The sequence below is a fragment of the Paenibacillus sp. 23TSA30-6 genome (assembly GCF_014858585.1).
In the GTDB taxonomy this organism is placed as follows: Bacteria; Bacillota; Bacilli; order Paenibacillales; family Paenibacillaceae; genus Paenibacillus.
In genome coordinates, this window is sequence record NZ_SLTL01000001.1 from 1 (window position 1) to 57,671 (window position 57,671).

A 57,671-nucleotide genomic window follows, 5' to 3' on the forward strand; every position below is an offset into this window, starting at 1 on the left:
TTTAAGAATCTACTGAAACAAGCTTGACTATGAACCTATTTCTATACGGCGTTACCCATCCAATAGAGCGAAGAGCCATAATGAACAAGGTTACCTACTTTTTTGTGTATATTATATCTATAAATATAGATTTTCGAATATATGCATTATGAGATCAAGGAGATGGAAATCGTGAACAAAAACAGTCCATTATTTTTTATTGCATTAGGTATATTTGGCATTATAAATACGGAGCTTGGAGTCGTTGGGATTTTGCCAATGGTCATGGATAAGTATAACGTTACTGCACCACAAGCTGGAATACTGGTCAGTCTTTTTGCACTCACTATTGCCATTTTTGGGCCATGGGTAACTCTGCTATTTTCAAAATGGAATCGTAAATGGTTACTGATGAGCATCATGATTATTTTTTCCATCTCGAATGTGATATCAGCTTTTGCATCGAACTTTTATACACTTGTCGTATTCCGAATAATCCCTGCCTTTTTTCATCCGGTGTATTTCTCCATTGCCTTCGTACTAGCTGTTGCATTATCGAAGAAAGAAGAGGCTACTAAAGCAAGTGCAAAGGTATTTCTTGGAGTTAGTGTGGGGATGGTATTGGGGGTTCCGCTTACTTCTTATATTGCTGATCAATTCTCTCTTGGCACTTCATTTCTGTTCTCTGCTGTTGTAAATATTATTGCGTGTGTTGGAATAGGGCTCATGGTTCCTTCCAGATTGGAGCAGAAGGAAGTACCTGTCAGGAACCAGCTTAAAATATTGAGGAAACCCACATTGTGGTTGAATATCGGTAGTGCATGCTTCATATTTGCTGCGATGTTTTCTGTATATAGTTATTTTGCGGAGTATCTAGGAGAGAAAACGCATATGAGTGGAGAATGGATTAGCACGATGCTTGTGCTTTTCGGGATTAGTGGTGTGGCTGGTAACTGGTACTCGGGAAAAATGTTAAACCATCATATGTTGAAAACGGTGTTGCTTTATCCTGTTGCTTTAGGGGTTTGTTATTTACTGCTTCAATATGTGGGTGCAACTCTTCTTCTCACAAGTGGGATTATTATTGTCTGGGGAGCTGTTCATACGAGTGGATTGATTGTAAGTCAAATTTGGCTTACCTCGGAGGCTCCAGAAGCCCCGGAATTTGCGAATAGTCTGTATGTTTCTTTTTCAAATTTGGGTGTCACCATAGGGACAGCGATGGGAGGCTGGTTTATTTCTCAATTAGGAACAGGAGATGTTGTTTGGAGTGGCCTACTTTTTGTTGTATTGTCTCTTGTATGTATTATCGTGAAATCTATGTTTTTTGGGATACATACGAAGTCAAAAAATATGTAACAAACTTTTGCCGAAATCATTACAGGTTAACGTTGATTTCAAGACCAGCTTTCTGAGTTGGTCTTTTTTTCTGTAATAAATAACTAAAGAAATGATTGACAAACTGTTCTAACTGTATTATTAATAATAGTACAGTTAGAACAGTTGAAAGGATGCAGATGAATCTGATCAAGTCTTGAAAGGAGGAAGTCCATGTTCGAGCTGGATATCCGCAGTCGTAAGCCGATCTACGAACAGTTAATAGACAAGGTAAAGGAAATGATCGTATACGGATCGCTTCAGCCGGATGAGCAATTGCCTTCTGTACGGGTTTTATCCGCTCAGCTTACGGTGAATCCCAATACGATTCAGAAGGCGTATCGAGAGCTGGAACGCGAAGGATACATCTATTCCGTCCAAGGCAAGGGCAGCTTTGTCACCCCTGCCGAGCATCAGCCGCAGCAAATGAAGCGGGATGAGATTCGGGCGGCGCTGTTGAAGCAGATGATCGAAGCTGTCCATTTCGGTTTTACGCAGCAGGAAGTGGACGCCTTATACGTGGAAGCTACGCAATTGAAGGAAAGGGGGATGTCCCTTGATTGAATTAAGGGAAGTCACAAAGACATTTACAGAAGAAAAGGCTGTCGATCAGCTCGCCCTTAAGGTGAAGAAAGGCTCTATTTTTGGACTTTTGGGCTCCAACGGAGCAGGTAAAACGACGCTGCTCAAAATCATCGCCGGGATTTACAGACCGGATACTGGCAAGGTGCTAATCGGTGGACAGCCGGTGTATGAGCAGCCAGAAGTCAAGCAGCGCATTCTGTTTATGCCGGATACCCCTTATTTTTTCCCGCAAGCGACGATTCGCCAGATGGCCCGGTTTTACCGCTCCATTTATCCGAGCTGGAGTGAGGAACGCTACATACAGCTTACCGACATTTTCAAGCTTGACCCGAAGCGTAAACTTCACCGTTTTTCCAAGGGGATGAAGCGTCAGGCCGCTTTTTTGCTTGCCTTGAGCTGCATGCCAGAGCTGCTGATTCTGGATGAGCCGATCGACGGACTGGACCCTGTGATGCGGCGGATGATCAAAAATTTGCTGTTCCAGGAAACCGCCGCACGTGAGATGACTGTCGTGATTTCATCCCATAATTTGCGTGAAATTGAAGACATGTGTGATCATGTCGGCATTATGCATCAGGGACGTATGCTGTTGGAGAAAGAGGTTGACGACCTCAAGTCCGATACGCATAAGGTGCAGGTTGCCTTTCGTGACAGCACGCATGAGGAGGTCGTCTGCGGACAACTTTCGGTTGTACATAAGGAGAGCAGAGGCAGTGTTCTGCTGCTTATTATCCGGGGTGAACGAGAGCAGATTACAGAGACGATTCAGGCGTATGAGCCGCATGTATTCGATTTGCTGCCGTTGACGCTGGAGGAAATTTTCATTTATGAAATGGAGGACGCAGGTTATGACATCCAACCGATTCTTCTGTAGCGGCGGCGTGATTCGCCAAAGCCTGAGACAGCATGGCTGGATCGGTCTGTTGTACTTGGCGGGATTATTGTTTACAGTGCCGCTCCCGTTATTTATGAGCATCGGAGACGAACGGGTGCACGAGGTTTTGAGAAGCTTGTTCAATAGGGCAAACTCAGATAATGATTTGCAAAATATGATTTTATTGACCGTACCGGTGCTGGCCGGTGTGATGTTGACTCGTTTTATTCAGCGGCAGGGGCCATCTGATTTGTATCACAGTCTGCCATTACGCAGGGAACATCTGCTAACGGCACATTTGGTCAGTGGTCTTATCCTCTTGCTCGTACCCGTGTGGCTCACGGCCGGAGTGACGGCTTGGGTTAACGCGACGAATGATCTGCCTTATATTTTTCACATGAATGATGTTGGATCATGGGCATTGGTCGTCTCGGTCATTAGCATTTTTCTTTTCGCCTTTACTGTGTTTGTAGGTATTTGCGTAGGGCAATCGCTGCTGCAAATTGCTGTAGTGTACGTTTTGATGGTGCTCCCCTTCTTTCTGTCATCCATGATTAGTCGCTTTCTGGGGCATCATTTGTACGGTTACTATCAGGTCAGTGGAACAATAGTTCGTTATAGTGATGGCATGGAGTTACGTAGTAACAATAATATTTGGCATTCTTTATCGCCGTTTATTCGCTTTACGGAATTGCTAAGAATTCCATTTTCATATATTGAACTGCTTGTTTATATTGGTGTTTCTCTGCTGTTTGTGATCTTGAGCTATGTGTTGTATCGCAAACGGCTGGTAGAGAAGGCAACGCAAGCAATGGCATTTACCTTCTTCCAGCCCTTATTCAAAGCAGGTGTGATGCTGTGCGCTATGCTGCTAGTAGGGGACTATTTTAATGGCGTAGGCGGACAAGGTAAAGACTGGTCTATCTTCGGCTATATACTTGGAGCTATTTTGGGCTATATCGCTGTGGAGATGGTGGTTCGCAAGACGTGGCAAATTGTACGTGTACGTGCTTTGCTGGAATTGGTCGCTTACACCGCAGTGTTAGGTCTGGCAATGTACATTCCGACTTCAAGTTGGGTAGGTTACGAAGATCGAATTCCAACTGCGCATTCCGTGGAGCAAGTTTATGCCGGACCAAGTTTGTATTTGGATGGGGGTATTACACGAAAAGATCTTTATTTTTCGCAAGATAAAGCTTATATCGCTTCTGTGCTGAATTTACAGCGTGAACTCGTGCGGGCCCATTCATCAGGACAGACGTCCATGACCAAAGGTGAACCTCTTCAAATGATAGCCATTGCCTATCACCTTGACGATGGTTCAATTATGACCCGAAGCTATACATTTCCCGAGCAGCCTTTCCGGGCAGAGCTGGCAAAGGTCATGGTGTCTGAGCCGTACAAAACAGTAGCATACTCGTTGGATAAGCTATATGGTGCAGCCGAAACGATCAGCATTAAATCAGGGGATGATGAGGAACGGAGGGTGATACTGACCGATCCGAAAGAAATTCGCGAATTTGAAGCTGTGCTGAAAGAAGAAATTTTGGATATGAGCTATAGCGAAATGCAGTCTGGAAGTTATCCGCTGGGGAATATCGAGATTCTGCATAAGGCTTCCTCTATTTCCAAATATGAGCCGGAATGGGCTCGTAAAATTGCATTTAACTGGCGTTTATCCTTTCACAAACTGGAAGGTTGGCTGAAACAGAAGGGATATGCCGACAAGGTAATTGTCACGCCGAAGGATATACTTTCTGTGCGTGCTGTTCCAATTGTTTCTCAGGAGATGAAACCTTATCAATCTGGTCAGTATATCGAAGACGTCAATTTATTCAGAGATATACAGCAGAAGCATAAAGCAATCGTCATTGAAGATATGAAGCTCTGGAAAGCTATTTTGGAAAACCGCAGATCCTATAACTATACTCCGGATATGGAGAAAGGCACTTACCTGATACAGATCAAAATCAAGCCTTTATATGGTTTAAATGCTCACACAGGCTATTATTTATTAACTCCAAAAGACATGACACCTGAGCTTGTAAAGGCTCTACCCGCCACTCCTTAAAACGGCATCGAACGGCAGATAAGAAATTCCTCCTGGTTTGGGCAGATGTAGAGGCGTATAGAGATAGAACGTAGAACATAAAGAGTATAGCGTTCGGTAAATGATGTCAGCCCAATTCAGGAAGGAGCAGCACGATATGAATATACAGAAGATCGTGAGTTTATACAGTTGTTGGAGCACATTCACTTCCATTTGATGATAATGGGTTCGATCTTGTGCTGAACAAGCATGAGGCATTTTCTCCAGCGGAAGTGCGGCGTATTTTGCATACGGGCGGGATGTTTTTGACCCAACAGGTGGGGGGCTGGATTGTGTGGGCATAACGACCGTTTGGAAGCGCCTTATAGCGAGTATGCGGACTGGTCCCTTTCTCAAGCGATTACCGGTCTGAAAAGCAACGGCTTCGAAATCGTGGAGCAGCGGGAACAGTTTCCGATACAGCAGTTTTACGATATCGGAGCGCTTGTCTACTACTTAAAGGCGATTGAATGGCAGATTGCTGATTTTCAGCCAGAGAGATATATAGAACAGCTGTATGGTCTACATCTGGACATTCAACGTGATGGGTATTGGGACGTGAAACAGCACCGTTTTTTGATCCAAGCAAGAGCGATATAGAATTGTTGAATTCAATACCAAGAAGGTCTTCCTCTAGGGAAGGCCTTTTTTTAGCATACTTCTTTATGGTAAAAACAAAATCAAAAGCCATACGGCGGTTGGCAGTGAAATACCGACGGCGATGGCAATATAGGGCAAGGGAGTTTTCAGGTAGCTTTTCAAGTTGCTTTTCCAATCCGCAGCCTTATGCTTTTTTTTATGATAAATCTCGATTTGTGTTGAAAAACTGTGAAGCAGCTTGAGAGTGTCCTCGGCCGGAATATGTTGTAAGGATTTCCAGAGGTCATCATGCGTTTTTCGGAGCAAGGCCATATCGGATGTGTTATCCCGGTGATCGGATAAGGACATTTTTACCATCTCCTCGTATACTAATCTTTACCATAATTGTACAATGAAAAAGCAGTGGCTTAAAGGCTCATTTCATTTAAATGATATAGGGGGATGTACATGTCAGATCCAAAGGGAGTTATAACTGAGCCGGAAAAAGGCCCTTCTATGCGGTCAGCATGGTTTTGGTCGTGGTTGGGCGGTACATTTATGTTTGGATTGTTTTCAGTCATGTTTAATGTATTTTGGAGTATGGCTGTGGCATCTAATGTACAGCTTCTGTTGAGGCGTGAGGGTGTGACGGATACTGCGGTCATTGTGATGATGATTTTGTACGCCTGGATCGTCGGCCTGATTTTTGCAGCTTACGGTGCCTGGAGTGCGCGTATTTCCAGTCTGCGCAAGCTTCCGCTCATGCTGACCGGGCTGCTATCATTATTAAGCGGCCTGGGTTTATGGATTGTGGGGTTACAAGGCTCTGGCGGCCAACCGTCCGAGGTGGGCGGGAGTTCGTGGCAATTGTTTTCAATCTATCACGCGTGGGCGGAGCCTGTGCTGGAGGTATTGGAGCCGTACACACAGCATGGTGAAATCTGGTTTCTGCTGACTGTACTGCTGCCGATCGCCGGAATGGTAATAGGAGTTGGGGTGGATCGTTATCCGGCGGTGATAGGAAAGAACGGAAAGGTGGATCGTAGATGGCAATGGATCGTGGCCGCTATGTCTGCCGCACTCGTCATTGTGCTGACCATTACGCTGATGCTGCCTCATCGCCCGTTGATTGCAGAAAGGGATTTTCCAGTGGTCGATGGGGCTACAGCGGCGATTCCGTTCGCACAGGATATGCTGCATGAGCTGACCGGAATGAGCAAAGCACGTGCGGCGCACGAATTGAAATTCAACACAACGCATCTGGCGTATGTAAATCTGATCGACAAGAAGGCGGATCTCATTCTGGTGGCCGGACCATCCGACGGGGAGCTGCAACTTGCGAAAGATCGGGGAGTGAAATTGAAGCTGACTCCAATTGGGCGGGATGCGTTTATTTTCCTTGTTCACAGTGATAATCCGGTTCATAATCTGTCTTCACAGCAGATTCGTCGTATTTATGAAGGCTCCATTCATAATTGGAGTGAAGTGGGAGGCAAGGATCAGCCGATTGTAGCCTATCAGCGGGAAGAAAATTCGGGAAGTCAGACGTATATGCAAAAGAAAGTGATGGCAAACCATGAGATGGCCGAGCCGCCCCGGGAGCGCACAATTGGCATCATGGGTGGTATGATTAATGCAGTCGCTGATTTTAACAAGGATCACAATGCGCTCGGGTATTCGTTTTATTATTTTGCCAATGTGATGCATAAGCGGCAAGAGGTTAAATTTTTGTCCATTGACGGAGTGGTGCCGAACAAGGAACATATCCGTTCGCAACAGTATCCGTTTACCGCTCAATTGTTCGTGGTCACACGGGAAGGAGAGAAGTACAGCCCTTCGGTTCAGCGGCTACTCCAGTGGCTGCAAAGCGAAGAAGGAAAACGGATCATTGAAAAAGGCGGCTTTGTTCCTGTAAATCCGTAGACGAGGTTTTCCATACAGTCGATTTTGGGTTTCCATCCGTCAAGAGTGAAACGAAGACAGCAGGGTAATACATAGGATATACCTTGCTGCGGTTACATACCCGCGCAGCATTGTACTAACACAGTAAGGGGATGAACGAAAATGAAGAAAAAATTATCGGCATGGGCGCTTTTGCTCGCCGTATCCATCATGACAGCAGGTTGTGGAGCAGATACAACACAAGCAGGACAGACCGGACAGAAAGAGCAGAACGGACAAACCGTTCAGGATGGACAAAAGGGTTCTGCTTCCGCGCAACCGGGTGCTTCGGGAGCCGCTGTAAATACACCTGGACAGCAGACCGCTTCTGACGGGAAAAATGGCACAACTGGCGGTACAGGCGTTGCATCAGGGGCTGATGGACAAGCATCCACAGATGCGAATGCGGCGAAGGTTCGCATGGACGATGTTACCGCGCTGCGCCTGATCGACGGCAAATCCGGCTGGATCGGCGGGAAGGGATGGATTGCCCGGACAGACGCAGGCACATCCGGTTCAGCGGGAGCGGCATGGGATGTGCAATATCAGGGTCAAGGAACAGTGCAGCAAATTTTTGCCTTGAATGGGCAGCAGGCATGGGCCGTCATGGCAGACAGCGGCTCGCTGCTGGCGACTCAGGATGGAGGCAAGCGCTGGGAAAGTATCGGGACAGTGCCGAAGCAAGGACAAGCGGGCTTTCTACACTTTGTATCGTCCAAGGAAGGATTCACCGGAAACCAATATACGAAGAACGGCGGTCAAACCTGGTCCGCGCTTCCCGTACCTGATCACACCGTTGGACAACCATACTATCATGATCAGCAAAACGGTTGGGCGGTAACGCAAAGCAAAGAGGGCTCGTTCGGTATCTTACACACAACGAATGGCGGCCAGAAGTGGACCACCGCTTTGTCCCGGAAAACCGAAGCCCCTCTGAACGGTGTAATCATTCGCTCGGTAGAGCGCGGAAACGCATGGATTGAGCTGGTCGGGGATACGGGCATGAATCAGACCTCATATTCGCTCTGGCATACCGCCGATAGCGGCCAAAGCTGGCGTGCTGTGTTGGCCAATGCCACCGCTGGCGCAGGACCGGCTCCCGGCATTAGCCAGCAAGACCATCAGGTTCCCAAGAATGAAGGGACGGCACCGGGTATGCTCTATGCAGTAAACAGCAGTACCGCGTTGATGGGCGGCTATTGCGCACCGTGCGACAAGCCTAATACCATTGGCTGGACGAATGATGGAGGCAAGACGTGGAACAACGGCAAGCAAAGCTTTGACGGCTATGGCAGCCAGCAAATCGGGATGGCCAATGCTAAGGAAGGCTGGGCTATTTTCTCCGATTCAGAGAAGGCTCCGGTAATGTATACCACCTCGGATGGTGGACAGCATTGGACGCAGAGCCATGTCTTTGACAAGCCTGCGGCATCAGGTTCCTGAGCAGATGTAGTCCTTAGAAGATAAGTCCTGAGCAGATATAGTAAGGAGGGAAAACACATGAGCCAACAGAAGAAAAGTGCAATCGCATGGGCTGACGGCCGTGAAGTGCCTCTGATCGGACAGGGCACATGGCATATGGGGGAAAAAGGTTCGCTTCGGCAAGAGGAAGTGCGCGCGCTTCAACTTGGCTTGGATCTGGGCATGACGTTGGTCGATACGGCTGAAATGTATGCTGAGGGCGGTGCAGGAAGCTTTTCCGCCGCCTACGCGGAAGCAGCCGCTGGATATCGTTTGAGGGAGGGGCGTGCCATGGCAGAGAGAGAAAAAGGAACAGGAACCAAAGCAGAGCTGCATGAGGTAGATGATCATCTGGATTACGGATTATCTGTCGTATTTATTGGCTTCAATCCCAGCTTGAAATCAGGCGAAGCGGGGCATCATTATGCGAACCCGCGCAACCGCTTTTGGCGCATACTGGAGGGAGCGGGTTTGACCCCTCGCTTGTACGATCCATCGGAGGATGGGGAACTGCTCAAGCTTGGCTATGGTTTTACGAACATTGTTTCCCGGCCCACGAGGGGAGTGGAGGACATTGCCCGCGAGGAATACGCCGAAGGACGTCTGGAGCTACATGCCAAGCTAAAGGAATACCGACCCAAGGTAGCCTGCTTTGTAGGCAAAGGTGTATATACCGAATACAGTAAAAAATCCAAAGTAGATTGGGGATTCCAGCCCGAACCGCTGATCCCCAAGATGCATGAATTTGTAGCCCCTTCGTCCAGCGGACTGGTTCGCATGTCGCTGGACGAGATCACAGATATTTACCGCCGTCTCCAGACATTTCTGACGGCAGAAATCGTCTGATATGCAGCGAGAACAATGGATTCAGCTAGAAGAAAAAGAACCACACAGTTCATGCCCTGAGGGGAAGAACGTGTGGTTCTTTGAACTACCGCAGACTCTATTTTAAGGCTTTTGCCTGCCACGCCTGATCTACCGGAACGTAAGGATATCCCAGATCACGGGCTACCGCCTCGTAGGTGATATGACCGTTCAGGACATTTGTGCCGCTACTTAGCGGCTTGCTTTTACGAAGGGCTTCCTGCACGCCCTGATCCGCAAGCTGGAGGGCAAAGGGAAGCGTCGCATTTGTCAAAGCAAGCGTCGAGGTTTGCGGCACTGCGCCCGGCATGTTCGCTACGGCATAGTGAATGACGCCATGCTTCACATAGGTTGGCTGATCATGTGTCGTGATGTGGTCTATCGTCTCGACAATACCTCCCTGGTCGATAGCGACATCCACAATCACAGAACCGGGCTGCATTGTCTGCACCATAGCCTCCGTTACGAGACGAGGGGCTTTGGCTCCAGTGATCAGGACAGCACCGATCAGCAAATCGCTCTGCGCTACGGCTTCGGCAATGTTGGACGGTGTGGACACCAGCGTATGGAGCTGATTGCCGAAAATATCGTCCAGCTGGCGCAGCCGATGCAGGCTCAGGTCGATCAGCGTCACGTCCGCGCCGAGGCCGATGGCGACCTTCGCAGCGTTCGTGCCGACGACCCCGCCGCCAATAATGGTCACTTTGCCGCGCTTGACTCCCGGCACGCCTGCCAGCAGAATGCCTTTGCCGCCCTTCGGTTTTTCCAGCAGCTGTGCCCCGATTTGCACAGCCATTCGACCTGCGACCTCGCTCATCGGGGTAAGCAACGGAAGGCTTCCCCCGACATCTATGGTTTCATAAGAGATGGCAGTTACGCCGTTGTCCATCAGCGCCCGTGCCAGTGCCGGCTCGGCAGCCAGATGGAGATAGGTGAACAAAATCAATCCTTGCCGAAAATATCCGTATTCTGCGGATAACGGCTCCTTCACCTTGATAATCAGATCCGCCTGAGACCACACATCCGCTGCATGCTGCACAATCGTTGCACCCGCCGTGGCATAATCTCCATCCGTGAAGCCACTTTCAACCCCTGCATGACTTTCCACAAATACGTGATGTCCGTGCTGGATCACCTGAGCTGCCCCGGCAGGGGTCAAGGAGACGCGATTCTCATTGTTTTTAATCTCTTTCGGAACTCCAATTTTCATTTTGTTCACCTCTCCTGAAAATAATTGTTATCCACCGGCAAATAATTGTTCTTCAGGGCAGCTACGCTGCTGTGTTTCTGTGTTTCTGTGTTTCAATGTTGCTGCACCAAACGGATTCAAAAATTGCATTATCATTTTTGTGCAGCCTGCCAATTAGTTAAATGGACTCAAGCCGACAAATGCAATTCATGTTAGATTAGGTACAGTTTACAAGTGGAAAAGCTCCTTGGCATCATACATTTTGTCGGATTATCTGCCTTCAAGGCTCGACTTTTTGATGAATAGGTGTCATATAAAATGACATTAAGACATATACATAAGGAGAATTCCGATGAACGGTAAAAAAACCTTTACCATTGCCGATGTGCTGGAACGTCCGGTATTCCGGCGAGCCAAGCTGGCGGCCGGGGAGCAGGGCACGAGTCGCCGGGTCGGCTGGGTCCATGTGCTGGAAATCACAAACGTAACCCCCTTTGTGAGTCGTCATGACCTGATTTTGACGACCGGCCTGTGGCTAACCCGAGAGGGGGAGGAACGCGCTGAGTATATGGAGCAGTTGATCCGTTCCGAGGCCGCAGGACTATGCGTGGAGCTGGGTACGAGCATCCATGAGATTCCGCCGGAAATTCTGGAGCTGGCGGAATCTCATCATTTTCCGGTCATCGTATTTGAAAAGCCGGTACGCTTTGTTGAAATCACGCAAGATATTCATTCCCTGCTTATTAACCGCCACCACGAACTACTGAAAGATCTGGAGCGTTTCTCGCGCCAGCTTCAGCAGGAGACGCTGCGCAGCACGGATATGAGTGCCCTTTTACGGGCACTTCATGATTATACCGCCCGACAGGTCATCTACATGTCTTCCATTGATACCAATCGGTTCGTGCCTTCCATCCAGCCTGATGTGGCTGACCGCATTGCGAATTTCTATGCCAATGAGGTGGAATCCAGCATGACGTCTGACCGGGAGGGTCACTTGCTGTTCCATCTTAATGAATCCACCGCCGTCTTGTTTCAACCGGTTGTCTGCTTCGGGCAGGTGTTTTCCGCAGTAGGTCTGGTGCTGCATGGCGAAACCCCGACGGAAGAACTGTCACTGCTGCTTGACTACACAGCCAAGGCAGCCGCTACGCTGGTGCTGAGAACTCAGTTCCTCGAAGACCGGTTGTTACGCAACCAGAATGAACTGATTCAGGATATGCTGAACGGACAGCTTCCCAGCGAAGAACAGGCTCAGACCCGGATGGGGCTACGTCTGCTGTCCAAGGGACAGTATTTATTTTGGGCCGGGGTTATTGAGGTGGAGCATCAGGATAAGGAAGCCAGTCAGGTGCGCAAGGAGTCCATTAACCAGGATATATTGGTACTACTCCGTTCTTTGCTGAAAAAGGAGACGCTGCACAACCTGCTCATGATGAAGGGGAACCAGTGCTACATTCTTTGTGCCAAGGAGGAATTGACCCTGCGTTCCGCGGCGCAAATGAAGAAAGTGCTTGCCCATACCGTACAATATATTCAGAACTATGCCGCAGGGCAGCTTGACAAGGTGCGCATTCATGCAGGTTTCGGCAAAGTGAGATACCGGATGACCGGAGCAGGCCGTAGTTTTGAAGAGGCTTATCAGGTTATTGAAGTGGCGCGAAGCGTTTCGGCCATGAGAGATCGACTTTTTTACGACAGTATCGGAATCTATCAGTTGTTGAAAGCCGTACCCCTCACTCCCTTTTTACAAGAGTTTGTACAGGACCATTTGGGCGGGCTGCTTGCGCATGATCGTGAGCACCATATGCAGCTTCTGGATACGCTGGATGCTTATTTTCGATGCCATGGCTCCAAACGCGACACTGCTGGAATCCTGTACATTCACAGGCAAACTCTCTACAATCGGCTGGACAAAATTAACGAGATCATAGGAGGAAATCTGGCAGACCCGGATAAACGTCGTTGTCTGGAGATGGCATTGCTGGCTCACCGGATGCTACAGGCCGAAAAATGATCCTAAATGACTACTTCTATTTTCCAATTTACTCATTTACAATGCGTGTTAACACTGAGATAATAGAAGAGATAACGGTAATATCTTTGAAAGGGGATTAATATGAATATAAAAAAATGGATTGCCGTCCCTCTTATTCTGCTAATGGTAGCTTTGACGGGTTGCCAGGCAGTAGGCGGATTTGATGTAAGTAAAAATCTTTTGGGCACACTTGATGTGAAATCCCAGCAGTCAACGGAGAAGATATCTCTTAAATTGACTCCAAAAGAAGGCATTACGCAAGGAGATCAGGAAATTGTTGATCTAATCAATTCTATTTCCGTAACAGTGGATGAGGCCAAGGTACAATCGGAGGAACTCGCTTCCGCCAAGGGTACATTACACATCGACAAGTATAATTTGCCGTTTGAAATTGCTTTGGATCGCCAAGGTGTGGCTATTCAACTGGAAGGTGCCAAAAAACCTTATTACATATCTTTGAACTCGCAGGAGAGTTTGAGTGGTCTGCCTGCCGGATTTGATCCTTATGTATACTCCAAGGATGTAAGAGATCTGACGAAAACAGCCGCAGCACTTGTACTCAAGCATGCTCCTAACCCTTCGACCATCTCTGCAACGTCTGTAACCGAGGAAGTTTATGGTGAGAAGGACAAAGTGAAGCTGACTCGTTTGCATGCTGAACTTCGTGGCGATGAGCTGGTTACATTGGTGAAACCGTTCCTGACCAATCTGGCGAAGGACGAGGCTGGCTTGAAGGAACTGATCGGGCAAGCGATTGATTTCACTAAAAATATCGCTTCCAGCATGAATGTTGATGGTGCTGATCAAGTCACAAGCGAACTGAACACGAACAAGGAAAAACTGGTCAATGAGGCTTATACCGAAGTTAAAAAGTATTTGGATCTGGCCGTTGCTCAATATGATACAGGCGTAAGCACTTTATATGCACAATCTCCTGAAATCAAAACGGTTCTGAGTTCCAATACGGTTCTGAAAACCGATATGTATTTTGATGAAAAAGGAAATGTTCGCAAATCAGTGTCAGACCTGACGGTTGCTTTGCCAGAAGTAGATAGTCTTCCAGTGAAGTCCTTCTCGATTGTTACGGAAGTTCAATCCTGGAACGTAAACGGTAGTGTAACAGCCGACAAGGTAGATATCTCCAATGGTGTTATCGACCTGAATAAACAAGCGGAACTTACGCCAGGAGCGACACTTCGCAATTTTGAAGCAAACTCTCCGATCTACAATATTTTAAAAAATGATTTGAAAATTACAAAAGTAGAAACCACTTTCGATCCTAAAGACGATTATTATGTGCTGGTGAATCGTAAAGGTACGGCCTTCATTCCACTGCGTGAGCTGACGTATGAACTGGGTTCCGAATTAAAATGGGATGCAGCAGCCAAGCAAATTACAGTTGTGGATGATATTACAGGTAAGACCATCAAGCTGAAAAGCGGTTCCAAACAGGCTGTACTGGAAGGAAGCACATTAACGCTGCCACAAGCTCCATATACGAATGAATATGGTACGTTGTATGTTCCTTTCAAATCGGTTGCCGAAGCGCTTGGTGCCACAGTAACCCGTAACAGTAATGGTGAGTACGTATTGAAACGTGACTAAAAAGACATTCCACATATCTGTGTCCAACTGCACCGCTGGTGCATGGAACATGCAGGTATAGACACAGGAACCGGCCCGTTCAAGGGTCGGTTCTTTTTTTGCATATCCTTACGAATCTAATCTATCGTAAAATAAGGAAGCATTCTCACAGAAACGATTTAAATAAGCGATTACAGATTAAAATAGTACCCTATTTTTGCACAGGGAAAATTGAGATAATTATATTGTTGTTGCGCCATATATATATTTGCGGTCAGGCGCCACAGTGGAAATCACCTACAATAGGGGGATATAACGATGAAAGATATGGAATTGCTGAATTCTAGTGAGGGACAAATTGTACTTGCTCGAATGTACGGTCAACAGCAGGTTGCAGAGCAAACGACGCGATATCAATCACTTCTACAGGCGTACCGGGAGCACTTCGGCGTCGGGGATATTGAATGGTTTAGTGCTCCGGGAAGATGCGAAATTGGGGGGAATCATACAGACCACAATCACGGGAAGGTGCTGGCAGGCAGTATTACACTGGATACCATCGCTGTAGCTGCTAAAGTGGAGGAGCCTGTAATTACGTTCTTTTCCGAAGGCTACAAAACGAAATACGTCATTGATTTAAACGACTTGTCACCACGACCGGAGGATGACGGTACGATGCTTCTGGTCCGCGGTATTGCGGCTGGCTTGCTCGAATTCGGCTATCGCATCGGAGGATTCCGGGCTTATATATCAAGCAATGTGTTCTCTGCTTCAGGATTAAGCTCTTCTGCTTCATTTGAAATGTTGATTTGTACTATAATCAGTCATTTTTATAATGAGGGAGCATTGGATGCTGTCGCCAAGTCCAAAATCGGCCAGTACGCGGAAAATCGCTACTGGAACAAGCCGTCGGGTCTGCTTGATCAAATGGCTTGCGCATATGGCGGCTTGGTTGCCATTGATTTTGTAAACCCCAAGGAACCGATCATCAATCCAGTTCACTGGGATTTTCAACAGAATGGATATTCCCTGGTTATCGTAAATACGGGCGGAGATCATGCGGATTTAACGGACGATTACGCGGCGGTACCCAACGAAATGCGTGCAGTGGCTCAGTCCTTAGGTGCTTCTGTTTGCCGTGACTTATCGCCGGAGGATCTGTATGCCAACCTCAAAATGGTCAGGGAAAAAGCAGGAGATCGTGCAGTGCTGCGTGCGTTGCATTTTTTTGAAGAAAATAGGCGTGTAGATGAACAGGTGAAGTCGCTGGAGGAGGGACGTTTTTCTGATTTCTTGAGGCTCGTCACCGAATCCGGTAATTCTTCATGGAAATGGCTTCAAAACGTATATAGAAGTGGAGTTGACCGGGAACAGGACGTATCTGTTGCGCTTGCATTAACGGAAATGTATTTGAAATCAATAGATGACAGCGCATGCAGGGTACACGGTGGTGGCTTTGCTGGAGTCATCTTGACGATTCTTCCCAATGATCGTGTTGACGATTATAAGACGTGGATCAGCGGAATGCTGGGAACTCCGGTACTCGTTGTCAACGTCCGTGAGCAGGGTGCTGTTAATGTAAGTGATTTGATTCATGCGACAACGAAGGATTGAAAATGAAGCCAGAGTTGGACGGATCTTAGGAGTTATTGCGAATAGACTATACTAGACCGTTGAAGGCTTTAACCTCTGGGTTAAAGTCTTCGTTCTTTTTGGACGATGCAGTCCAGGCTTGCGGTATAATAGAGCATGGAAGTTCTAACGAAGGAGGGCCTATTCATGGCTATGTACCCGTCCTGGTCCTATTCACAATCTAGGGCCCAAACGTTCGATGAATGCCTACGCAAATACTATTATCATTATTACGGCTCGCATAACGGCTGGAACCCTACACAGGGCAGTGAAGAGCAGGTTACGTTGTATCGGCTCAAGCAGTTGAGCAACTTATATATTTTATTTGGGAATATTACGCATCAAATGTGTGAATCGGTCATACGTGGTTGGATGGAAAAAGGCGCTGTTCCACGTCCGGCGTACCTGGAGACAGCGATGAAGAACATGCTGAATGACAGCTACAAGGAATCGCTGCAACAACGTGAGCTATGGCAGCAAGACCCCAAAAATCGCATCATGCTCGCTGAAATTTATTATGATGACGAAGTGCTGCCGGAACGAATTACCCGGATTAAAGAGCGACAGCATGCAGTTGTACATAATCTGTACCGTACTGCGGTTTGGCGTGAGCTACAGCAGGCTGAGGCCCGAATTGTCGAGGTCGAGAAGTGGGATACGATGCTGCTTCATGAGACGAAGGTCTATGTCAAAATGGATTTGCTCTACCGCAGAGGTAACGGAGACATGGTTATCGTAGATTGGAAAACAGGCAAGGAAGGCGACTTCTCCGACCAACTATTTTTGTACGCTTCCTATGTGCGGGAGCATTATCAGCTTCCGCTGGATAAGATCGAGGTGCGTGTGGAGTATCTAATGACGGGAGAACATGAGGTGTACCGTCCCACGCAGGAGGATATCGACAAGGTCGTTGCCAATGTCGGGCGATATATCGAGGAAATGAAATCCTGTCTCGATGATGATTATTATAATCGGCCGAAACCCGAGTCCTTCTTCACGCCCATGCCTTCACGCAGAGCGTGCGGCGGCTGTAATTTTCGGGAGGTATGCAAGTACCGCGCGGTGTAAGGTGGAATAGAACAAAAGAAAGACACTCCATTAATTAAAAGGAGTGTCTTTCTTTTGCCCTATTAAAGTAAATGTCCAATTCTTATTAAAAATTCTGCATATATTACAAATATAGTTCGTGAAGTACTTTAAGGTTTAACTGGAATTTAGCCATAATATCTGAATTTAGGAGGTTTCATTTAAATGGCCATTTTGTCAACTGGACCTATTGATAATAGTGCTGTCAGTGGTGTTAGGCCCACTCAACAGGTGACGGTTAAAATCGATAACCGGGATTCGGTCAATTTTTCGACTGTATTAATAGAAGGCTATCTACTAAACGGATCGAGAACGTTATATGTACTTGAATCTTTCTCTGTCGCTCCGAATCAAGTAGTTACAAAAAATTATTTTGCCAATTTTGATGCATTTGAATTTGTTTTTACAACGGGAGGTGTTGCCCTAAGTCAGACTGAAATTTCCGTTTGGGGAAAAAATGCAGCCGGACAGTTAGTTACAGCCCATCGGCTTGTATCCTCTGAGCTCTTAGGAGCTGTTTCAGAGTCTGTACCCCTATCAATCAATCGCATTTTTGTAGCTAATTTTAATAGTAATGATGTTTCTGTGATTGATGGGGCGACCAATACAGTGATCGCGACCATTCCTGTTGGTGTTAATCCAGCCGGAGTAGGAGTTAATCCATTCACCAACCGAATTTATGTGGGGAATTTGAACAGTGACGACGTTTCCGTCATTGATGGAATAACCGATACGGTGATTACTACTATTCCTGCTGGAGATGGAGCAAGTTCAGTTGGGGTTAATACCGCAACCAATGCCATATATATAGCAAATTTTAATGATAGTACAGTTTCCGTAATTAACGGTTTGACCAATACGGTGATCGCCACCATTATTCCTGTCGGAGGTTTGTCTCTTCCAACAGGAATAGGTGTCAATTCATTAACCAACCGAATTTATGTAGCGAATTTTAATTTTGATGTCGTTACGGTCATTGATGGAGCAACAAATACTGTGATTACCCAGATTCCAGTGGGGGTTAATCCATTTAGAATAGGTGTCAATCCATTAACTAATCGAATTTATGTGTCAAATTTCACGAGTAACAGTGTTTCTGTCATTGATGGAATAACGAATACGGTGATTGCTACCGTTCTAGTCGGGACTACTCCAGGGGAAGTGGGTGTCAATACTTCTACGAATACTATTTATGTACCCAATCGTGACACTGATAATGTTTCCATTATTAGTGGGTTAACGAATACAGTGATTGCAACGATCCCCGTCGGGAATAATCCGAATGGAGTAGGTGTTAATCCAATAACTAATTGTATCTATGTAACAAATCAGGATGATAATAATGTTTCCATAATTGATGGAGTAACCCAAACTACAATTGCTACCGTTCCGGTGGGCGCTCGTCCATTCGCAGTAGGAGTGAATCCTTAGGATGCTTAGTGATTAGCCCGTCTGACAACGGGCTTTTTACTTGCGACTACAGATAACAGAATTTCATATCATAATGCAAATCTGACATTCTTCTATTTATTGAAATCGCTTTCTAATTTGGAGAATACAAGGTATGATAAGGATATTATTGGAAAAGTCGAAGGAGGAAGTTTAGGAATATGACGAGTACAGAGCACGCACGTATTCTTTTTCAGGGGGATTCCATAACAGATGGAGGAAGAGGACGGAATGAGGACGCGAACCATTGGCTGGGTCAGAGCTATGTGTATCTGATCGCAGGTGCAATGGGGAGCCATTTGACTGCTACGCAGCCAGAATTTGTGAACCGGGGGATTTCGGGGGATCGGGTTTCGGATTTGTATGCGCGTTGGAATGAGGACACATTCAGCCTGAAGCCGAACCTGCTCAGTATTCTGATCGGAGTGAACGATGCCTGGCGGATCGTGGAGCAGGAGCCGTCCGGGGTGACAGACCGATTTGAACGAGCCTATCGCCACATTTTGGAGGAAACGTGTGAAGTGCTGCCCGATACCGGGCTGGTGCTGTGTGAGCCGTTTATTTTGAAAACGGGAGCTACCGAGGCACGATGGGACATTTGGCAGGAAAAAATAACGGGCTATCAGCGTCTGGTGCGTCAGCTTGCAGACGAATTTGGGGCCGTATTTGTGCCGCTCCAAAACCTGCTGAACGAGGCTGCTACCAAGGCGGACGCCTCCTATTGGCTGCATGACGGAGTTCATCCGACAGCGGTTGGGCACCAGTTGATAGCGGATCAATGGATAGATATCGTGCAAAAGAGTCCGCTGGCGATTCGCTAATAGGGTCAACCATAGTCTACTCCTTGTCATTTTTGGGTAATACACGATTATGGACATAATTACTTATAGGATCTGTCCATCCAAAAATGAACGTCATAAGGGGGTGCTTCTTGCTTCGTATGGCGGGGCAAGAGAGGGCTGTGGAAACTGTGAATATCATCCTGGTCATTTTACTGATTGCGTTAACTGCGTTTTTCGTTGCATCCGAGTATTCCATTATTCGCGTGCGGGTATCCCGTATCAATCAGCTTGCATCCGAAGGGAATAAAAATGCCAAAGCTGTCAAAAATATTTTGTCCCGACTGGATGAGTATTTATCTGCTTGTCAGCTAGGGACCACGTTAACCTCGATGGCGTTAGGCTGGCTCGGGGAGTCAACGGTTGAAAAGCTGCTGCATCCGCTGTTTGTGCTGGCACATATTCCGGCAGGACTCACGGGAGTATTATCCTTTTTGCTGGCTTTTCTGATTTTGACGTATTTCGAGGTGGTTATCGGGGAGCTGGTTCCCAAAACATTCGCTATACAGATTGCGGAGCCGATGGCTTTGTTTTTTGCGCGTCCCATTACGGTCTTCTATAAAATGACGTATCCGCTGAACTGGGTACTCAGCCGTTCCTCGCGTGTCATTACGGGACTTTTCGGACTGAAAAAGGTTTCCGAGGAAGATGCCGCTCTCAGTGAGGCAGAGCTACGATTGGCATTATCCGAAGGATACCGCAGTGGTGAAATTACGCCGACAGAATATCGCTACCTGAACAATGTATTTGATTTTGACGACCGTGCGGCGCAAGAGATTATGGTACCGCGTATCCATATCCGCTCTATTTCTCATCTGGCAACGGTGGCAGAGTTTATGGAGCTGATCGAGGACAAGGTCTATAATTTTCTGCCTATAGCGGAAAACGGGGATCGGGATCGGATCATCGGGATGATCCGTGTGAAGGAAGCGCTGCATGATTTGGCCCGAGGGCACAGCACAGGGAATACCACGATGGCTTCCTATATTCATCCGGTGCTTCAGGTGATTGAAACCATTCAGGCCCGGGACCTGCTGATTCAGATGCAAAAGCGGCGTATTCCCGTGGCAGTGCTGGTGGACGAATATGGCGGCACATCAGGACTGGTCACACTGGAGGATATTATGGAGGAGATTGTAGGGGACATTCCTTCCTATACCGATACCGAAACCCCTGCGGCGCTAACCCCTCTCATTACAAAAACAGATGATCATCGTTACATACTCAAATCGCAAGCGCTCATTCATGAAGTCAATCGGCGTTTGGAGACGGATATTGAGGCCGGGGACGTATATACGATTGGCGGCTGGATGCTTTCAGAGCATTTTGATATCCGACAGGGAGAGAGTATGACTGTAGGTTTATGGGAGTTTACCGTACTGGAAAAAAACAGTCACCAAATAGACACAATTGAAGCAGTCAAAAAAACAGCTAGTGAACAGGAAAATGACAATAATTCCGAATGATGGAATGGTTGAGTGACTGCAAATCAATGGTTTAATAGGTGACGAATGGCCTGTAAAGCAAGCAGCAGTGCGGTTCGTCCCTCTTTTTGATGTACGCTGATGCCCAATACATGTTATTTTGGCTGTTAAGGTAGAGGGCCTAAAGTCTCTCTATCTTTATACTCATAAATAAGGTTGTCTGTGAAAAGTACTACTAGAATTGTAGCAATTATATGGTAAAATGGAATCAAATTTGAGTTTTTTGGGGTGGGCTACATTACATGAAAATGTCACTAGGTACGAAAATGGTTGCTGCATTTGTCGCTATTTCTGCAATAACCTATGGAACAAGCGCTTTTTTTATTTTTGTACTCAAGGATTGGCTTGCTCAAGGTACACAGGAATGGCTATATATCTCAATCATTCTGCTAATGGGCGTTCTGTGGAGTGGCATTTTGGGGTGGTTGATCTCCAAATTTCTCACACGTCCGATTGTTAGACTGGCAAAGGCGGCAGAGGAAGCCTCGGCAGGGAATCTGTCCGTAGTCATTCCTGATCGTCGTTCAGATGACGAAATCAAGGTGCTTTATGATGCATTCCGGAGTATGATGCTAAACATCAAGGATATGTTTAACGAGATATCGTATAGCTCAAGAGCGACTTCGCAAAACGCGGAAAACCTTAGTTCGGCTATTGTACAGGCTACGACACAGATTGAGTCCATGACTTCGGTGGTGGAGGATATTTTGGAAGGCGTAGAGCAGCAAAGGGATGCGTCTGTCCAATCTATTGAAACAGCGGATCGAATGTTGGGCGATTTTAAAATGATGCGCAGCAAATCGGGCCATATGCTGGAACTGTCAGGCCACATGGAGCATTCGGTCGAATCGACGCAGACGGTATTTTCATCCCTGATGGAGGGAATGGGGGAGCTAACTGCTTCGCATAGTCGTTCGCAGCAGGTCATTGCACGACTGGAAAAAGAAGCTTCACAAATTGAAGCGATTACAAGCACCGTCAAGGATATCGCCGAACAAACTCATTTGCTGGCGCTGAACGCCTCCATTGAAGCCGCACGTGCCGGAGAAGAAGGTAACGGATTTGCCGTAGTCGCTCACCAGATTCGCGCATTGGCTTCACAAAGCACGGAATCGGTGCAGCAAATCAATGCCATCGTTAGCCGTGTGCAGTCGCAAATTGTGGAAACGGTACAATTAATGCACCAGCAAACATCACTGGTCAACGCTGAGGCGGAACGGACAAGCTCGGTGGATCAGACGCTGAGTCGTTTGAACTCGATTGTGCGTGAATTTGTTGAAGGTATTCGCTTAATGGAAGAAGCTGTGACAGAGCAGACGAATCGAGTAGATCAAACCTTCGAGCAGATCAATCGTATTCAGCAAATGTCAGGGGCCTTCTCGGAAGGTGCGCACAAGATTTATACAGCCGCTCATGAGGAAACGGCTATTATGCAGGAAATTTCGTCTTCTTCCGAGGACTTGAAAGTGCTTACGAACAAGCTCATGATGAAAACTCGTGGAATGCAGTTGTAGAACGTAACGTGTCAGAAAAAGCAAATGTAGCCGCTATACACCGGAAAACGAAGCAAATTGGTTCTCCGGTGTGTTTACGGTTATTTTTTAATCTCGAAAAACTCACATTGTTCTCTGGGATGGTAGGCCAGATCACTGACACTGGATTGCACGACTATAGTTTGATCGTCAAAACGGATAATGACTCCGCCTGAACCAATCAACTGGTCATCCTGAAAAATGCGGACACGAAGATGACGTTCCAACGCCTCGGTGAAATCCTGATCTGTCATCAAACGGCGATTAATGGGCATGAGGGGTCTCCTTTGAATATGATATCTTTTATCATAAAGGCTAAGGTGTCGAACAAGCAAGAAAGAGAAAAAAGATTGAAGGAGGCTTTTGATGGACAAGCCGTGGTCATGGTCATGGTTCTGGTTCGATGCTGCTGCACCGGAAGGATTCGAGGCTTTTACTTCGTCACATTGGGTGGCTGTACTAGGGCTTATTTTATGTGCTTTACTGCTTTGGCTGACTCGGGGCCTGATTCAGTCGCATAAGCTGTTAAGTGAGGGGATTCGCTGGACCCTGGTTACCATACTCATTCTGTCCGAGGTAACTCTGAATATATGGTATGTGACGCAGCACATTTGGGATGCTCAGACATCATTGCCGCTGGAGCTGTGCAGTGTGACGCTGCTGCTGTCGATTCTGCTGCTGATTTTCCGTAGCCGCTGGCTGTATCCGATCATACTTTTTGCCGGAATTGGAGGAGCGCTTCAAGCGGTACTCACGCCTAATTTGGCATACGCTTTTCCGCACTATCGTTTTATTCATTTTTTTGTGGCTCATAGTGCCATTATATTGGCTGCCTTGTACATGACATGGATCGAAGGGCTGAAACCGACGTGGAAGGGCGTTGGGGGAGCAATGCTTTTCCTCAATAGCTTGGCGCTGATCGTTTGGCCCGTAGATGATGTACTCGGAGCAAACTATATGTTTCTTGCCGGAAAGCCGTCAACACCGTCGATATTGGATGTTTTGGGACCATATCCGCTGTATATTTTGGCAGAAGAGGTCATTGCGCTGTTATTCTTTTCTCTTATGATGTTGCTGTTCGAGGTGCTGCCTGGAGGCAGGCTGTATGCCCGCTTTCGCAGAGGAGCTGTGCACAGAGCTGAACGTCTTGGGGAGGATCATAGCACGGAGAAAACACCGCGCTGAGAAGGCATCAAAAAGCCAAAGCAGCCTTTTCCGCAAGTATGATAACCAGGGATAAGGCCGCTTCGAGTGTGTAAATATTTAACGCAGCAGAGATTCTGCCCCGTCTACATAAATTTCCGTACCTGATACATGAGACGATTCGTCCGAAGCGAGAAACAGCACCAGATTGGCGACCTGCTCTGGCTCACCAGGAGCACCCTCCAGCGGATGCTCTCCACCCTTCGGAAATTCGACTGGAATTTGTACCTTCTTCAAGTCTTCTGATGGATACGTATTGTCATCAATTTCGGTGTTGATGGCACCTGGACAGATGGCGTTGACCCGAATTTTGTAACGTGCCAGCTCCAGCGCCGCCATTTTCATAAAAGCAACCTGAGCCGCCTTGGACGAAGCGTAGGCGGAGAACCCAATACCCGAAAAGGTCCGGTTACCGTTGATAGAGCTGGTAATGATAATGCTGCCGCCGCGTTCTTTCAGGTAAGGAACAGCATATTTAACAGTGGCAAAGGTGCCCCGTAAATTGATGTTCATCGTGCGGTCCCAATCCTCCGGCTCCAGCGTTTCGATGGGAGCCATAGTGCCGTTAATCCCTGCGTTGGCGAACACCACATCCAGCTTTCCGTATGTTTCCACGACTTTAGCGAAGCCTTGCCGAATCATTTCCGGCTTGGAAATATCACATTCCAGCACAAGGGCTTCACCGCCAGCCTGTTCAATGGCTGCTTTCGTTTCCTCTGCGTGCTTGGGCGTGCGATCCAGCATAACCACTTTGGCACCTTGCTCTGCAAACCGAATCGCGGCTGCCTTGCCGATGCCTGAACCTCCACCACTGACCACCGCTATCTTTCCTTGTAATCTCTGCTCTGCCATTGACTCTTCCTCCTTCTCCGCTCATAAGCTAACCTGACTCGTTATTCCAATACCTCTGATTGATGATGGTGAAACAGTATGTGCTGCATTTCCGTCTGTAAGTCTGCATTTCACGGAATTTGCGAAGTATGGTAACATAGGCGAACCAGCAGGAGCATATAGCGAAGAAGACGGGTAACGTAACGGAGGTGGATTCAATTGAGCTATAACAGAAATGACGGGACACAACCAACAGAATCTATAGCACTGACCGGAAAAATAAAGCCGTGGGCGTTGAGCGGCCCCAGTATTCAAATTGATCCGTTGTTTCCCTATTACGCGAACCGTTCGCGGGACAGTATAGCCGATGAAATCGCCCTTGCAGGCTACCGGACCGTTCATTATTTTGTTGTGCGTGAAAATGAAGTAGATGGGGCGCTCGTTGCCGCCTTTCAACGCAGGGAAATCGCGATATGGGCGATGGTGCTTGGCAATGGTTCCTTTGGCGTGTCACAGTTGCCGCCAGAGTGGAAGGGATGGCGCATGGAACTGCTGCGCGAACCGAATGACGGGTTTCAGCGGCTTTCGCATTTTGCACAGGAGTATGTGGAGTGGAAAAAGAAAGCCGCTGCTCGGCTGGTCACCGACATTCCGTTCGACGGGTTCGAGGTGGCGGAGCCTTATTTCCCCGAATGGAACGGGCTGCGCAGTGGAGTGTACGGGGATATCGGGCCGCATGCCCGGCGGGCCTTCCGCGAGCGCAGCGGCGAGGACATTCCGGAATTCCGCGACAAGCATGCGCGAAATTACTACCGGAAGGTCCCGAAGCTGTACGCGCAGTGGGTCGATCTGCGCGTGGACGCCGTGAACGCGCTGATCGGCGAGCTGGTGAACGGCGCAGGCGGCGTGCGTGATGTCCGGCCGGACATCTGCGTGGCGACGTGGTCGCTGGCCGTGAACGGACGCGGCGATGTTTCCGGCCAGCTACGGGAATGGCAGGGTCTGGACGCGGTAGCGATGATCGGGTGCGTAGCCCCGGATATGCATGTGCTCCAGACCCATTGGCCGGACTGGATGCGCCGCCGTCTGCCGCCGCATTATATTGGCGGCTACGCCCGCATAGCGCAGGCGGTACGTGCTGTTTATCCGAATCTGCCCCTCGGGGTGCAGGCGGATATCGGTTCACTCGCGAGTATGGTTCGGGACCGCGAATGGACCCGGCGGTTTGGGGCTACCGCCCTGGAGGGCGGTTATAACACCTGGACCGCCTACGAATACCATCTGGGCGGCTATATGTACGATGAGCCGCCCATCCCGCTCCGTGCGGAAAGGTCGACCGCAGATGAGGTAGTCGTTTCTTTCAGCAAGCGGATTGCTACACCGTCTGTGAATGAGCTGCGTGTCTGGAGCCGGGAGAGTTCGACTGATGCAACGGGTGATCTGATTCGCACAGGCGGGAACGATTCATTGAGGCCATTAGAGCTTGTGGATGCAGCGGCAGACGGTAACCGTCTACTGCTACGTATATGTAATTTGCCGCCGAGGGCGTTCAGCCTGAGACTTGAAGGGGTACAGGATACACCGGAGCTATGGCTGCTCAAGGGAAGGAAGGCACATCACAATCTGCCGGAGCATGAAGTGCAAGTTCTTTAAAATTTGGGTAATAACATCTGTTCAAGAAATAAAATGTAGTGGAGTGAACAAGAGTATGTGGGATTGGGATTATTTGATTCGCGTTATGTTCGCTGGCTTGTGCGGCGCGTTAATCGGCTATGAACGCAAAAGTCGGATGAAGGAGGCGGGCATTCGCACGCATTTCATTGTCGGTATCGGCGCGTCGCTCATGATGGTAGTATCCAAATACGGTTTTCAGGATCAAACAGCTTGGTCGAACCTGTCGCTGGACCCTTCCAGAATAGCGGCACAGGTCATTAGTGGAGTCGGATTTATCGGCGCAGGGATGATTTTCACACAAAAAAATAGAATCAAAGGTCTGACCACTGCCGCAGGTATTTGGACTACCGCCGGGATTGGTATTGCCGTGGGTGCTGGTATGTACGGGCTTGGCGCAGGGGTAACCCTTTTTATTTTGGCAGCACAGTCCTTGCTCCATAGCCGTTTTTATCAGCTTGCTACTCCGTCTACGCGGCAAGTGATTGTCCAGGTCGAAAATGAGCCGGGCGTACTGAATCGGATTAAAGAACTGCTGGAGCACAAGAAGCTGACTATTCACAGCTTTCACGCCGAGCGCATCAATAACGGCGAGCAGTTGATTATTCATATGGTTTTAAAGCTGTCCCGGTCAGAGGGAGCGGAGGAGCTGTTGTCGTTGCTTCAAGAGATGGAGGGTATTCGTTCAGTGGAGACCAAATCCAATTAGACGGCTGTACTGTTCATACAGTATGTCTTTCAGTGCCTCTTTTGTCGAACGTTGACGGGTCCTTGAAACCGTAAAAAAGCTTTAAAAATAATGATTGAAAACGCTTCCTTTTGTGTATATACTCTTACTACATCACAGAGGCAACAGCAAGTAAACATTACTGTGGAGCACGATAAACATCTTTGTATAACATGAAAAACGACCCCATGCATATGCACAGGGCCGATAAGATCTTACTTTACTTTGACTGGAGCCGGATATTTCTTACCCAGCGTGTCCACGGTTACTTTTTTCATCGTAGCTGGTTTGATCGGTTTATCATTGCTGTCACGCTTGGAGTTCACGATGGCATCCACCACGTCCAATCCAGACGTTACTTTGCCGAAAGCAGCGTATTGACCGTCAAGGTAATCCGCATCGGCAACCATGATGAAAAATTGCGATCCGGCTGAATCCAGATCCGCTGAGCGGGCCATGGATAGTACGCCGCGCGTGTGCTTGAGCGTGTTATTGACACCGTTGCTCTTGAACTCGCCTTTGATGCTGTAGCCGGGGCCACCTGTACCGTTACCCTGCGGGTCACCGCCCTGAATCATGAAGCCGGGGATGACACGATGGAAGATCGTACCGTTGTAAGCGCCCTTTTGCACCAGGGAAATGAAATTGTTAACCGTGTTCGGTGCTACTTCCGGGTACAGCTCAAGTTTAATCTTTTTACCGTCGTTCATGACAATCGTGACGACAGGATGGGAAACAGGTTTGCTTTTGTCTTTAGTCGCAGCAGGGGTTGTGTTGCTTGTCCGGCTTGCGGCTTCAACATCTGTCGCTTTTGTGCCGCATCCAGCAACCAGCACGAGCATGGTAGCCAGCAGGCACAGCATATACCAGGGACGTATCGTTTTTCGGATCATTTGTATTCCTCCTGAAAGGTTAGATGTGTAAAATCCTAAATTATAGTTTGGGACAGCGCAGAGCACTTTTCCGTTTTCTATCATACCTTTTTTTGTGGGGATAAGGAAATACGGGTTTGAATACCGTATTCTTGGCCCATACTGCTGCTATTCCCAAGGAAAGGGGCAGAATCATGGTGGAGGTAGACAAAAAGCTGGCTAAAGGTCTCATATGGGGTATGGCGTTCAGTCTGCCGGTTTGGGTAGGGGTGCTGTACTCGGTACAACACATTCGTGACTGGCTATAATATAATCAAGCGTGGAGATAGGCCAAAACCGGGATGGTTTTGGCTTATTTATATTTGTGCCAGTCCAAATTGCTGTTATTCAGCAGATGCTCGAAGTTGTTGTCCAGCTTCTTCTGTTCTGCTTTTTTTGCTTCGAGGGCACGCTGTCGTTCGTCTTCCTTACGTTTGTCCTGCTCTGCCTGGGCTTCATTGGCCTGAGCCTTGAGCTTATTCAGCACGTCCTGACTCAACAGATCCTTTAACGTTGCAGGTTTGTCCTGAGCCGCAGGAGTGGGGGAAGACGAATTTCTTTTTTTAGCCATGTCATCAACTCCATTCCATTCGATTATATCAGCTTCTGCATGGTTGTTCCACGGCTGAAGAGTAAGGTTTGCTGTGGACAATTCAAATTTAGAGGTTAATAATGGAATGAGGAGAAGGGACGTGTAGCATCATGCATCTATATTGGAAGCGAAACCTGATCGTTTTGTGGATCGGTGTATTTTTTTGCAGCATGGCCTATTCCGTATCTATTCCGTTTTTACCTATTTTTCTGAATACGGAAATGGGTGTGACCGATCATCTGGAGCTGTGGGCTGGGATCGCCTTTGGGGTTACCTTTTTAGCCAGTGCGCTGATTGCCCCGTTTTGGGGTTCGCTCGCAGATAAGTATGGACGGAAGCCGATGCTGATTCGTTCAGGTTTTAGTCTGGCGGTATTGTATTTGATATGTGCCTTTGTGACTGATCCGTATGTGTTCGTAGGGGTACGGCTGTTTCAGGGCCTGCTCTCCGGGTTTATTCCTGCCGCCATCGCATTGGTCGGAACGGGTTCGCCTGAGGATAAAACGGGTTATGCACTCGGCATTATGGCAACCTCCGGGGCGACGGGCAGCATCATAGGTCCGTTGATTGGCGGAGTGGTAAGCCATTATTACGGCAATCGAAATACCTTTCTATTTTCTGCGGGGCTTGTGCTGGTCTCTGCGCTAATTGCGACCTTTGCCGCTAGAGAGGACAACTTCAAGGGAACCAGTACCCGCTCGCATGTCCGTGATGATCTTAAGGAAGCTGTTGCTAATCGGCCGTTGTATTTTTTGCTCATACTGGCTGGATTGAGTACCTTTTCCGTCATGATCCTGGAGCCGCTGATTACGGTGTATGTTCTGGAAATGGGAATTGACCGTAGCCGAGCGTCTTTAAGCTCCGGAATTGTTTTCTCAGCTGTAGGTATTGCGGCTGTGCTGATGGCTCCCCGCTGGGGACGGATTGGTAGCAGGATTGGATTTGCACAAGTGCTGCTGATCGGGCTGATTGGTTCGGGAATCGGTAATATTTTGCAATTTTTTGTATCGAATTTTATCGGCTTTGGTGCGCTTCGGTTCGGTTACGGATTGTTTTATGCGTCTGTCGTTCCGGCTATTAATGCGATGACTGTGGAGGTTACCAAACCGGAGTTTCGCGGACGAGCCTTTAGCTTGAATCAGTCAGCGACGCAACTGGCGATGATGGCAGGGCCGCTCATTGGCGGCTTGCTTGGGAGCTGGATACCGATCCGCTGGATCTTTGTGTTGAACGGTGGAATGTTGCTGGTTGCGGCGTTGCTGCTATGGGTGAAGGGAAGGGGAGTTTTCCACGCCTCTGCCCCAAATAACGCAACGGATCGGGATGTTCGTCCTGCCGGATAGGTGTATTGTAGACAACGGTTTGATGTGCATGAACATATTTAATTGCAGACCTGCTCTTTCAGCGGGTCTCTTTTTGTTTGATAATAGATAATTATCCCAAACCTTTACTTTTAGTAAACTTATTCATAACCCTCTAAACTAAGAATACGACAAAGGAGGTTATATAATGATAAGGGACGACATTTTGCGACAACGGTTGGAGAAAGCTCGACAAAAGCTTTATGTTTTGCAAGCAAAACATGGCTTCAGTCACTCCAGCGTGCTCAGACAATCTATGATTCTGGACAAGCTCATTAATCAATATAACCGCCATTTCTATGTGAAAGAAAAAAAGCCGACTGCATGAATGCAACCGACCTGGGCGAGAAACATGGTAAGGTCGCTCGCCCTTTTATTGTGGCACATCGTTATATATTTTAGTTGAAGTCTTAGTATTCGGAAATAGCGTTACCTTTACCTCCTTTACGATACCCCCTGCAAAATTCACAAAAAAGCACGATACATACCGTTCGTAATATTATCCATTATATTGGACAAATGAACTTCTATAGGTATTAATTTTATTGTACTGTAATTTGAAAAAATTTAGCTTTATGTTATTAGAAAGCTCCTCTAAAGTGGATTTTACTAATAACTCTCTCAAATCGTATTTATCCTTATAATACTTGTAAAAAGTTGAACGATTAATTTTCGCCTCATTGATAATATCGGTTGCTGTAATCTTAGTAAAGGTTTTCTGCTGAATACAGACCATGAAACTTGAAAATCATAAGGAAGGGCATAGTATTGACTCTTGTAAGAGTCAGAGGACAACAAGATATATTCATAAGAGGCGCGTAAATCGCGTCTTTTTGTTTTAAGGATATATGTTCTTAACCATAGCGAAAGATAAACAAAGAGCATGAATACTATTGTGCTATTTGCTGCTTGGTTGCTGTGCACTGAGTAGGACACCTAGGATAATGACCAAACCGCCAATAATTTGTCGCCATGAAATGGTTTCCTGCAACAATAGAACAGAGAATAATACCCCGAATATGGGTACCAGGTTCATTAAGGAAACGGAGCTGCTCGGTGACAGCTTGATTAATCCGTAATTGTAAAGCAAAAATGCGATAACGGAACAGAATACGCCCAGATATACTAACAACATAAACGATCCCGTTGTCGGAGCTTGCCAGCTATCTTTTTCAATGAGTGCCAGAGGTATAAAGAAGATGCTGCCTGCAATAGTTTGATAAAAAGATAAAGTCACGGGCGGGTATTTGTCCACGACCTTACGCGTCATGAAAGTATAAAATGCCCACGCAAAACCAGTTCCAATCAATATTAAATTTCCGATCAGTTCATTCTTTCCATTCGAGCTTCCGCCTACCGAAGTCAAAAAATATACCCCGATCATAGCCAGTGCAATGCCGATAATTTTATATTTGGACAGTTTCACTTTATATATCATGAGTTCAAGCAGCGATGTAATCGCGGGATAGGAGGCGACAATCAGTGCTGCGTTGGAAGCGGTGGTCAGGCTTACCCCTATATTCTCCATTGAAAAATAGATAGTGATCCCCAAAACACCGCTAAATGCAATCATAGCTAAATCCTTTGGCTTAATTTTGACAAATTCCTTTCTTATAAGCAAAACAATACCCAACACGGCAGAGGCTATCATAAATCTGGATAGTCCCAACGTAAGAGGGGGGAACGTGGTATACGCTGCTTTTGTGGCGATAAACGATGTGCTCCAAATCAGCAGAGCCAGAATCGTAGCGCTGTAGTAGATGCGATTGCTGTTGCTGTTGCTGTTGATAGCTATGACTTTGTTCAAGTGAAATCCTCCCTGACATGATCTCATATCAAATAAAATATTAGTAGTTACTAGAGTAGCTACTTAGGTGACTACTAATAAAAAAAGATAGTGCGTATATCGGTTTTTGTCAAGGGGAAGTGATATAGTAAGGTTGAACATGAATTTGAGGAGAATGCATCATGAAACCAAATGTGTTAGAAATTCTGCGGGATCTGAATTTTACGGAATATGAAGCTAAAGCTTATGTGACCTTGTTGGAAAGCTCTCCACTTTCGGGATACGCTGTGTCATTGAATTCCGGCGTGCCAAGATCTAAAATTTATGAGGTTTTATCAGGGATGGTTAACCGTGGGGACATTATGGTCAGTCAGGATAATACACCGCTATATGTACCACTCCCGCCCCATGAATTGATTGCCCAGAGAAAACGCAAAGCAGAGCAGATTTTTAATGTAGCGCAAGAGACATTGGAGCAGTATACAGCATCGTCCCAAAACAGAGAGAATATTTGGAATATATCGGGTTATGAAGCCATTATAAGTCGCATCAATGAAGGGATTAAGGGAGCCAAACACCGAATCTTAATGGAAATTTGGAAAGAGGATGCCGAGGTGTTCAGAGCTGCTCTAGAGCAAGTCGCCCGGGAAGGCATTGAGATTTTCATTGTAGCGTACGGAGATCTTAAATTTGATTTCGCCACCATTTATCACCATGATATGAGTGAGGAAATTACGTCCGAAATTGGGGGACGGTGGATTGTACTGAGCGTAGATGACCGGGAGGTTGTAGCCGGTATACTTTCGCTCGGGAATGACAGCCGTGCTGCATGGACGATGCATCCGGGGCTTGTGATGCCGATCACGGAAGTGATTATTCATGATGTTTATATTATGGAAATCATGTATGAGTTTCGTGAAGAGTTGGAAGCCAAATTCGGCCCTAATCTTAACCATCTTCGCAATAAATTCGCGATGGGTCCGAATGGCAAAGGATATTATGTCCCTTTACCTGAAAAGAAGGCTTAGACGAGTATGCGCTGGTCCAAAATGCATAAATAAAGGCCCATGGAGTGTTAATTCCATGAGCCTTTTTCAATGGACGTTCCGTCCTTTATTTTACAGTTACAATCACACGTTGGTAATGTTTTAGCTGATGCTTTCCATTGTCCTGTACTTCTGCGATGATATGAATCGTATTTCCGGACTTGGCATCGGCGGGAACTGTAAAACTTACTGCATTGGTATCGCTGCCTTGCAAGTCAATCGTATTTACTTTCTCACCCTTGGCGACTTCTCTATGAAGTCCAAGCTGCATGTTACCCAGCATTTCAGGTTTAACTTCCGCGGGTTTTACTTTAGAATCTTCATACGTATCGGCTTCAAAATATCTCCACCATTTATAGGTTAATGGATCGCCGTCCGGATCTGATCCTTCTCCATGCAGTGTTATTTTCTCTCCGGGACTAGCTGCTACATCTACTCCTTCTTTAATGCTTAAAGTTGGATTATGATTGGCATCTTTATAGTCGGATGCAATAGTCCAATCTGCACGAGCTGCAAAGTCATTTTGAATATCATCAAACCATCTCATCAGAGAATATTCTGCTTCAAATTTTTTCGTATACACATCATAGTCTAACACGGTATTTCTAAATAATTTATCGTTAACCACACCGAAACGACCACCCCAGCCACCATAGGTTGGGTTTTCCATACTCCGCAGACCGTTATCAATCAGATAGAAGAATGATGGAGAGTCTCCTTCAGAGATAAAATCATATTTATCATATTGTGGATTTTTCTTTAAATAAGCGTCACTGCCTCTTTGTTCTTCAGGCAATTCACCTGGAATCATTTTTCCATCGCCCATCAAAGCGTACATATCGAGCAATTTGCCGCGGCCATTTTGGATATTCTTGAAGTTCCAATCCCCGTGTAACTTGCTGTTTACTTCTTCCGTGTGCATTTTCCAAGCGTATGCAAAATGCCAGAAGTTAGATTGATCATTGATAATTCTGATGTCCGGCCAATTTTTTGCGATGTATTTATTGTAGCTGTCATCCTGATCCAAAATGATATAAAGAACGAGCTTATCGCTCACCTTTTTTTGGATATCAGCCCATTGAGCTGTATTTTTGTATTCGTCCTCAATGGATTTTAAAGCTCTGGCTGTCGTATTTGTGCCACCCCAGGTTTGTACATATAAATCTCTTTTGTCATCATCCAGGAAGAGATTTTTAAGGAAATTAGATCCTTCTGTTTCTTTGTCCATCTCACCTTTGTATGAAATATTGCCTATCTTGGTCACGCTCTTAATATATTCAGGCTTTGGATATCCTTCGGCTTGTTTAGTTAGGTTAGGGTAAATCTCTCCATAAGCATCGATCATATCCGTTACCCATTGAGTTCCAGTCCATCTGAATGGCTTTATGCCTGCTTTTTCATCACCTGCATAATGGTACACGGAACTGGTCAGTACGATACCGGACAAGTCCATTTCATTAGAATAGAGGAGGAAGCGAATAACCGAATTCATATCATCGACTTCTCCATCGGTCGTAATAACGGTTCTAGCCTTCGTCGCTTTAGCTTCCACTTTATTGTCCACTTGTTCTTTGGCTGGAGTAGCTTTTTCATCCTTTGCAACAGCAGGAGCCTTTCCGCCACTGCAACCACTGATGACCAAAATACATATCATACCTAATAGAAAAACGTTTAACCATTTTCTCTCTTTCATTTTCTTTTCCCCTTCCTGAACTTTCACATGATGTTTTCTAGGATTAAGACTGTGAACACAATTATGGTTTTATATCTAATTTTAGGTATAAAAAAAACCTAAATACATTATGCATCAAAAAGAAATTGAGCATACATGTATCTAGGTTTTGCCTGCATTATCAGTCACAATCCTGATTAGATGTTACATCATAATCCGAGAAAATGAAAGCGATTTATTTCACTTTGAACAAACCGGATTCTTTTACTTCGGACATGAAGTTGTGGAATTCAGGAATATTCAGCTGTTGCTGGGCATCGGACAAAGCGACTGCCGGGTTCGGATGGACTTCCACCATGATCCCGTCTGCTCCGGCAGCAAGTGCGGCCTTGGCACAAGGGGCAAGGATGTCCTTACGTCCTGTGGAGTGGGTCACGTCGACCAGAACAGGCAGATGGCTTTCCTTTTTCAAAATCGGCACGGCGGAAATGTCCAGCGTGTTACGTGTCCATTTTTCATACGTACGAATACCGCGTTCGATCAGCATCACTTGTGTGTTGCCACGGGAAACGATGTATTCCGCAGCATGAAGGAACTCTTCCATTGTGGCTGCAAGTCCACGTTTGAGCAGGATCGGAGTTCTGGTTTCGCCGGCAGCTTTGAGCAACTCGAAGTTATGCATGTTACGCGCACCAATTTGAATGATATCGATGTATTGGATCGCTTCCTCCAAATGTCTTGGGTCAACGATTTCACTGATTGTAGCCAGTCCCAGCTCATCGCCTACGCGTTTGAGAATTTGCAGACCCTCAATGCCCAGTCCCTGAAAATCATACGGAGACGTACGCGGCTTGAACGCGCCACCACGAAGAATCGGAACGCCCGCCACTTTCAGAGCTTCACCGACTTCACGAGTTTGCTGGTAGCTTTCCACCGAGCAGGGACCTGCAACCATAACGGAGGCTTTGCCACCAACGAGCGTGTCCTTAACCTTGATGACTGTGCTATCCGGCTGATTTTTGCGGCTAACGATCAGATGCTTTTTGTGTTCTTCTTTTTGATAGTTCAGGGAAGCTTTGAAAATATTTTTGAACAACTGGCGGATCGTAGCGTCGTCGAAAGGTCCACGGTTAGCGGCGATCAGCTTGTCCAGCATTTGTTGCTCGCGTACCGGATCAAAATCAGGCACCCCTTGAGCTTCTTTTAATTTACCAAGTTGTCCGGCCAGTTCAGCACGCTGCGACAGCAGCTCCAGCAATTGCAGGTTGGTAGCATCAAGCTGTTCCCGCAGCAGCTCCAAAGAATTTTCATTTGTTGACATACATAACATCCTTTCCAGAATAAAAATTGTTTTTTCTGTCAATCGATAGATATTTTTTCAGAAAATAACACAAAAAGGCATTCGCCGCAAGGGACGAATGCCGTGGTACCACCCTAATTACAGAAGTATACATACAAGTCGTCAACGCCATTCCAGCCGACAGTAGCTCCTTCTGAGCTTGATGCCCGTAACGGGGGCTTCCGGAAACCTCTAGTGCAGATAAGAAATGAATCCTTATGCTGGTTCAAGGCTCGACTCGGGAGTGAATTTCAACGCGGGATTTCGGTACGCTCTCAGCAATTCGTACCTTTCTGTGGAAATCCGGGTAGACGTTTACTTGTCTCCGTCCATGTCTTTGTTCATGTGATTCAAAAGAGTTGACCTTATTTTAAACAAAGTAGGTGCAGAAGGCAAGACCTGTTTGTCAGGTTCTGTTCTCGCCCGGTTTTGAATCGGTTATAATGTGAACAGCAACGGGAATCCCTTGCCATCTAAAAGACGTTATGTACAAGGAGGAATTATGAGCAAAATCAGAGTGTCGGCGGTTCAATACCATCTGCATACGATTGATTCGTTCGAAGAATTTGCCCTTCAATCGGAGCATTATATCAAAACAGCCGAGGAATTTGGTGCGGAATTTGTTCTGTTTCCCGAGTTTTTTACCACCCAGCTCATGTCGATTGGTGACAGTCAAGGCAAGGCCCTGACCATTAACGACCTGCCGGATTTTACAGATCGTTACCTTGAATTATTTACTTCATTCGCCCGCCGGACCGGGATGCATATCATCGGCGGTACCCATGTGGTGCAACGAAACGAACGTTTATATAATACGGCGCACTTGTTTTACCCGGACGGACGCGTAGCCACACAGGACAAAATTCACATCACACCGACTGAGGTGCATGAATGGAATATGGCTCCCGGTGAGGGACTAAATGTGTTTGAGACGTCCAAGGGGAAAATAGCAATGCTGACCTGCTATGATATTGAATTTCCCGAAATCGTACGCATGGCGAAGGCGAAGGGAGCAGATATCATTTTCTGTCCATCCTGTACGGATGATCGCCACGGTTTTTACCGGGTACGGTATACAAGCCACGCCAGAGCGGTTGAAAATCAGGTGTATGTAGTTTTGACAGGCACGGTAGGCGCTTTGCCTACGGTTGATTTTATGCGGGCCAACTATGGACAGGCGGCAGTCATTACACCGAATGATATTCCATTTCCGCCACGCGGCATTATGGTAGAAGGTGAGTTAAACAACGATATGGTTGTCACCGCGGATCTTGATTTGCAGCTATTGTATGATGTACGCGAGCGCGGCTCAGTGACCACATGGCGTGACCGCCGTACAGATTTGTACACAGACTGGAGCTAACGAAAGGAAGGGCGTCATGTATCGCAAAGAATGGTTTGTCTTTGACGGAGATCGTCCGCTGCGGGCGGTCATCCGTAATTATTCGATAGCCGATTATGAGGGGCTGCTGCGTATTCAGCAGGAGAGCTTTCCGCCCCCCTATCCGCAGGAGCTGTTGTGGAGCCAGGAGCAGATTGCCAGTCAGGTTGAGCATTTTGCAGAAGGAGCGCTGTGTGTTGAAATTGAGGGGGAACTGGCCGGCTCGGTGACCAGCCTGCTGATGCACTACAACCCCGAGCATCCCCAACATACGTGGGAGGAAGTCGCAGATGACGGTTACATCCGTACCCACCGTGAGGACGGTAAGGCACTGTATGTCATTGATCTGGCTGTCCGTCCCGCATATCGTCGACTGGGTCTGGGCAAATGGCTTATTTTTTCCTTATACCATCTCGTCATCGAGCGCGGATTGGATCGTTTGCTGGGCGCGGGACGTATGCCCGGTTATCAGCATCATGCAGACCAGTTAAGCGCCGAAGCGTATGTAGATGCCGTGGTATCCGGCGAGCTCAAGGACCCGGTGTTAACGTTCCTGCTTCGTTGCGGGCGGGTGCCTGTTGGTATCATGCCCGATTATCTGGATGATGAACAATCGCGTAATTATGCGGCCTTGATGGAATGGAGAAATCCTTTTCATACCGATCACTAAATCACTACATCCCAAAATAAAAAAGGAGTATGCCATATGGAATATCATCGCATTACTCATATTGAAGACCCGCTATTTGCGAGCATGCATCAGTTAATGCAGGAGGTATTCCCACCGGAGGAGGTGCTGGAGTACAGCTTGTGGAAAGAACCGTTGGAAGACCCGGGCATCCGTGTTTTTGTCGCCGTACAGGACCATAGAGTGGTCGGTGCAACCGAATATCGCTACTATGAGGATTTTAATGTCGCAATGACGGACTTTACGATCATTGGGCAACCGGGACTCGGTATTGGCCGTTTTCTTTGGAAGCAGCGTCAAGCTGATTTGCATTCGCTTGCTCGGGCCAGCGGACAGCAGTTGCAGGGGATGTTTGCGGAAATTTACGATCCTTACCGTGGAAATGATCATACCTTTGGCGGCGTCAAGCCGATGGACCCGTATGTGCGGCGTGAGGTGCTATCCCATCTGGGCTACAAGCGACTGGATCTGGACTATGTACATCCATCCTGGAATAACGATGGTGTCGCGGTAGAAGGGCTGAATCTGGGCTATATGCCTGAGGATGACAGCGTAAACGAGGTGAGCGCAGCGTTAGTGGCTGCCTTCCTGCGCCGCTATTACACGGTGTTGTCGAACAAGCCTGCGACATGGAATAAAATGGTCGAGGGATTGGAAGCCCAATTAACCGTAGCGCTGCTGCCTTTGTAACAAATACACATACAAAAAGGGTACTCCAAGCCAGCCATTCATCATCTGCGTGGCTTGCGAAGGCACCCTTTTTGCATTCCCATATTTGTTCCCTGATCATGCCTGATCCTTGGGTACGGGCTTCGCCGATGCGACGCCTCGCGGAATGTCTTCGACAAGATGTTGCTCGGTATCATCTGTATTTGACTTGTCCGCAGACCTGCGGTTGTCCTCTTCCACAGGATTCAAGGCTTTGTAACGTTTATACGCCATATCCGCCTGAGACATAGGATCTTTATACATATGAACACGTCAACTCCTTTCGGTTATATACTTCATTACCCTTTTGGAAGGCTCGATAACCGCTCATCCTCGTCATCCCCATCGGCACCATTCAGTAAATCCGTGCCATGTATAAATTCCGCCGGAGCGGAAGGGTCAACAGGGCTGTCCGGGGATACATCATCGGCATCTGGAACGTTTTCCAGTGGAGTATCCGGTCCTTCGGTCAGGTTTTCCCAGTTCGTTTCTGCATTTTGCAGGGAAGGCTCAAAATCGTTGTCATGAAGCTCATCGTTTCTATGATCTCTTTTTGCCATCGTGCTTCAGCTCCTTTGTTCGTTGATTGCTTATTCCGACCTTACCCAAAAGGCAGAACGACTAAACCTGGGGTTAGTGTGTCTGTACGAGGTTGAAATCATGCGAAATCGGAATGTTGCCATTCCTAATGAACGTTTTTTTCGGTAACTGCTGTGATATGATAAAGAGGATATGGAGGGATAGGAATTGGAATGGTATATGTTTGGTCCGATGATTAGCCGTATCCGAGTAGGACAAAAGGCATCTACCCCGGGATTTTCCCGTATCCTGATCCGACGTCCGGAAGGCTTATACTGGTCAGGTGGCAGTCAGTCTGGAAAAGTGGTAGAAATACGCGATTATTTATTTTCGGATATTTGGACGATATATGAGGATGAAGAGTGCGAACCATGGATTGGCCTCAGAGAACAGATGGAGCCACGTGAACAGGACATGATCATAAATCAATATGAAGATTTGACAAAAAATGAGTAAAAAGAACATGATACCCTTCTTATGAAGAAGGTATGAACATCATCGTATAGAATAATATTATTTCAGGACGTTGAAAAATGATAAAACGTATACAAGCTTGTAATCCTACTATGTAACTTTGAGGTGCTTAACATGAGGCTTGTGCCCAAAGCTGTCGCCGCTCTGCTGGCGGTCATTGTAATACTGTTGTCGATAGGCCTACCCGCCTATGCGGCTAAAACGACCCCGGAAATGAAACACCGGATACCTTCTTGGGATATGAGATGGGGAGTGGAAGGGGAGGATGGATCACTCGATGAGGTGCGGGACCCAAGCAAAGTTTGGATGCATATTAATGATGAATCAGAGTTGCCCAAGCAACCCGCGAACACCGGCTCTGCCTGGATTCGTATTCGGCTGCCATCGCTGATTGATGAAACGCCGGCGGTGCTTTTTGAAAATATTTATGGCAGACATATTACGCTGTATAAGGACGGCATCAATTTTTACGAGTCCTATCGCGGGTACAATTATGAAAACAATCGTATTCTGATCCCGCTTAGACCGGAAGACGGCGGTAAAACATTATACATATGGACGGAAAGCAGCAAGAACAGACTGGGCATTATCGGAAATGTGATGACTGGTGATTATCGTGAGTTGCTGGGGACCTTGGTCAGAATGGATGTTCTGGATATCGTACTGGGCAGTACCTTTATATTTATAGCTATGGTGCTGCTGATCTGCTCATTTTTTCTGTTCCGTCCGAGCATGGCAATGTGGCTGTCCCTAAGCGCAATTGTACTGTCTATTGGTTTGATGATCGTGACGTATTCACCTTTCCTGTATACGTTCTATCGCAGCTACGGCAAGCTCTATTTACAGCTTTTTGATGTAGGAATGTTTATTCTCCTTCCTTCACTAGCCTACTTTTTTGAGCAAAACATAAGTTCAATCATACTGATTCGCAAATTTAGAAAAGTGCTGACATTTTACTCTTTGTTCTGCTTTACGATGATGATTGTCAATTTGGGAGCACAGGAACGGTTAAACGACGTATATTATTTTTTTAGTGTATCCGTGCTGAGCGTATTGCTCGTGGCTTTACTCGTACTGCTGGTGTTTGCTTCGGTTCGTATGGCGATCAAAGGGGATCATGAAGCGATCATTTTATCGATAGGCTTTGCTTTTTTCGCAGTCATTTCCATCGGTGAACTGACCTGGTTCTTCCTCAGGGACGGACACTACAATATGTTTCTGTGGAAATGGGGCGTGTTCGGCTTTGTGCTGGCGCTGATAGCAATTTTGGGCAGAAGGCTGGCAGAGAAGCATAAGCAGGTTGTTCGCTATTCCAGAGAGCTGGAGATGTTCAATAATGAGCTTCAGCGTTCGGAGAAAATGGAGATTATTAGCGATCTGGCTGCATCTGTGGCTCATGAGGTACGCAATCCGCTTCAGGTTACCCGTGGATTTCTCCAGTTAATGAGCAAGCAGGAGGATGGTAAGAACAAAGAATATCTGCATATCGCACTGGAGGAGCTGGATCGGGCTTCCGCGATTATTACCGATTTTCTGACATTTGCCAAGCCTGAATTTGAGCAAACCAAAACGTTATCTATCCTGGATGAGTTTAAACATATTGAAGGAATCATTAGTCCGATGGCTAACTTGCAAGGTGGCAAAATTTCTTTGGATATTCCCCAGGAAATCAAAGTGCGCGGGAATTCCTCCAAGTTCAAGCAGGCGTTCATCAATATTATTAAAAACAGTATTGAAGCGCTGCGAGATCAAGGGCATATTCATATATGGGCTTATGTAGAGAACGGAGAAGCTGTTATTCATATTCGGGATAATGGCGAAGGAATGGACGCCCAGACTTTATCGAGACTGGGTGAGCCTTACTTTTCCAATAAGACCAAAGGCACAGGTTTGGGCATGATGGTAACCTTTCGGATTATTGAGACAATGAACGGCAAAATATCCTTCACAAGTGCAAAAGGGGTGGGAACAGAAGCGACCATCCGCTTCCCCGTAGCCGGATAATATCCGGCTTTTTGTGCTAGGGAAAACGGAAGGAAGCTTGCTGAACCCACCCGCATGGTGTTTAAGGAATATAAAACAAGTTTGCTACAAAAACCAATTTACCACATAGAGCGTGGTTTCTGGGATGAAGCGAGCACGCCGGAAGGGTTTGGAGGAATGACCAGATAAAACTGATCGGCTGTTTCCTCTAACGTTTTGATTTGGATATGATCGGGGATCACGACTCCTAACACATCACGAATTGCTGATTTGGGATCGGTCATCAGTTTTTCTCTGAAACTGGCATCCTCCCACGCTTTTTGAATGACTTGTGTTTGAAGAACTTCAGTAGCCATCAAAAATCACCCTCTCATTCAATTGGTTATATTTACCTAGTCAGTATACCACGAAAGTCTCATCAAAATCTAGCATTATTTCATATTTTTGGAGAGCCAAAAATCCAGACCGCCTCTTCGCAAATGCGAACGTCCGGCTTCAATCTCCGCCGCTTCCTCGCACAGCTCTTCTGCGATCGAACGTGTGAACATACGCAGGCCGGGGATGTCCGGCTCCAGATTTTCCAACTGCTGCACCGCTTGATCAGCAATACTTACGTAACTGGCAAGCGCGCCGCGTACATAAATCGCCTCCCGAATCTGTTCCGGTCCAAGACCTTCTCGATAAGCGGTCTTCTGCTCGGCGCTGATATGGGACAAAAGGCAGTTGTAGCTGTTTTCCTCCAAGTCCTCCGACCAGTCGGCCCAGTCATCCGACATTTGAAGTACAATCAGCGCTGTATCTGTCATGTCTGTAATGGCCTGGATCAGATCGGCCCGCCCAGAGAGCAGCAAAGCACCCGTGCCAGCCATTTTTAACGGACTGGCTTTCAGCGCCACCTGATGTCGTTCCCCCTGAAAAAAGTCCTTTGTTCCTTCAGATGTCACACTAACAGCCCATTCACCGATATACGTTCGGGCATACGTCCAAAAAGGCGAGGACGCCGGAAAAAGGTCCCGGTATACGTCCAAACATTCGGTATAGAACAATTGGCTTAAGGCGAGTTGCGTTTTGCGGTTGTCTGCTGCTGTGTCCATCACATCGTCCTGAATCAAATAATGAGCCATGACGAACACGTTGCCTAGTGATAGCTTACGGCAAATTTCGGGAGCCAGCCCGGTGAGTTCTTGCAGCCATAACGGAAGCAAATAGCATATGTAGTTACGCGTGCTGTCTTCCCGTAACGGATTAAAACGGGCCAGATATTCCAAGCCCTGACTCTGAAATGGAGCAGGAAACGCGGCTGTCCGTTCTTCCGCTTGAAGAAAAACTTTTTCCAATTCATCTTTGTATGCAAAATACCATTCCATCGCTATCACCTGCATCTCTTATGGATAATTTTATAGCGATATCTAGTTGTTACCCGCCATTATAAAACAGATTGCAATTTTCAACATTTTGTTATTTTTACATTAAGGATTTTGCGAAAATATGTAGGATGAATAAAAAAAGCAAAAAGAGAAAATATAGAATGAAAAAGAATGAAAGAAGGGTCTGCATCATGAAAAACCAATTGAAATTGACCGCTGCTATCCTATATGGAGGGGTAATGATGTATGGGACTGCGGGGGTCGCCGGAGCTTCCGGTGCTGAACCGGGTAACCAGCTACAAGCTCCCGTTCCCAACGCTTCAAGTCAAGGAGAAGCCTCACAGCGGAATGCTGAGCCACAGGGCCGTCATGAACATGGGCATGTTCACAGACATGGACACGGCAGAGAACCTGGCGGCTGGAACCACCATTTGAATGAGAAGGTCGCCAAGCTTCTGGGTATCACTCCTGCCCGGCTAGAGAATGAGCTGGGACAAGGAAAATCGTTGGTCGATATCGCCAAAAGCAAGGGCATCAAAGAGGAGCAACTGATTGATAAGCTGAAAAATGAAATGACCGTGGATCTGAAACGGCTCGTGAACCGTAAAGGCCCTATTACATTCGACCGTAAGTCCGGGGCTCCACATGAAGCCCAATTGAAGCAGGAGCAGGGGGGAGGGACATCCTCATCCTCGGCTGACGAACATTAGACTAAAAAAGAGATGCCGTTTTACTTCTTTCAAAGAAAGACGGATTGTCGCACTTGGTTTGACAATCCGTCAATAAAAAAACACCCATAAAGGGTGTTTGAAGAATAATCTATTCAAAACAAGCTGAGTATATTTGCCCGATACTGAAAAAGCCTACTGCAGCACTAATAAGTTCAGGACCGGCATCTTTAGCTGAGTATGTTATGGCAAAAGTTAGTGCGCGAGTTACAGTATAGCCATCTTCTCGAGCCATTTTAAATGCTGGGACTAAATTCCCAATAAATTTGGTGATTCCGCCCCCTGCTTTAATCACATCTTTGATTTTAGCAATTTTAGCAAAGGCAAAAGCATTTTCGGCAATAGCTAAGCCCACTTCAGCAATACAACCTACAACCCCTTGAGGAGTATAAATATTTTCCCCATCCGTTACAAATGTCTTCCCAGTTCAAAATTTATGGAGGTTATGTAAAAATGAACATGAAAATGTTATTTTCGCTTATTGTGTTGCTTATTGCTATTGTTGGACTCATTTTTACTCAGTTTAAAAATGAAAATATCAATATTATTTACAGTTTAGCTGGGATTATTTTAATTGTGATATTCTTTATACTTCTTTCAAAAAATGAAAAAAAGAAGAAGTAGACCATTGTTAACAAAATTCTAAGCCGATCCAAGTATGAAAGACTGCCCCGTATGTCTGATAAGGACCAGAACATTTAGCAACTAAATAACCAGTCGCCCTGTAATCAATCAGCGACTGGTTATTTAGTTGCGCGTGAGTATGAGCTGAGCGGCACCTATAACAGCTTTTTAAGCTGGGAAATACGGCCTTGGGATACGCCAAGCCATTCAGCATAGTCGCCTTGCTTGGCTGTTGGATGCTCACTCATGAGTCTTCTTAGTTGTGCAGCCAATTTTTTTGAAGACGACCGATTTGCTCTTTTTTCTTTGTACGGTTCCTTAACAGAAGGAGCAGGAATTTGACTCACACCTATGTTTCCTTTCAGGTCGAGTATGCATTTTTTACATAAAAATGAATCCCTGAAATAGGTTAAATCCTTAACCGAACTGCACAAGTTGCAGGAGACTCCAATATACTTCCGCATACTCAAAAATCCTGTTTCAACATCTAAATAAAATTCTAAAGGATCGCCAGCTTTAATACCCATAGAGGCCCGCATTTCTTTAGGAACAACAATCCGGCCTAACGTATCCAAGGGACGTGTCATACCTGTATTTTTCAAGTGATCTTCTCCTTTTATTTTCTTAACAGGTCACCTGCCTGATCGAACATTTTTGGTATGAGCTGACTTACACGGGCTTTGGATGACTCTTGAGCATATATCTACAGCTTGTACATATAAGAGAACCCTTAAAGTAACTTAATCCCTCGGTAGATTGACAAAACTTACAAGACTGACCAATGTATTTTTTTAGGGATATCGTACCCGATTTTTCATCTGCAAAAAATTCTACAGCGTCATTTGAACTAATATCACAGGTTATGAGTATTGCTTTGGGAATTACGAGTCTACCAAAAGTTTCTAAATTTCTTGTCATTTTTACGGCCATCATCCAATACTCTCCTATTAAAAAGATAAAAAGCAATAAAATAATAGTATTTATTTTTGTGCCAAAAGATGGTATTGTCATGGATAGACAAAATATTAAATTATACTATACATTCCCAAACTATAATTTTTATTGAAATTGGAATCCTATGAAAACGCTGAAAGGGTGGTTTATCCATGGAAATCACACCTACGATACGAGCAGAAATTCAAACCTATCTAAAACGAAAAGGCTTAACCATGACCGAGTTTGGTCGCATTATTGATTTGAATGTAGGTACAGTTAGTAGCATTGTGACGGGCAATCGTTCTATTTCTGTTCACCAATTGGATTGCATTACTGCGGGAATGAATTTACCACTGGATTATTTTTACGAACGTTACATTGAAGAGTGCATTGAAGAATCTCCACTCAACTGGAAAAAGATCTGCCCATTCCTATACCGATGCATTGAGCTAGGGCGACTGGACTGCTTGCAGCGAGTTGTAATTCTGTTGTTGGATAATCCTAGTTATCCGCCGTCGCTCTTTGAAGTTGCAGAAAATGTGTATAAAGACGGCTACAATGAAGCAGCGGCATACCTGTACAAGAAGGTGGCTGAAAGTGAGAAGCACCAGCATTCAGAGCGATTGGCGATCTGCCAGTATCGCTTGTTCCAAATCAATATTGGACAGGATAGAACTGTAAATCTTCAAGCTGCCATTGAATTTGCTCCTTTTGTTGATCGCTTGGACGAGGTAGAGCAATTAGATGCTTTAAAAGATTTAGCGAACATACATCGTTCATTGAATCATTGGGACACTGTATATGAGTTAGCTCGGGAAATGGGGCGTAGAGCAACAATACAGTATAAGTCAAATCGCGAACGCTACGAAAAAAAGAAACCAAGCAGACCGCTTTTTGTATATATATCTTACGCAGACCTGTTGTGCGCAGCCGTTTGTCATGCTCAGGGAGATTACGTACAAGGTCTCAAGTACATCCAGGCTCACTCCAATTTAAGTTGGGTAAAGGAAAGTGATCCAGAAACACAACATTGGATCGGTTTGTTTCAAGGATGGGGAAAAATCAATACATGTGTAAATCGGCTGATGGCAGGTGATGCTACTGTCTTACCGGAATACGTAGAGTATATGGAAGGCAAAGATGAAATTTTTGCCGAACTCTTAAACATCGTAGAAGCAGCCAATCGGTATAATATTGATATAGATCATATCCTGAAACACTTTGAGCCTCAAATTGCAGTCTATAAAGAGCCAACGTCTGCTGATATGTATACTCAGCAAGTCTTGCCTGAGGAAGCTGCGCGGTTTTGGTACAAGTTAGCTAAGTACAGCCTAAATAAAGGTAGATATCCATATGGTTTCAAATGTTTAATAGACGCATTGGAAAAATCTGATAAAATAAATAATGCACAGCTCTCTCATACTTGCGCAGGTTTATTTGATCATTTCAGAGCTTGTGCCGATCCTGAAATACTGGATCAGTACGAAAAATTGTCACAGGAGGTGTGGAAAAAAAATGATCAAAAAGATGGCTTTTCTTTTGGTAATGACTAGCTTCTTATTGGTATTCGCAGTACCAATCCAAGGCTTGAATCAAGGTCATGGAACGATTTCTACAACTGGAATCATCGGCGGTGCATAATTCGAGTGTTAACACTGGACCAGCTTATTGCTGGTCTTTTTTTGTATTATTTTGTAATTTTTTGGCTCAAAAAAGGATATGAGATATTTGTTCATTATCTCCTAAAATGAGATTCATTAGGAGGGATGCATGATGAACAGGGATGAAACATTAACGTTAATTCAACAGATGGAACACGCCAGACAACACTTGCATGATCTTTACGAAGAGTATGGCTTCGGACACGCTTGTGTACTTGAGCAGTCTATACTTTTGGATGAACTGATTAATCAGTACAACCGTATGTTTCAGACCAAGAAGCAATCTCACTATGTTTTGGGTCAAATCATTGACAAAGACGATGCTATATTCAGTCCATCCCCCCATTCTTTTTATTGAAAACTGTGACTTCTCCCTCATAACGTTTATCATTATTCTATATAATGACTTATTTTAAAATAAAATACATGTTCATGGAATAATATGTTAATAAGTTAGGGAGATGCATACTTTGCATTCGCAATAGTAGCCAGGCTGGCATATAAAATGTAGAAAGTATAGCTGCTAAATGATATTGCTGTACTTTTGGAAATTCTTTATTAGTCATATAGCAAAATTGGAACTTATACATACTGGGAGTTGATTAATAAAGACCATTCCTGTCTTGGAAAGAGGTGGTCACTTATTATTTATTCCATTTAATTAGAGTGAGTTCAGATTAGTTTAGGTAAAACAAAATTTCATGAGAGAGAAGGTTATGAATATGACAAGTATTAAAAAAGCTTCATTATTATCTGTTTTGTCTTTAGCCGCTGCCATTCCATTAACTGCTTCTGCCGCAGCTACGACCGATCTTGCACCAGCTACAACAGACTCAGTACAAGTGACTCAGTCTGCAAATGAATCGACAGATGTGAATACGCCAAAAGTGGGGGATCATGTTATTACTCCTCAGGAAACTAAATCGGTGGTCAATAGAACTCTTCGTAATACAGAGCTTACAGAGGATTTTGAAATTTCTTCAAGATATGGATATGTTAAAGTATGGATACGTAATGACGGCGACCAACCAATTAAGTTTTCCGTAAATCAAGGTTCACCATCAGGTACGCAGAAGCTTTCTGGAACTGTAAAACCTGGCCAGATTTATAGTGAAGTTAGCTCGAATGCTTGGTCTACCGGTAAGTTTTATGTGAGCCTTACCTCAGGTAATGCTTACATGTCTGGTGAACTCGCAGTTCGTATAGGTACTTCACGGGGAGAATTGTAATTATCTCATAGTTGTTTTGAAGATGGATCAGGTCGGCCAATGTGTCGGCCTTTTTCATTAGAGAGGGGCTACCCTCGAAGTATACTTTTTACACCCATGAGTGTAATTCAGCCAGAAAAGGATAATTGTTTTTAATCTAGCTTAGAGCAGGACATTCCCGGAATGAATCGGGAGTGTCCTTTTTTAGGATGTAGCATCTCTTTTTCTATTAGCCAAGCTCCTGCGTGCTTTTGGAAGCGCGTTTGGAGGAAAGCGGCTGGAGCCGAAACGGCCAGGTCAAGCGCTGTTTGCCTTTTGAGCCGACAATCCAGTTGCCTCCCGGCAGATGGGCGAACAGCCAACTGATGCCGAGAGAAACGCTTGCCACGACGGCAAACGTAAGCAGTGTCGCCGTAAAATGATGATCGCCCAGTGAAAGCGGGCGGGTGTAATAGGATATAAAGGCTAGCACGAGTGCATGGGCCAGATATCCCCCGAAGGAATAACGTCCGATCCAGTTCAGCATACGGCGGAACGGCTCGGAGCGCTGGTCTTTTTGCAAATGGAGCAGCAGTCCATATAACAAAAGCAACTGTGAGACAATAAGTACAAAGGTACTTGGCTTGAGATAGGTGGAAATGTTCAGATTGATCGTATCGCCGGACTGGATCAGCATCGTGTGACCCATAAGCATGAACAGACCAATAAAGACAAATACATTCCACGGTAACGTCTGCTTAGCCAGCCCCCGCCACGTATCCGTCATATAGGCACATACCGCGCCTAGCATAAAATAGAAGAAGTACATGACAAAGTTGTAGGTGCGGTAATCCAGCAGAGTCTGCCAAAGGGACGGTAACTTGGTGCTCCATGTAGACATGTCATAGTAGGACCATTGCAATAGCAGAGCATAAGCCGCCGCTGCTGTAAGCATCACAGTCAGAACGAGCTGTTTTCGTTTTTTGGTGCTGTAGCGACGGAGAAACGTTTGCACATGTCCGGCTGCTTTTGAAAATAAAGGAAATAAAATATAAAACTGAAAAATCATCACTACAAACCATAGATGATATCCGCTGACAGGTATAATCATTTCCTCGAACATGCCCTTGTAAAAATAAATATTTCCCCACTGCGCCGTTGACCAGTTCTGGTTACACACCCAATAAACAACCGTCCAGCAGAGAAATGGAACATAAATATCTCGAAACCGTCTGCCAATGTAACGGGGATAGCCAATCGGTTTGTTACCATTATAAAAAAGCAGCGCCGCCGACAGGAAAACGAACGTCGGTGTGCCAAATCGTGTCAAATGGTACAGCATCGCGAGCATAACGGAATCCGGCTGCTGGATATCGCTGCGGTAAATATATTCGCCAATGCAATGCTGAAGCACGACAGCGAGGTAGGCAAGACCCCGCAGTTCTGTCCACTCCGCGATACGCGGCTTGCTCATCCATATCACTCCTTTTCCCAAAGAAATCGTATACCTTTTCCATAACACAATTTAGGTATTGTAACGCAGGAATATTAGTGCAGGATTAACGTTACCTGAAAGTTGGAAGAGTGGAAGTAGTTCCAATTTGATATGATTGCGTTTACAATCTAAGTAAAATCACAGTAAATTCACAACTTGAGGATACGCACGGAAGAGGTGGGAAAATGAAAAAAACGCTATTGGTATATATGCTGCTGATTGCGGCCTTTGCGCTCTATGTGTTCAGGTATGAACAATCCGGGCCGTTGAATGGCACTTGGGAGGAAAAAGGACTGCGTGGCAGCATCGGAGAAACGTATATCATGATTACGTTCCAGTCCGGCTTGGAGTATTGGAAAAGCGGGCTTAAGGGCTTTGAGGATGCCGGGGATGCCATGGGCGTGACCGTGGAGTATCGGGGGGCTACGCGTTATGATGCGCAGGAACAGACGACCGTGATTGAGCAGGCGATTGCCCGGAAGCCCGCAGGGATTGCGATTTCTGCGATTGATCCGCACTCGTTGATCCCGGCGATTAATAAAGCGCTGGATGCGGGCATTCCTGTGGTGCTGTTTGATGCAGGAGCACCGGGGAGCCGGGCGTATTCTTTTTTGGGAACCGATAATTATAAGGCGGGTGTGACCGCTGCGGATAAAATGGCGGAGCTGTTGGGACGGGAAGGTGAAGTCGCCGTTCTGACCCTGCCCGGTCAGCAAAATCATGAGGAACGCTCGCGCGGCTTTCGCGATACCATTCAGCGGCAGTATCCTGCCATGAAGGTGGTGGAAGTGGCAGATGGTCGCGCAGACGCGATGGTATCCCGGGATGAGTCTCTTCGGCTGATGAAGGCTTATCCGAAGCTGGCGGGAATGTTTGTGACCGAGGCGACGGGAGGAACAGGTGTCGGTGAAGCGGTGTTGAGCCAAAAGAGCCGTCGTCCGCTGAAAATCATTTCTTTTGATACCAATAAAGCGACCTTGGACATGATCAGAAGTGGCACGATCTCAGCGACCATTGCTCAGGGAACGTGGAATATGGGCTATTGGTCGCTTCAATACCTGTTTCATCTGCACCATCATTTGACGATTCCGGCCCCTTCCTCCTCCGGTGACAATGCCCCGCTGCCCGTTCGGGTGGACACAGGAATATCCGTTGTTACACGGGCGAATGTAGATGATTATTATGCGAAATGATGATCAATGGAAGCGTATACGCGCATGGATGGATCAAAGGATGCAGCGTTTGCGCTTACGCAATATGCCTTTGCGGTATCAGCTTATGTTGTTATTCCTGTTTTTTGGCATCGTACCTTCACTGGGACTAGGACTGCTGGTCAACTGGACGGTGGAACGGATTATTGAGCGGCAGGTGGAAAACCATACAATGCAGCTCATTGGCAAGGTAAATGAAGCATTGGATACCAAAATGGAAAATTTGCAGAATATGACGTATCTGATTGGATTTAACCCGGATATCGGGGAGTTTTGGCAAGGACGGACGCTGGCTGACGGTCACACGGGTAAAGTAGCGCAGTCGGTTACGCAGGAGAAGCAGCAAGGCGAGCGGGAACAGGATACGCTGTATGGGATGAAGCAATTTTTGCAGGGCTTTACCACGTTATATCCCGAGATTGCGGGTATTTTAATCGTGAACGAACACGGCGACTATATTAGTAATGAAATGTATGCTCGAAGCGCAAGCAGTCTAACTCAAGAAGACTGGTACAAACAGGCGGCGCAGCATGCAGGTATTTTTACCGTGCTGGGACAGCCGAGCCACCGTAATGTGACGACTCATGTTCGGTACAAGGACAGTGAAATTGTGTCTGTCGTCCGGTCGGTGACGGATTCGGAAAATGGACGTGTGCTAGGCGTGATTATGATTGATCTCAAGCTACGGGCCGTATCGCAGGCCGCCAGAGATGTAACCTTGGGCAAAACCGGGTATTTAATGGTGACAGATGCGAAGGGACGCAGCGTGTACATGCCGGATATGCCGCTGATTGAGCGTATTCCCCCGGAATGGTTTGGGGCAGGTGACAGCGGGATGTTTACCCGTGAAGCCGGAGGTCGGGAACTGCTGTTCATGTTCCGTGCTTCCGAATTTACGGGCTGGAGAACGGTAGGGGTATTCCCGGCAGGGGAATCGACACTGGAGGTACGGCAAATTCAATTTTATGTCGTCTGCTTTGTTTTCATTGTATGTCTGTTCGGGCTGACGGCATCCTTGCGATTGTCGCGCTCGATTGCACAGCCGATATTCCGTCTGATGTCCTATATGCGGACAGCAGAGACGGGGGATCTTACGGTTCGGCAATGGAGTGACCGCGGGGATGAAATTGGGATGCTCGGCAGGAGCTTCAACCGGATGCTGGAGCAAATTCGCCGTTTGATGACGCTTAGCGAGCTAAGGGAGCGCCAGAAGCGGGATGCCGAGCTGCGTAGCCTACAGGAGCATATTAAGCCTCACTTTTTATACAATACATTGGATACAATTCATTGGATGGCTCGTAAAAACGGGGCAGACGACGTGTCCGATATGGTGGGGGCGCTATCGAGATTGTTTCGCCTCGGGTTGAGCAAAGGGGATGACTTTATTCCGCTACGCAGCGAGCTTGAGCATATATCGAGCTATATGCAAATCCAGCAAACCCGGTATCGGGACAGACTCCGCTGGGAATTAAACGTACCCGAGGAGCTAGGAGAGCTGTTCGTGTTGAAGCTGATGCTTCAGCCTGTGGTGGAAAATGCCATTTACCACGGCATCAAGGCCAGGCGCGGTCCCGGCACGATTGGGGTAGAAGCGCGGATTGAGGGAAATAAGCTGCTGCTGACGGTACGTGATGATGGCGCAGGGCTGACGGTGGAACGGTTGCGGGAGCTGAGGGGTTTGCTGGAAGCGCCGCTGGAGGCGATGGAAGGGCAACAGAAGCCAAACGTTACCAGTGCGAACGGCAGAAGCTATGGCATGCTGAATGTACAGGCGCGTATACGGCTATCTTTTGGTGAGGAATATGGAATTGTATTGGACAGTGAAGAAGGAGCAGGCACCTGCGTTACGATTGTTCATCCGTTGCTGCGGGATATGGCACAATTGAAGAAGTCTCATGAAAAAGGAGCGGATCAGGATGACGAAATCAAACGCCACAGGCACCTCGACAACGACGAGTCTGACGGACAAGGCCATAACAGAAGTGACAACGATGACGGCAAAACGTTACACCAAAAAACGTTATCAGGTGCTGATCGCAGATGATGAGCCGATCATTCGAGAGGGCATACGAGATTGCGTAGACTGGGCGACTCTCGGCATGGAGGTTGCGGGTGAGGCGGAGGATGGCGAAGAAGCGCTGGAGCTGGCAGTACGGCTTTGCGTCGATATTTTGCTGGTCGATATGAATATGCCGTTCATGGACGGCATTGAGCTAATCCGACGGCTGCGGGAAGAATGCCCGGAATGTCGTTGCCTGATCATTTCCGGTCATGATGAATTTGCTTATGCGCAGGAGGCTGTCCGACTTGGCGTGGAGGATTATATATTGAAGCCGGTAGATGCAGGACAGCTTCACGCTGCGCTGTCGCGACTCGGTGGGCGGCTGGAAGAAGAGCGCAAGCGTGCTGCCTATGTAGAACAGGCCGCCGGGCAGATTGAGCGGAATATTCCGTTGCTGCGCCAGCGCTTTTGCCTGGAATGGCTGGAAGGACAGAACACGGGAAAAGACGTGATGGAACAACTGGCGTTTTTACGTCTTCCATCTCGGTCACCCGTTCAGATCGGCGTTGTACGGTGGCCTGCGGCAGAGGCGCGGCAGACGATTATGCGTGAGAATGACCGCCAACTGTTTCTTTTTGCCGCTGAAAATATCATTGGCGAGTTGCTGGATGGCCTGCCGCATGTATTGTTCCGCGATGCAAACGGGCTGATCGGCATATGCCTGTGGCAGGAGGCACCCGAAGCCATCGGCGCAACGATGGAGCAGGCTATCGGGCGCTACCTGAATATAGCGGTTCATACGCATGTGAAACGAAACGCCAGGGGCTTGGAAGGCGCGGTTGATGCGTTCCAAGTGTGCCGTGATCGTGTATACAGCGAATCGCAGCTATCTCCACTCGTGCGTCGGGCGCGACAGCTTATTCAGGAAGGCTTCGCAGACCGGGAACTGACACTGGAATCCCTCGCCTCACGTTTACAGGTATCCGCCGTATATCTCAGCCGTGTGCTCAAAAAGGAGTTAAACGATAGCTTCGTGACCCTCGTCACGCGCGCCCGTATCCGCAAAGCGGTGCAACTGCTCGACTCCACGACGTTGTCCATCTACGATATAGCAGAGCGTACCGGATACGATAGCCAGCATTATTTTAGCACCGCTTTTAAAAAGACCATGGGTGTTTCCCCGGTTCAGTACCGCAAAGGCGGTGGAATCGGGGTCAGCGTGACGGATCAGGAGTGAGCTGAAAAATGTGTGTGTAATCACACCAGCGCGTTTGGGGGTCTGTTAAGCTGTGGATAACGAACAAGTATCTATCAATATTTGGAGGAAAACGATATGTTTTGTTATCAGTGTGAACAGACGCCGAGTGGCGGGTGTACCGTAGTTGGGGTGTGCGGCAAGAATGAAACGATAGCGAGCTTGCAGGATACGATGATTTTCGCATTAAAAGGCATTGCGGCCTATGCGACACACGCTCGACAGTTGGGCTATAGCGATCCCGAGGTGGATCGGATCACGCATGAAGCGTTATATATGACCTTAACCAATTCTAACTTTAATGTACAAGAGCATTTGGAAATGGCGATGAAGGTCGGAAATGCGGCTGTACGGATCATGGATGTGCTGGATCATGCGCATACGGATCGTTTTGGCATTCCGCAGCCGATTACTGTTAGCCAAAATAAAATCGAAGGCCAATGCATCGTCGTGACCGGACATAATTTATATGCGCTGGAGGAATTGCTGCGGCAGACGGAGGGTAAAGGCATCAACATCTATACCCACTCAGAAATGCTGCCTGCCCACGGTTATCCGGCATTGAAGAAATATGCACATCTCAAAGGGAATATCGGTAAAGCCTGGTACGATCAGCGCAGACTGTTTGAGGAATTCCCGGGTGCGATTCTCGCCACGACGAACTGTGTGATGCCGATTAAAGGCACATATGCAGACCGCTTCTTCTCTTATGAAGTAGCCGGGCTGGAGGGCGTCGCCAAGATTATGGATGACGACTTTTCACCATTGATCGAGCGTGCGTTAGCCCTGCCAGCCGCAGATGTAGATTCGGAGCAGGTGCTTACGACGGGATATCATCACGAGACGGTTATCGGGCTGGCTCCCGAGATTATTCAGGCGGTTAAAGATGGACATATCCGTCGTTTCTTCGTCATTGCAGGCTGCGACGCACCAGGTAAAGGCGGCAACTATTACCGCGAGCTGGCTACTTCCTTGCCGAACGATACGGTTATTTTAACCACGTCCTGTGGCAAATTCCGCTTTAATGATGTGGACTACGGTACTGTGGGGGACACGGGGATTCCGCGTTATATTGATCTGGGGCAATGCAACAATTCCGGCTCTACGGCGAAAATCGCTCTGGCGTTAGCAGATGCTTTCGGCTGTACGGTGAACGAGGTGCCAGTCAGCATCGTGTTGTCCTGGTTTGAGCAAAAAGCGGTTGCCATCCTGCTAGGCTTGTTCAGCCTTGGCATCCAGGATATTCGCATTGGACCGAAGCCGCCTGAGTTTATTTCTTCTGGCGTACTGGATGTACTGGTGGAGATGTTTGGCTTGAAGCTGATTACTACAGCGGAGGAAGATATGAAAGCAATGCTGGCGTTGTCGTAGGGGCGACAGACATAACGGTTTGCTTAATTCTTTATGGAACTGTTCGCCTGTAATTCTTTGCTTTATGAGAGGTCGTGTGATCGCACGGCTTCTTTTTGTTTCTATCTTAGAAGTGGATTTTATATATTTGTGAATCCATTTTTTAAGAATAAAAAACCGATTATAACTACCTAATTTGTAGTCTAATCGGCTTAATCCAAAATAAAATATTTAAAATCGCTCTTCATATTCAACAACGGATGGTAACATCCCTTTTCTCATCTCATCAGCCAAAATCGAAACATTCATTTGCACGCTAGAAGCGGTGTACTCATCAGAGCATCCCGACTTATGGCAACATAGGAAAGGGACATTACGAATAACATATTTGTTTCCGCCAGACTCGCTCCAAGAGATGTTTTTCATTTGTTCTTCCATCATTGTTCCGCATCTGCAATGAATCTTATCTGCCACAATAGCCATCGCAACCCCTCCTTATTCAATAACAATATTATAGCACATCGGTACAGCTTATAAACATAATCAGGAATCCATCCCCCCTAATTCTTGTTTGAAAGCTCTAAGCTTGTTTCCGATTTCTACCTAATTTTAAATTTCTCCCCATATCCAGCATGAATCAGCGTGTAGGCAAGGTTTGTGAATCCTTTCCATTCGGCCTGATGATCCACAATATCACTTTCAATAACTAATTGAATAACAAGTAATATACTATCGAAGGTTGGGGGTGCTTCCTTTGGCAATTTATCTACTCGGACAGCAATTCTTTCTCTTGCATGTCGGGAGAAGATGATAATATCACCCTTAACTAACTCTCGGTTATCCTTAGAAGCTACCAAGCCATTTTTCAGTCTTAATACAGTTTCTCGTTGTTCAATAGTTAATTGAATTTTCAAACCTTTATCAAGCATCATCCATTCTTCAAATGTTTTACTTGGAGAAGCTTCTAATATTACTGTTTGCTGCGCATCTGTTAAATTAACGATGTCTTGAAAATGAATTGTTTGGTCACGTAAAGGAATCTCAAAGCTCACACCGTACACCCTTTCCAATCTAACGTTGAATCTTTCAGCTTTTACACTATTATACAATAATCGATAGATTATAACGTAAAAACATCGAAAAAATAACGTAAAGAGCTATTTCCTTTATTGATGACTTCATCTCATTCCATTCATGACAAAAAGAGTGGTTCATCACCACTCTTTATTAATCTTTCCAAGATAGGCTTAATGTTCATCAATTCTCATAAATATGTCCGTAAGAATCTTCAATGCCAGCTCAGTATCTTTGGATTCACGAGTTCTTAGCAGAGTCAAAATGGTTTTTATACTCGAATCTTCTTCGGCAAGCTCATCATTTTCCTTTACATATGTAAGCAACTGATAAACGCCCACGTTCAATGCCTTCGCTATTTTCTCCAGATTTTTCAAAGATATATTTCTCTCTGCGCGCTCAATAAAACCGATATAACTCGAATTGAATCCTGCTTTCTCGGCTAAAGCTTCTTGGGAAAGCCCTTTGGACTTCCGAATATCCCGAATGCGTGTACCGACTAAATCTAAAATTTCAGACATGATTACACCTCTCTATAGTAAGGATTTTACAAAATTCGATTCCAATCGCTCCAAAGTGCAATATATAGACGAACTAGACCCTTTCGATCTATATATTATTTATTGGAAGTCGCTTATTGGATTTTTGCAAAATCTTCTAGTTAGAAGTGTAGAGAAAGAGTTACTTCTAATTAATAACTGTTAATAAGTAAATTGAATTAAAAACTACTATATAGTAATATTTATTTTAAAGCTTGTCCGATAGCTAGAAATTTGTACATTTTGATCGTTCTTTATTGGTACTACGATGCCTTTACTGCTCTTTAAATCCAAATTCAGGAGTTGACTCCCGTGAAAAATGACTCCTTAAGCAACCACCTACATAGTGATCCAGATTCCATACAGCCTAATCATAGCGACCCCAACATATTGAATTGCATGATGGATTTTCAAAAGCTGGCTCAATATCAGATTAAGCTTGCACAGATCATGCGCAATCATCATCAATTTCACAACTGCCTCGTTCTTTGTGACCGGGCGATGTTTTCTATGGCTAAGGCCGTTTATGTTCACCGAAATCAAATCATTCTATCCTCCATTAACCTATCTATTACCGACCTGCCAACTTTAATCCACACAGATACTGAGCCGAATTTGGATATGGTGCTGTTTATCAGTACAGTGCATTACCTTATTTCAGCAGAGGATCATGCATATAACAAGCCAATGAAGCTGGAGGAGGTAGAT

General features: G+C 46.4%; 58 protein-coding genes and 1 other annotated feature (1 of these 59 running past the window's edge). Of the genes, 38 read left to right on the forward strand and 20 right to left on the reverse strand.

Annotation, left to right across the window (positions count from 1 at the left end; genetic code table 11):
* The first annotated feature begins 171 nt into the window (after nucleotides 1–171).
* From E0698_RS00005 to E0698_RS00025, 5 genes are all read left to right on the forward strand, one after another.
* The gene (locus E0698_RS00005) at nucleotides 172–1,338 is read left to right on the forward strand and encodes an MFS transporter (RefSeq protein WP_443146895.1); all 1,167 of its coding nucleotides are present in this window, start codon (nucleotides 172–174) and stop codon (nucleotides 1,336–1,338) included.
* A gap of 192 nt (nucleotides 1,339–1,530) precedes the next feature.
* The gene (locus tag E0698_RS00010) at nucleotides 1,531–1,920 is read left to right on the forward strand and encodes a GntR family transcriptional regulator (protein WP_044646746.1); all 390 of its coding nucleotides are present in this window, start codon (nucleotides 1,531–1,533) and stop codon (nucleotides 1,918–1,920) included.
* Nucleotides 1,913–2,815 (forward strand): ABC transporter ATP-binding protein, encoded by a 903-nt coding sequence (locus E0698_RS00015; RefSeq protein ID WP_149096079.1) that lies wholly within the window; start codon nucleotides 1,913–1,915, stop codon nucleotides 2,813–2,815. Before E0698_RS00010 ends, E0698_RS00015 begins: the two co-directional genes overlap by 8 nt.
* Nucleotides 2,790–4,886 (forward strand): multidrug ABC transporter permease, encoded by a 2,097-nt coding sequence (locus tag E0698_RS00020; RefSeq protein WP_192510187.1) that lies wholly within the window; start codon nucleotides 2,790–2,792, stop codon nucleotides 4,884–4,886. The genes E0698_RS00015 and E0698_RS00020 overlap by 26 nt, the downstream gene beginning before the upstream one ends.
* Nucleotides 4,887–5,195: 309 nt before the next feature.
* Complete coding sequence (locus E0698_RS00025; protein WP_238353804.1) at nucleotides 5,196–5,504, forward strand: hypothetical protein; 309 nt, start codon at nucleotides 5,196–5,198, stop codon at nucleotides 5,502–5,504.
* Between the two features lie 63 nt (nucleotides 5,505–5,567).
* Here E0698_RS00025 and E0698_RS00030 read toward each other — a convergent pair whose 3' ends face one another.
* Nucleotides 5,568–5,852, reverse strand: a complete 285-nt coding sequence (locus E0698_RS00030; RefSeq protein ID WP_192510188.1) for a hypothetical protein — start codon at nucleotides 5,850–5,852, stop codon at nucleotides 5,568–5,570.
* Between the two features lie 99 nt (nucleotides 5,853–5,951).
* Between E0698_RS00030 and E0698_RS00035 the strand changes: the two genes are divergently transcribed.
* From E0698_RS00035 to E0698_RS00050, 3 genes are all read left to right on the forward strand, one after another.
* The gene (locus E0698_RS00035; protein ID WP_134910967.1) at nucleotides 5,952–7,406 is read left to right on the forward strand and encodes a PstS family phosphate ABC transporter substrate-binding protein; all 1,455 of its coding nucleotides are present in this window, start codon (nucleotides 5,952–5,954) and stop codon (nucleotides 7,404–7,406) included.
* Between the two features lie 141 nt (nucleotides 7,407–7,547).
* Nucleotides 7,548–8,867: a hypothetical protein gene (locus E0698_RS00040; RefSeq protein WP_192510189.1), complete on the forward strand. Its 1,320-nt coding sequence runs from the start codon at nucleotides 7,548–7,550 to the stop codon at nucleotides 8,865–8,867.
* Between the two features lie 309 nt (nucleotides 8,868–9,176).
* Nucleotides 9,177–9,731, forward strand: a complete 555-nt coding sequence (locus E0698_RS00050; RefSeq protein ID WP_192510420.1) for a mismatch-specific DNA-glycosylase — start codon at nucleotides 9,177–9,179, stop codon at nucleotides 9,729–9,731.
* Nucleotides 9,732–9,828: 97 nt separating this feature from the next.
* Here the strand turns inward: E0698_RS00050 and ald are convergent, their stop codons facing one another.
* Nucleotides 9,829–10,959 carry an alanine dehydrogenase gene (ald, locus tag E0698_RS00055; RefSeq protein WP_192510190.1) on the reverse strand — a complete coding sequence of 377 codons (1,131 nt, stop codon included), beginning with the start codon at nucleotides 10,957–10,959 and terminating at the stop codon, nucleotides 9,829–9,831.
* Nucleotides 10,960–11,290: 331 nt separating this feature from the next.
* Between ald and E0698_RS00060 the strand changes: the two genes are divergently transcribed.
* From E0698_RS00060 to E0698_RS00095, 8 genes are all read left to right on the forward strand, one after another.
* The gene (locus E0698_RS00060) at nucleotides 11,291–12,955 is read left to right on the forward strand and encodes a PucR family transcriptional regulator (RefSeq protein WP_192510191.1); all 1,665 of its coding nucleotides are present in this window, start codon (nucleotides 11,291–11,293) and stop codon (nucleotides 12,953–12,955) included.
* Between the two features lie 102 nt (nucleotides 12,956–13,057).
* Entirely contained in the window at nucleotides 13,058–14,581 is a 1,524-nt protein-coding gene (locus tag E0698_RS00065) for a copper amine oxidase N-terminal domain-containing protein (protein WP_149096088.1), read from the forward strand.
* Nucleotides 14,582–14,878: 297 nt separating this feature from the next.
* On the forward strand, nucleotides 14,879–16,174 hold the full coding sequence (locus E0698_RS00070) for a galactokinase (protein WP_192510192.1): 1,296 nt from the start codon (nucleotides 14,879–14,881) through the stop codon (nucleotides 16,172–16,174).
* Nucleotides 16,175–16,339: 165 nt separating this feature from the next.
* The gene (locus tag E0698_RS00075) at nucleotides 16,340–17,260 is read left to right on the forward strand and encodes a PD-(D/E)XK nuclease family protein (RefSeq protein WP_192510193.1); all 921 of its coding nucleotides are present in this window, start codon (nucleotides 16,340–16,342) and stop codon (nucleotides 17,258–17,260) included.
* A 183-nt stretch (nucleotides 17,261–17,443) separates the two neighbouring features.
* Complete coding sequence (locus tag E0698_RS00080; RefSeq protein WP_134910960.1) at nucleotides 17,444–18,709, forward strand: YncE family protein; 1,266 nt, start codon at nucleotides 17,444–17,446, stop codon at nucleotides 18,707–18,709.
* A 179-nt stretch (nucleotides 18,710–18,888) separates the two neighbouring features.
* Nucleotides 18,889–19,548: an SGNH/GDSL hydrolase family protein gene (locus E0698_RS00085; protein WP_192510194.1), complete on the forward strand. Its 660-nt coding sequence runs from the start codon at nucleotides 18,889–18,891 to the stop codon at nucleotides 19,546–19,548.
* Nucleotides 19,549–19,688: 140 nt separating this feature from the next.
* Entirely contained in the window at nucleotides 19,689–21,032 is a 1,344-nt protein-coding gene (locus tag E0698_RS00090) for a hemolysin family protein (protein WP_149096129.1), read from the forward strand.
* A 260-nt stretch (nucleotides 21,033–21,292) separates the two neighbouring features.
* Nucleotides 21,293–22,564 (forward strand): methyl-accepting chemotaxis protein, encoded by a 1,272-nt coding sequence (locus E0698_RS00095; RefSeq protein WP_192510195.1) that lies wholly within the window; start codon nucleotides 21,293–21,295, stop codon nucleotides 22,562–22,564.
* Between the two features lie 80 nt (nucleotides 22,565–22,644).
* On the opposite strand, the gene E0698_RS00100 is transcribed toward E0698_RS00095, so the two are convergent.
* Nucleotides 22,645–22,857 (reverse strand): hypothetical protein, encoded by a 213-nt coding sequence (locus tag E0698_RS00100; RefSeq protein ID WP_192510196.1) that lies wholly within the window; start codon nucleotides 22,855–22,857, stop codon nucleotides 22,645–22,647.
* Nucleotides 22,858–22,948: 91 nt separating this feature from the next.
* Here E0698_RS00100 and E0698_RS00105 point away from each other — a divergent pair, with 91 nt between their 5' ends.
* A complete protein-coding gene (locus tag E0698_RS00105) occupies nucleotides 22,949–23,767 on the forward strand; it encodes a YwaF family protein (protein WP_192510197.1) in 819 nt (272 codons plus the stop codon).
* Between the two features lie 78 nt (nucleotides 23,768–23,845).
* Here E0698_RS00105 and E0698_RS00110 read toward each other — a convergent pair whose 3' ends face one another.
* Nucleotides 23,846–24,637, reverse strand: a complete 792-nt coding sequence (locus tag E0698_RS00110; RefSeq protein ID WP_192510198.1) for an SDR family oxidoreductase — start codon at nucleotides 24,635–24,637, stop codon at nucleotides 23,846–23,848.
* A 198-nt stretch (nucleotides 24,638–24,835) separates the two neighbouring features.
* Between E0698_RS00110 and E0698_RS00115 the strand changes: the two genes are divergently transcribed.
* Nucleotides 24,836–26,269, forward strand: coding sequence for an N-acyl-D-glucosamine 2-epimerase (locus E0698_RS00115; protein ID WP_192510199.1), 1,434 nt, complete (start codon nucleotides 24,836–24,838; stop codon nucleotides 26,267–26,269).
* 55 nt (nucleotides 26,270–26,324) lie between these two features.
* Nucleotides 26,325–26,996 carry an MgtC/SapB family protein gene (locus E0698_RS00120; protein ID WP_149096096.1) on the forward strand — a complete coding sequence of 224 codons (672 nt, stop codon included), beginning with the start codon at nucleotides 26,325–26,327 and terminating at the stop codon, nucleotides 26,994–26,996.
* Between the two features lie 233 nt (nucleotides 26,997–27,229).
* Here E0698_RS00120 and E0698_RS00125 read toward each other — a convergent pair whose 3' ends face one another.
* Entirely contained in the window at nucleotides 27,230–27,907 is a 678-nt protein-coding gene (locus E0698_RS00125; protein WP_192510200.1) for a peptidylprolyl isomerase, read from the reverse strand.
* A 116-nt stretch (nucleotides 27,908–28,023) separates the two neighbouring features.
* On the opposite strand from E0698_RS00125, the gene E0698_RS00130 reads away from it, so the two are divergent.
* A complete protein-coding gene (locus E0698_RS00130; RefSeq protein WP_167518709.1) occupies nucleotides 28,024–28,194 on the forward strand; it encodes a hypothetical protein in 171 nt (56 codons plus the stop codon).
* A 44-nt stretch (nucleotides 28,195–28,238) separates the two neighbouring features.
* Here E0698_RS00130 and E0698_RS00135 read toward each other — a convergent pair whose 3' ends face one another.
* A complete protein-coding gene (locus E0698_RS00135; protein ID WP_137061726.1) occupies nucleotides 28,239–28,496 on the reverse strand; it encodes a YqkE family protein in 258 nt (85 codons plus the stop codon).
* A 131-nt stretch (nucleotides 28,497–28,627) separates the two neighbouring features.
* Here E0698_RS00135 and E0698_RS00140 point away from each other — a divergent pair, with 131 nt between their 5' ends.
* Together E0698_RS00140 and E0698_RS00145 are read left to right on the forward strand one after the other, a co-directional pair.
* On the forward strand, nucleotides 28,628–29,860 hold the full coding sequence (locus tag E0698_RS00140) for an MFS transporter (protein WP_192510201.1): 1,233 nt from the start codon (nucleotides 28,628–28,630) through the stop codon (nucleotides 29,858–29,860).
* A gap of 166 nt (nucleotides 29,861–30,026) precedes the next feature.
* A complete protein-coding gene (locus tag E0698_RS00145; RefSeq protein ID WP_192510202.1) occupies nucleotides 30,027–30,206 on the forward strand; it encodes an aspartyl-phosphate phosphatase Spo0E family protein in 180 nt (59 codons plus the stop codon).
* A 171-nt stretch (nucleotides 30,207–30,377) separates the two neighbouring features.
* On the opposite strand, the gene E0698_RS27575 is transcribed toward E0698_RS00145, so the two are convergent.
* Both E0698_RS27575 and E0698_RS00155 read right to left on the reverse strand, forming a co-directional pair.
* Nucleotides 30,378–30,614 (reverse strand): TetR/AcrR family transcriptional regulator, encoded by a 237-nt coding sequence (locus E0698_RS27575; RefSeq protein WP_149096100.1) that lies wholly within the window; start codon nucleotides 30,612–30,614, stop codon nucleotides 30,378–30,380.
* A 162-nt stretch (nucleotides 30,615–30,776) separates the two neighbouring features.
* Entirely contained in the window at nucleotides 30,777–31,685 is a 909-nt protein-coding gene (locus tag E0698_RS00155; RefSeq protein ID WP_192510203.1) for a DMT family transporter, read from the reverse strand.
* 161 nt (nucleotides 31,686–31,846) lie between these two features.
* Here E0698_RS00155 and E0698_RS00160 point away from each other — a divergent pair, with 161 nt between their 5' ends.
* Nucleotides 31,847–32,692, forward strand: a complete 846-nt coding sequence (locus E0698_RS00160; protein ID WP_192510204.1) for a TrmB family transcriptional regulator — start codon at nucleotides 31,847–31,849, stop codon at nucleotides 32,690–32,692.
* An 85-nt stretch (nucleotides 32,693–32,777) separates the two neighbouring features.
* Here the strand turns inward: E0698_RS00160 and E0698_RS00165 are convergent, their stop codons facing one another.
* Nucleotides 32,778–34,403 carry a DUF1593 domain-containing protein gene (locus E0698_RS00165; RefSeq protein WP_192510205.1) on the reverse strand — a complete coding sequence of 542 codons (1,626 nt, stop codon included), beginning with the start codon at nucleotides 34,401–34,403 and terminating at the stop codon, nucleotides 32,778–32,780.
* A 214-nt stretch (nucleotides 34,404–34,617) separates the two neighbouring features.
* Entirely contained in the window at nucleotides 34,618–35,703 is a 1,086-nt protein-coding gene (locus tag E0698_RS00170) for a bifunctional 3-deoxy-7-phosphoheptulonate synthase/chorismate mutase (RefSeq protein WP_192510206.1), read from the reverse strand.
* 86 nt (nucleotides 35,704–35,789) lie between these two features.
* Nucleotides 35,790–36,062 (reverse strand) — a binding site (T-box leader).
* Between the two features lie 161 nt (nucleotides 36,063–36,223).
* Between E0698_RS00170 and E0698_RS00175 the strand changes: the two genes are divergently transcribed.
* Genes E0698_RS00175 through E0698_RS00185 form a run of 3 tightly spaced genes read left to right on the forward strand, consistent with a single transcriptional unit; the run spans nucleotide 36,224 to nucleotide 38,480 of the window.
* A complete protein-coding gene (locus E0698_RS00175) occupies nucleotides 36,224–37,084 on the forward strand; it encodes a carbon-nitrogen hydrolase family protein (protein WP_192510207.1) in 861 nt (286 codons plus the stop codon).
* A 16-nt stretch (nucleotides 37,085–37,100) separates the two neighbouring features.
* Nucleotides 37,101–37,772, forward strand: a complete 672-nt coding sequence (locus E0698_RS00180) for a GNAT family N-acetyltransferase (RefSeq protein WP_192510208.1) — start codon at nucleotides 37,101–37,103, stop codon at nucleotides 37,770–37,772.
* A 36-nt stretch (nucleotides 37,773–37,808) separates the two neighbouring features.
* Nucleotides 37,809–38,480: a GNAT family N-acetyltransferase gene (locus tag E0698_RS00185; protein ID WP_192510209.1), complete on the forward strand. Its 672-nt coding sequence runs from the start codon at nucleotides 37,809–37,811 to the stop codon at nucleotides 38,478–38,480.
* Nucleotides 38,481–38,576: 96 nt separating this feature from the next.
* Here the strand turns inward: E0698_RS00185 and E0698_RS00190 are convergent, their stop codons facing one another.
* Both E0698_RS00190 and E0698_RS00195 read right to left on the reverse strand, forming a co-directional pair.
* Nucleotides 38,577–38,762 carry a hypothetical protein gene (locus E0698_RS00190; RefSeq protein WP_192510210.1) on the reverse strand — a complete coding sequence of 62 codons (186 nt, stop codon included), beginning with the start codon at nucleotides 38,760–38,762 and terminating at the stop codon, nucleotides 38,577–38,579.
* 35 nt (nucleotides 38,763–38,797) lie between these two features.
* Nucleotides 38,798–39,058 (reverse strand): hypothetical protein, encoded by a 261-nt coding sequence (locus E0698_RS00195; protein ID WP_192510211.1) that lies wholly within the window; start codon nucleotides 39,056–39,058, stop codon nucleotides 38,798–38,800.
* 187 nt (nucleotides 39,059–39,245) lie between these two features.
* Between E0698_RS00195 and E0698_RS00200 the strand changes: the two genes are divergently transcribed.
* Nucleotides 39,246–39,533, forward strand: a complete 288-nt coding sequence (locus tag E0698_RS00200) for a hypothetical protein (protein WP_192510212.1) — start codon at nucleotides 39,246–39,248, stop codon at nucleotides 39,531–39,533.
* Between the two features lie 132 nt (nucleotides 39,534–39,665).
* Nucleotides 39,666–41,555: a sensor histidine kinase gene (locus tag E0698_RS00205; RefSeq protein ID WP_192510213.1), complete on the forward strand. Its 1,890-nt coding sequence runs from the start codon at nucleotides 39,666–39,668 to the stop codon at nucleotides 41,553–41,555.
* Nucleotides 41,556–41,653: 98 nt separating this feature from the next.
* On the opposite strand, the gene E0698_RS00210 is transcribed toward E0698_RS00205, so the two are convergent.
* Nucleotides 41,654–41,890 carry an NHLP leader peptide family RiPP precursor gene (locus E0698_RS00210; protein WP_149096110.1) on the reverse strand — a complete coding sequence of 79 codons (237 nt, stop codon included), beginning with the start codon at nucleotides 41,888–41,890 and terminating at the stop codon, nucleotides 41,654–41,656.
* A gap of 75 nt (nucleotides 41,891–41,965) precedes the next feature.
* Nucleotides 41,966–42,901 (reverse strand): hypothetical protein, encoded by a 936-nt coding sequence (locus E0698_RS00215; protein WP_192510214.1) that lies wholly within the window; start codon nucleotides 42,899–42,901, stop codon nucleotides 41,966–41,968.
* Nucleotides 42,902–43,092: 191 nt separating this feature from the next.
* Here E0698_RS00215 and E0698_RS00220 point away from each other — a divergent pair, with 191 nt between their 5' ends.
* Nucleotides 43,093–43,611, forward strand: a complete 519-nt coding sequence (locus E0698_RS00220) for a hypothetical protein (RefSeq protein WP_192510215.1) — start codon at nucleotides 43,093–43,095, stop codon at nucleotides 43,609–43,611.
* A gap of 109 nt (nucleotides 43,612–43,720) precedes the next feature.
* Here the strand turns inward: E0698_RS00220 and E0698_RS00225 are convergent, their stop codons facing one another.
* The gene (locus E0698_RS00225) at nucleotides 43,721–43,984 is read right to left on the reverse strand and encodes a hypothetical protein (RefSeq protein ID WP_134910934.1); all 264 of its coding nucleotides are present in this window, start codon (nucleotides 43,982–43,984) and stop codon (nucleotides 43,721–43,723) included.
* Between the two features lie 98 nt (nucleotides 43,985–44,082).
* On the opposite strand from E0698_RS00225, the gene E0698_RS00230 reads away from it, so the two are divergent.
* Nucleotides 44,083–44,253, forward strand: coding sequence for a hypothetical protein (locus E0698_RS00230; protein ID WP_187644947.1), 171 nt, complete (start codon nucleotides 44,083–44,085; stop codon nucleotides 44,251–44,253).
* A 155-nt stretch (nucleotides 44,254–44,408) separates the two neighbouring features.
* On the opposite strand, the gene E0698_RS00235 is transcribed toward E0698_RS00230, so the two are convergent.
* Entirely contained in the window at nucleotides 44,409–44,855 is a 447-nt protein-coding gene (locus E0698_RS00235) for an AbrB/MazE/SpoVT family DNA-binding domain-containing protein (protein WP_192510216.1), read from the reverse strand.
* A gap of 504 nt (nucleotides 44,856–45,359) precedes the next feature.
* Between E0698_RS00235 and E0698_RS00240 the strand changes: the two genes are divergently transcribed.
* The 3 genes from E0698_RS00240 to E0698_RS00250 all read left to right on the forward strand — a co-directional run bounded on the left by E0698_RS00240 (nucleotide 45,360) and on the right by E0698_RS00250 (nucleotide 48,079).
* Nucleotides 45,360–46,742 (forward strand): helix-turn-helix domain-containing protein, encoded by a 1,383-nt coding sequence (locus E0698_RS00240; protein WP_192510217.1) that lies wholly within the window; start codon nucleotides 45,360–45,362, stop codon nucleotides 46,740–46,742.
* Between the two features lie 220 nt (nucleotides 46,743–46,962).
* Entirely contained in the window at nucleotides 46,963–47,208 is a 246-nt protein-coding gene (locus E0698_RS00245; RefSeq protein WP_192510218.1) for an aspartyl-phosphate phosphatase Spo0E family protein, read from the forward strand.
* 364 nt (nucleotides 47,209–47,572) lie between these two features.
* On the forward strand, nucleotides 47,573–48,079 hold the full coding sequence (locus tag E0698_RS00250) for a hypothetical protein (protein WP_238353805.1): 507 nt from the start codon (nucleotides 47,573–47,575) through the stop codon (nucleotides 48,077–48,079).
* 208 nt (nucleotides 48,080–48,287) lie between these two features.
* Here the strand turns inward: E0698_RS00250 and E0698_RS00255 are convergent, their stop codons facing one another.
* Nucleotides 48,288–49,511 (reverse strand): acyltransferase, encoded by a 1,224-nt coding sequence (locus E0698_RS00255; protein ID WP_192510220.1) that lies wholly within the window; start codon nucleotides 49,509–49,511, stop codon nucleotides 48,288–48,290.
* A 206-nt stretch (nucleotides 49,512–49,717) separates the two neighbouring features.
* On the opposite strand from E0698_RS00255, the gene E0698_RS00260 reads away from it, so the two are divergent.
* From E0698_RS00260 to hcp, 4 genes are all read left to right on the forward strand, one after another.
* The gene (locus tag E0698_RS00260; protein WP_134910918.1) at nucleotides 49,718–50,725 is read left to right on the forward strand and encodes a substrate-binding domain-containing protein; all 1,008 of its coding nucleotides are present in this window, start codon (nucleotides 49,718–49,720) and stop codon (nucleotides 50,723–50,725) included.
* A complete protein-coding gene (locus tag E0698_RS00265; RefSeq protein WP_443146896.1) occupies nucleotides 50,706–52,787 on the forward strand; it encodes a cache domain-containing sensor histidine kinase in 2,082 nt (693 codons plus the stop codon). The genes E0698_RS00260 and E0698_RS00265 overlap by 20 nt, the downstream gene beginning before the upstream one ends.
* The gene (locus E0698_RS00270; protein WP_238353824.1) at nucleotides 52,735–53,982 is read left to right on the forward strand and encodes a response regulator; all 1,248 of its coding nucleotides are present in this window, start codon (nucleotides 52,735–52,737) and stop codon (nucleotides 53,980–53,982) included. The genes E0698_RS00265 and E0698_RS00270 overlap by 53 nt, the downstream gene beginning before the upstream one ends.
* 96 nt (nucleotides 53,983–54,078) lie before the next feature.
* Entirely contained in the window at nucleotides 54,079–55,371 is a 1,293-nt protein-coding gene (hcp, locus tag E0698_RS00275) for a hydroxylamine reductase (RefSeq protein WP_149096118.1), read from the forward strand.
* Between the two features lie 210 nt (nucleotides 55,372–55,581).
* Here hcp and E0698_RS00280 read toward each other — a convergent pair whose 3' ends face one another.
* The 3 genes from E0698_RS00280 to E0698_RS00290 form a co-directional block, all read right to left on the reverse strand.
* On the reverse strand, nucleotides 55,582–55,833 hold the full coding sequence (locus E0698_RS00280; RefSeq protein ID WP_192510222.1) for a hypothetical protein: 252 nt from the start codon (nucleotides 55,831–55,833) through the stop codon (nucleotides 55,582–55,584).
* Between the two features lie 116 nt (nucleotides 55,834–55,949).
* Nucleotides 55,950–56,402, reverse strand: a complete 453-nt coding sequence (locus E0698_RS00285) for a hypothetical protein (RefSeq protein WP_192510223.1) — start codon at nucleotides 56,400–56,402, stop codon at nucleotides 55,950–55,952.
* A gap of 195 nt (nucleotides 56,403–56,597) precedes the next feature.
* On the reverse strand, nucleotides 56,598–56,945 hold the full coding sequence (locus E0698_RS00290) for a helix-turn-helix domain-containing protein (protein ID WP_192510224.1): 348 nt from the start codon (nucleotides 56,943–56,945) through the stop codon (nucleotides 56,598–56,600).
* Nucleotides 56,946–57,275: 330 nt separating this feature from the next.
* Between E0698_RS00290 and E0698_RS00295 the strand changes: the two genes are divergently transcribed.
* On the forward strand, nucleotides 57,276–57,671 hold the 5' portion of the coding sequence (locus tag E0698_RS00295; protein ID WP_192510225.1) for a hypothetical protein. Its footprint extends 111 nt past the window's final position; only the first 396 of its 507 coding nucleotides appear in the window; it begins with the start codon at nucleotides 57,276–57,278; the stop codon falls past the right edge of the window.

Coding starts and splice junctions, on each gene's coding strand:
- E0698_RS27575 (WP_149096100.1), bottom strand. CDS start 30,614: ATGGTCTGTATTCAGCAGAAAACCTTTACTAAGATTACAGCAACCGAT.
- E0698_RS00020 (WP_192510187.1), top strand. CDS start 2,790: ATGACATCCAACCGATTCTTCTGTAGCGGCGGCGTGATTCGCCAAAGC.
- E0698_RS00030 (WP_192510188.1), bottom strand. CDS start 5,852: ATGTCCTTATCCGATCACCGGGATAACACATCCGATATGGCCTTGCTC.
- hcp (WP_149096118.1), top strand. CDS start 54,079: ATGTTTTGTTATCAGTGTGAACAGACGCCGAGTGGCGGGTGTACCGTA.
- E0698_RS00190 (WP_192510210.1), bottom strand. CDS start 38,762: ATGTATAAAGATCCTATGTCTCAGGCGGATATGGCGTATAAACGTTAC.
- E0698_RS00035 (WP_134910967.1), top strand. CDS start 5,952: ATGTCAGATCCAAAGGGAGTTATAACTGAGCCGGAAAAAGGCCCTTCT.
- E0698_RS00080 (WP_134910960.1), top strand. CDS start 17,444: ATGGCCATTTTGTCAACTGGACCTATTGATAATAGTGCTGTCAGTGGT.
- E0698_RS00050 (WP_192510420.1), top strand. CDS start 9,177: ATGGCAGAGAGAGAAAAAGGAACAGGAACCAAAGCAGAGCTGCATGAG.
- E0698_RS00125 (WP_192510200.1), bottom strand. CDS start 27,907: ATGATCCGAAAAACGATACGTCCCTGGTATATGCTGTGCCTGCTGGCT.
- E0698_RS00250 (WP_238353805.1), top strand. CDS start 47,573: ATGACAAGTATTAAAAAAGCTTCATTATTATCTGTTTTGTCTTTAGCC.
- E0698_RS00265 (WP_443146896.1), top strand. CDS start 50,706: ATGATTATTATGCGAAATGATGATCAATGGAAGCGTATACGCGCATGG.
- E0698_RS00110 (WP_192510198.1), bottom strand. CDS start 24,637: ATGGCAGAGCAGAGATTACAAGGAAAGATAGCGGTGGTCAGTGGTGGA.
- E0698_RS00170 (WP_192510206.1), bottom strand. CDS start 35,703: ATGTCAACAAATGAAAATTCTTTGGAGCTGCTGCGGGAACAGCTTGAT.
- E0698_RS00245 (WP_192510218.1), top strand. CDS start 46,963: ATGAACAGGGATGAAACATTAACGTTAATTCAACAGATGGAACACGCC.
- E0698_RS00100 (WP_192510196.1), bottom strand. CDS start 22,857: ATGCCCATTAATCGCCGTTTGATGACAGATCAGGATTTCACCGAGGCG.
- E0698_RS00205 (WP_192510213.1), top strand. CDS start 39,666: ATGAGGCTTGTGCCCAAAGCTGTCGCCGCTCTGCTGGCGGTCATTGTA.
- E0698_RS00120 (WP_149096096.1), top strand. CDS start 26,325: ATGTGGGATTGGGATTATTTGATTCGCGTTATGTTCGCTGGCTTGTGC.
- E0698_RS00095 (WP_192510195.1), top strand. CDS start 21,293: ATGAAAATGTCACTAGGTACGAAAATGGTTGCTGCATTTGTCGCTATT.
- E0698_RS00140 (WP_192510201.1), top strand. CDS start 28,628: ATGCATCTATATTGGAAGCGAAACCTGATCGTTTTGTGGATCGGTGTA.
- E0698_RS00280 (WP_192510222.1), bottom strand. CDS start 55,833: ATGGCTATTGTGGCAGATAAGATTCATTGCAGATGCGGAACAATGATG.
- E0698_RS00085 (WP_192510194.1), top strand. CDS start 18,889: ATGACGAGTACAGAGCACGCACGTATTCTTTTTCAGGGGGATTCCATA.
- E0698_RS00040 (WP_192510189.1), top strand. CDS start 7,548: ATGAAGAAAAAATTATCGGCATGGGCGCTTTTGCTCGCCGTATCCATC.
- E0698_RS00290 (WP_192510224.1), bottom strand. CDS start 56,945: ATGTCTGAAATTTTAGATTTAGTCGGTACACGCATTCGGGATATTCGG.
- E0698_RS00165 (WP_192510205.1), bottom strand. CDS start 34,403: ATGAAAGAGAGAAAATGGTTAAACGTTTTTCTATTAGGTATGATATGT.
- E0698_RS00135 (WP_137061726.1), bottom strand. CDS start 28,496: ATGGCTAAAAAAAGAAATTCGTCTTCCCCCACTCCTGCGGCTCAGGAC.
- E0698_RS00260 (WP_134910918.1), top strand. CDS start 49,718: ATGAAAAAAACGCTATTGGTATATATGCTGCTGATTGCGGCCTTTGCG.
- ald (WP_192510190.1), bottom strand. CDS start 10,959: ATGAAAATTGGAGTTCCGAAAGAGATTAAAAACAATGAGAATCGCGTC.
- E0698_RS00270 (WP_238353824.1), top strand. CDS start 52,735: ATGACGGCAAAACGTTACACCAAAAAACGTTATCAGGTGCTGATCGCA.
- E0698_RS00215 (WP_192510214.1), bottom strand. CDS start 42,901: ATGGAATGGTATTTTGCATACAAAGATGAATTGGAAAAAGTTTTTCTT.
- E0698_RS00010 (WP_044646746.1), top strand. CDS start 1,531: ATGTTCGAGCTGGATATCCGCAGTCGTAAGCCGATCTACGAACAGTTA.
- E0698_RS00105 (WP_192510197.1), top strand. CDS start 22,949: ATGGACAAGCCGTGGTCATGGTCATGGTTCTGGTTCGATGCTGCTGCA.
- E0698_RS00070 (WP_192510192.1), top strand. CDS start 14,879: ATGAAAGATATGGAATTGCTGAATTCTAGTGAGGGACAAATTGTACTT.
- E0698_RS00180 (WP_192510208.1), top strand. CDS start 37,101: ATGTATCGCAAAGAATGGTTTGTCTTTGACGGAGATCGTCCGCTGCGG.
- E0698_RS00075 (WP_192510193.1), top strand. CDS start 16,340: ATGGCTATGTACCCGTCCTGGTCCTATTCACAATCTAGGGCCCAAACG.
- E0698_RS00175 (WP_192510207.1), top strand. CDS start 36,224: ATGAGCAAAATCAGAGTGTCGGCGGTTCAATACCATCTGCATACGATT.
- E0698_RS00255 (WP_192510220.1), bottom strand. CDS start 49,511: ATGAGCAAGCCGCGTATCGCGGAGTGGACAGAACTGCGGGGTCTTGCC.
- E0698_RS00065 (WP_149096088.1), top strand. CDS start 13,058: ATGAATATAAAAAAATGGATTGCCGTCCCTCTTATTCTGCTAATGGTA.
- E0698_RS00160 (WP_192510204.1), top strand. CDS start 31,847: ATGAAACCAAATGTGTTAGAAATTCTGCGGGATCTGAATTTTACGGAA.
- E0698_RS00195 (WP_192510211.1), bottom strand. CDS start 39,058: ATGGCAAAAAGAGATCATAGAAACGATGAGCTTCATGACAACGATTTT.
- E0698_RS00210 (WP_149096110.1), bottom strand. CDS start 41,890: ATGGCTACTGAAGTTCTTCAAACACAAGTCATTCAAAAAGCGTGGGAG.
- E0698_RS00185 (WP_192510209.1), top strand. CDS start 37,809: ATGGAATATCATCGCATTACTCATATTGAAGACCCGCTATTTGCGAGC.
- E0698_RS00145 (WP_192510202.1), top strand. CDS start 30,027: ATGATAAGGGACGACATTTTGCGACAACGGTTGGAGAAAGCTCGACAA.
- E0698_RS00220 (WP_192510215.1), top strand. CDS start 43,093: ATGAAAAACCAATTGAAATTGACCGCTGCTATCCTATATGGAGGGGTA.
- E0698_RS00230 (WP_187644947.1), top strand. CDS start 44,083: ATGAACATGAAAATGTTATTTTCGCTTATTGTGTTGCTTATTGCTATT.
- E0698_RS00240 (WP_192510217.1), top strand. CDS start 45,360: ATGGAAATCACACCTACGATACGAGCAGAAATTCAAACCTATCTAAAA.
- E0698_RS00060 (WP_192510191.1), top strand. CDS start 11,291: ATGAACGGTAAAAAAACCTTTACCATTGCCGATGTGCTGGAACGTCCG.